Source organism: Streptomyces sp. ADI95-17 (assembly GCF_003846175.1).
Taxonomy (GTDB): domain Bacteria; phylum Actinomycetota; class Actinomycetes; order Streptomycetales; family Streptomycetaceae; genus Streptomyces; species Streptomyces sanglieri.
This window is the reverse complement of the sequence record NZ_ML123045.1, coordinates 632,577-689,087: the sequence shown is the minus strand read 5'-3', so window position 1 is coordinate 689,087 and position 56,511 is coordinate 632,577. Positions and strand designations below refer to the sequence as shown.

Here is a 56,511-nt window from a genome sequence, read left to right as displayed (position 1 = left end):
CCCGCTGGCCGAGGGCCTGTGGCAGCGGCTGCTGCTCGCCCTCTACCGGTCCGGCAGGCGCCTTGAGGCGATCCAGGAGTACCGGCGGCTGCACCGGATACTCGGCGACGGACTCGGGCTAGAACCCTCACGCTCGGTGCAGCGGCTGTACGAGGCCGTCCTGGCTTCCGATCCGGCGCCCGATCTCGAACGCATCGCGCTGTCCGCATGGCGCGACCGGGCCGTCATCCGCCCGGGGGGCGTGTCCCGGCACGTCGCCTGAACCCGACGAACCGGACGTATAGACACGGCACGTCCATCCCCCTCGATTCGTGCTGGAGGAGCCGGAAGGGGCGTCTGGAGCGGCTCCCCATCGACGCACCATGCCCGGCGCCGACAGTCCAACGGTCCGTCCGCACCGGATCGGCCACCGGCCCGACGAAAGGAAATCCGTGCCCGCCTTTACCCTCACCGAATTCCGGCAGGTCGTGGAGAAGTGCTTCCAGGGGGAGGCCGGACCCCTCGACGAAACCGCGCTGGACGCGACCTTCTCCGACCTCGGCTTCGACTCGCTCATGGTCTACGAGGTCACCGTCCGCATCCAGGACGAGTACCCCGTGGAGATCACCGACGACGAACTCGACGAGTTGCGGACACCGGGCGCGTTCATCGCCTTCGTCGACGCCAGGCTCTCCGTTTCCGGCTGAACCACCGCGCGAACCACTTGGTCCACCGCGGACAATCCGTCAGAGAGGTTTCCATCGTGGAGCGGTCTGTCGCCATCACCGGCATCGGGGTCATGGCCCCGGGCGGGGTCGGCAAGAAAGCGTTCTGGGACCTTCTGGTCTCGGGCCGCACCGCCACCCGCACCATCTCCTTCTTCGACCCGGCGCCGTTCCGGTCGAGGATGGCCGCCGAGATCGACTTCAATCCCGAGCTGCACGGGCTGACCGCCCGCCAGTGCCGCAGGCTCGACAGGGCCGCGCAACTGGCCGTGATCAGCGCACGTGAGAGCCTCGCCGACAGCGGGCTGGAGTTCGACACGGTGGACCCCCACCGGGTCGGAGTCTGCATCGGCAGCGCCGTCGGCGGCACGACCACGCTGGAGCAGGAGTACGTGGTCCTGAGCGACAGCGGCAAGGAGTGGGATGTCGACCCGGCGTACCTGTCCCCGCACCTGTTCGACGCCTTCGTGCCCAGTTCGCTGGCGGCCGAGGTCGCCTGGCTGGTGGGTGCGCAGGGGCCGGCCACGGTGGTCTCCACCGGCTGCACCTCCGGTCTCGACTCGCTCGGGCACGCACGGGACCTGATCGCGGAGGGCAGCGCCGACATCATGATCGCCGGCGCGACCGACACACCGATCTCACCCATCGCGGTGGCCTGCTTCGACGCGATCAAGGCGACCTCGCCGCGCAACGACGACCCCGAGCACGCCTCGCGCCCCTTCGACCGCACCCGCAACGGCTTCGTCATCGCCGAGGGCTCGGCGATGCTCGTCCTGGAAGAGCTGGAGCACGCCAGGGCGCGGGGCCAGCACGTCTACGGTGTCATCTCCGGATACGGCTCGCGCTGCAACGCCTACCACATGACCGGACTGCGGCCCGACGGGCGGGAGATGGCCGAGGCCATCCGCTACGCGCTGGACGAGGCGAAGCGCCCGCCGGAGTCGGTCGGCTACGTCAACGCCCATGGTTCCGGCACCAAGCAGAACGACCGGCACGAGACCGCGGCGTTCAAACGCGCGCTCGGCGAGCACGCCTACAACGTGCCGGTCAGTTCCATCAAGTCCATGGTCGGGCACTCGCTCGGCGCGATCGGCTCGATCGAGATCGCGGCCTGCGCACTGGCCATGGAACACGGTGTGGTGCCGCCCACGGCCAACCTGCACGAGCCGGACCCGGAGTGCGACCTCGACTACGTGCCCAACGAGGCCCGGGAACGGCGCCTTGACACCGTACTCAGCGTGGGCAGCGGCTTCGGCGGCTTCCAGAGCGCCATGGTCCTCACCCGGGAGGGCATATGACGATCACCGCACCCGGCACCGCACCCGCCGCGGCCGCCACCAGGACCGCGGTCGTCACCGGCATCGGTGTCGTCGCGCCCAACGGGCTCGGCACCGAGGAGTGGTGGAGCGCCACCCTCCGCGGGGAGTCGGGCATCCGCCCGGTCCCGGACCACTCCACCCGGCCCGGCCAGGCGCCGCTGATCGGCCTGATCCCCGGATTCGAAGCGGCCGACCACCTCCCGGGCAGGCTGCTGCCGCAGACCGACCGGGTGACCCGGCTGGCCCTCGTGGCCTCGGACTGGGCCCTGGCCGACTCCGGGGCCGACCCGGCCGCACTGCCCGAGTACGGCATGGGCGTGGTGACCTCCAACGCGACGGGGGGCTTCGAGTTCACCCACCGCGAGATCCGCAAGCTGTGGACCCAGGGCCCCCAGCACGTCAGCGTCTACGAGTCCTTCGCCTGGTTCTACGCGGCCAACACCGGCCAGATCTCGATCCGTCACGGGATGCGCGGCCCCAGCAATGTGCTGATCGCCGAGCAGGCCGGCGGCCTCGACGCGCTCGGGCACGCACGGCGGGTACTGCGCAAGGGCGGCGAACTGGTCCTCACCGGCGGGGTGGAGTCGGCGTTCGACCCGTGGGGCGTGGTCTCCCACATCGCGGGCGGGCGGGTGTCGCGGTCGGGCCACCCGGACCGCGCCTACCTCCCCTTCGACACCGGGGCGTCCGGACACGTACCGGGTGAGGGCGGCGCGATCCTGGTCGTGGAGACGGCCACCGCCGCGGCCGAACGCGACGCCGGTCAGGTCTACGGCGAAATCGCCGGCTACGCGGCCACGTTCGACCCCCCTCCCGGGTCGTCGGCCCCGCCGGGGCTGGCCCGGACGGCACGGCTGGCGATGGCGGACGCCGGGGTGACTCCCGAGGACGTGGACGTGGTGTTCGCCGACGCGGCGGCCCTCCCCGCGCTCGACGCCGCGGAGGCCGCCGCCATCGAGGAGATCTTCGGCCCGTACGGCGTACCGGTCACCGCACCGAAGACGATGACGGGACGGCTCGCCGGCGGCGGACCTGCCCTGGACACCGCGGCCGCCCTGCTCGCCGTGCGCGACTCGGTCCTGCCACCGACGGTCAACGTCGAACGGCCGGTCCCGGGCCGGCGGATCGACCTGGTGCGCGGCGAGCCGCGCGAGGCCAGGGTCGAGGTGGCGCTGATCCTGGCGCGCGGCCACCACGGCTTCAACTCGGCGCTGGTGGTGCTCGCCCCGAACCGGATGGCAGCGGCTCCGGCCGGGGTGCCTGCCGCCGTACGCCACCACACCTGACCTCCACACAGTGACCGGCGACGGAAGGACGAGCGGTGGGGACACGACTGAGGATCACCGTGCTCGGCAGGCTGGCGGTGTCCCGCGGCGCGCTGACGGCGGCGCCCAGCGCGCCGAAGGAACGCAAGCTGCTGGCCATGCTCCTGCTCGGTCACGGCAGCCCGGTCCCGGTACGGCAGCTGGTGGACGAGCTGTGGGGCAGCAGCCCGCCGCGCACCGTACGGACGGCGTTGCAGACCCATGTGCTCAACCTGCGCGGCATGCTCGCCCGTCAGCTGCACATCCCTGGGGACCGGGTCCGCAGGGAACTGATCGTCACCGGGAACGAGGGGTACCAATTCCGGGTCGGTGATGCCGAATTCGACCTGCACGAATACCACCGGCTAGCAAAACTCGGGGAATCGGAACTCCGGGCGGGTCACCATCTCGGGGCGGCCGAATCGCTCCGTACGGCGGAGTCACTGTGGACGGGGCCGATACTCCCGGACACGAAACACGGCCTTCCGCTCCAATGCGAGATAACCCGGCTCGAACTGCAGCGGGACATGGTCCAGGAGCTGCGGATCGAGAGCGATCTGGCACTGGGCCGGCACCGGGAGCTGCTCAGCGAACTGACCGCGCTCACTCTCGCCCGCCCCTTCGACGAACGGGTTCATGAGTACCTGATGACCGCGCTGTACCGGTCGGGCCGCACCATCCAGGCACTCCAGGTGTTCCAGCGACTGCGCACGAAGATGGCTCAGGAGATGGGCCTGGAGCCGTCCCGGGTGATCCAGGACCTCCAGCGAAGAATTCTGGGCGCGACCGCCTACGAATCGATCCCGTGACCGCCACAGCCCGCGACAAGAGTCCCCGAGAAGGCCGGAACCCATAAACGGAAAAGGCGTGTTCTGAGGCATGAGAATTCTCTTCTGCACCTACTCGACGGCAAGCGACCTGTTCGCCACCATTCCCTTCGCCTGGGCACTGCGCGCGGCCGGTCACGAAATCCTCTACGCCGGTGGCGGCGAGGGCATGCGGGAAGTCGCCAAGGCCGGTCTGCCCTACGTGGACATCGCCACGCCGGGCGTCGATCTCGCGGCACCGTTCGCGCGCAGGGCCGCACAGTCCCGGGAGAAGGGACAACTCGTCTGGTATCGCGGCGGCGACCTCCAGGAGGACGAGGTACGGGCGACGTCCGCGCTGTTCGCCGAACTCTCCGAGCTGGTCGTGCCCGGTGCGGTGCGGCTCGCACGGCAGTGGCGTCCCGACCTGGTGGTGAGCCCGGACCACCAGGGTTCCGGTGCCGTCGTGGCCGGGCTGCTGTCCGTACCGCTGATCGCCATGTCCAACCTCTTCGCGCTGGTCCCCGACATGGTCGACCGGATACGCGGGGAGATGGCCGGCACCTACGACCGCTACGGCATCGACCCCGGCTCCTCCCGCACCCGGCTGCTCCGTACGACACCGCCCAGCCTGTTCCGGGCATCCGGCAACCACCTGGCCATGCGCCCCGTGCCCTACAACGGCTCCTACCTGGAGCTCGGCACGATTCCCGACTGGCTGTTGCGCTCCCCGGACCGGCCCCGGGTCTGCGTCACCCTGGGCACCTTCATCCCCCAGTACATCGGACTCAGCCTGATCCGCGACTTCGTCGCCGAACTGGACACGGTCGACGCCGACTTCGTGTTCGTGCTCGGCGACGCCGACCGTACGGAACTGGGCACCCTGCCGGACAACGTCCGCTCACACGGATGGATCCCGCTGAACACACTGCTCGACTCGTGCGACGCGATCATCCATCACGGCGGCACCAGCACCTCGCTGGCCGCCATGTCCGCCGGTATCCGGCAGATCGTGCTGCCGCACGGTTCCGACCAGCCCTTCAACGCGCGCCTCGTGGCCGAACGCGGGCTGGGAGTCACCTGCGCGGCGGCCGAGCTGACCGCGAAGACCATCACCACCGTGCTGGAGGCGCCGGAGATCGGCACCGCCGCCGCGCAGGTACGGGAGGAGATCGCCCGCCTGCCGTCGCCCTCCGGCGTGGCCTCCGCACTGCCGGATCTCGTGGGCTGAGCCGTCCGGGAGACCCCCGCGGCACACCCGTCATGCCCTGAGAGGCTGTCGGCTGACCTCTGATCGGGCGGCCACGCCCTGGCACGCACGCTTCCGGCGTTGCCGAAATGCCCTAGTAGCTCCGCTACGAGGACATCCCGGCGCCTTGGAATCGCACGCACCAGACCGCGTCCGCTTTCCGATCGAAGGCCACCCAACAGCCTCTGACACCGCACCCGGTTCTGGAGGATTCCCGAAGTGGCCCCGCACGCACACCCAACACCCGGCCCGGACCTGACCGCAGAGCACCTGGCGGCACTCGCGGCACAACACGCCGCCACCGCCGACAACGAACGCCGCCTCGCCCCCGACGTCGCCGCCGCGCTGGTGGACGCCGGATTCGCCCGCCACTTCGTGCCGGCCGACCACGGCGGTACGGCGGGCTCCTTCACCGCACTGGCCGAGGCGGTGCGCACCATCGCGCGGGGCTGCCCCGCGGCCGGCTGGTCCGCCATGATCATGGCCACGTCTGCGCGGCTGGCCGGCCGGCTGCCGCGGGCCGGCCGGAAGGACATCTGGGGGCAGTCGGCCGACGTGCCGATCGCCGCCGCGCTGAACCCGGGGGGCTCGGCACGGCGGGTCGCGGACGGATGGGTCCTGTCGGGGCAGTGGTTCTCGCTGTCCGGCATCGACCACGCGGCCTGGGCACTGCTGTGCGTGACCGCGCCCGAGGACGGGACGCAGCACTACTGCGCCGTTCCGGCGAGCCGGTTCCGTATCGAGGACACCTGGTTCACCCTCGGCATGCGGGGTACGGGAAGCCGCAGCGTGGTGCTCGACGAGGTGTACGTCCCCGGCCATCTCTCGGCCCCCCGGGACCTGGTGTGGCAAGGGCGCGCCGACGGCCCCGACGACGCCCTCTCCGCTCCCCTGCCGGCCGCGCATCCACCGCTGTTCGCCGCCCCCGCCGTGGGCGCCGCCCGGGCGGCCCTCGACCTGTGGGCACGGGCCGAGTCCCGCACCGGCCCCGACCGCGACGCCGTACTGACCCGCTCGGCGGCCGAGATCGACACCGCGGCCCTGCTCGTCGAGCAGGCATGCCTGCGCCTCGACGCCCCGGGCCCGGTCGGCGGCATCGACGCCGCGCGCAACGGCCGGGACGCCGCACTCGCCGCGGACCTGGCCCGCACCGCCACCGACCGTCTCTTCCGCGCCCGAGGAAGCCGCGCCCACGCCGCTCAGGACTCCGTCCAGCGGCTCTGGCGCGACGTACAGACGGCGTCCTCGCACGCGGCCGTCGACGCCGCGCGGAGCAACTCGCTGTTCGCAACCACCTTCCGGGCATCCCTGTCCGACCACGAGGAGAGCTGATGATCTGCCACACCCTGATCTACAAGTTCGCCGAATCCGTCTCGGCCGAGGACCGTGATCAGTTCCTGAAGGAGCTCAGTGAGACGGTCCGGAGCACCGGGCTGTCCGTCGGCTTCGACTACCGGATCCACGAGTGGCTGCCCGTGGACGAGAAGGCGATCGGCATGACCGGCTCCGCGATCGCCCAGATCGTGTGCGAGGACAGCGAGACGATGCGGAAGTTCTCGGAGCTGACCTCCACGCACGAGTTCATCGCCTCCTGGCGCTCCAGGATCAGCTACGAAGCCGCCTACGCCAACCACCCGCCGCTGACCGGCGTCCCCGCGGACAACCCCCTGCACCACGCGGAGCACACCGTCACCGTGCACGCCCCCGTGGCCGTTGTCTGGGACATCCTGGTCGATGTCGAGGGCTACGCCAGGATCTTCCCGCCCACCCAGGACGTGAAGCTCCTGGAGGAGTCGCCGACGCACCAGATCGCCAGGCTCGTGGTCGACGTCAACGGCGAGACCAACTCCTGGATCTCCCGGCGCGACATAGACGCCGACAACCGGGTCATCACCTACCGGCAGCTGGAGCACGCGCCGATCGTCGGCCACATGGGCGGCCAGTGGCGGGCCCTGCCCCTGGGCGACGACACCACACAGCTGGTGCTGACCCATGAGTTCAGGGCCCGGGAGGCGGTCGACGGCAAGGTCGCGGGCAGGCTCACCCCGCAGGAGGCCGACGCCGCGCTGCGGGCCGTGGTGGAGCGCAACAGCGTCGCCGATCTCGGCGCGGTCAAGACGACGGCGGAGGCCACCGCACCGGGCAACGGCGGCACCCGATGACCCGGCTGGTGGACCTCAGCGTGCCCACCGAGCAGACCGACAGCGAAGCGACGCCGGTGAAGATCGATCTGCTCGACCACGTGGCGGGCGCCACCGTGCTGGGGCTCTCTCCGGAGGACTTCCCCGGCGGGATGGCCATCTCCAACGAGACCGTCACCCTGACCACACACACCGGCACGCACATGGACGCGCCCCTGCACTACGGCCCGCTCACCGGGGACGCCCCGGCCAGGAGCATCGACCAGGTCCCGCTGGAGTGGTGCTACGGACCCGGCGTACGGCTCGACTTCCGTGACGTCCCGCCCGGGCAGGGCATCACCGTGACGATGCTGGAGGAGGAGTTCAGCCGCATCGGGCACGTACCGGTCGCCGGCGACATCGTGCTGCTGTGGACCGGCGCGGACGCCCTGTGGGGAAGCAGCGACTACCTGACCACGTTCGCGGGACTGACCGGCGAGGGCACCGTCTTCCTGGCCGAGCACGGTGTGAAGGTGATCGGGATCGACGCCTGGGGCCTGGACCGGCCGATTCCGCACATGATCGAGGACTACCGGCGCACCGGCGACCGCTCGGTGCTCTGGCCCGCGCACGTCGCCGGACGCACCCACCCCTACCTCCAGCTGGAGAAACTGGCCCACCTGGGCGATCTGCCGGGCCCCACGGGCTACATGGTGGCGTGCTTCCCGGTCCCGGTCACCGGTGCGGGCGCGGGCTGGACCCGTGTCGTGGCCATCTGCGACGCGTGACCGGGAGGGACGGCATGGCCGGTCATCCGTTGGCCCTGGACGAAGCGGCACAGGATCTGCTGTTCCGGGAGGCGAGAACCGCGAACACGTTCGCCCCGACCCACATCGGCGACGAGCACATCGAAGCGATCTACGACCTGGTCAAGTGGGGCCCGACCTCGATGAACCAGCAGCCCATGCGGGTCGTGCTGGTCCGCTCCGACGAGTCGAGACGTGCGCTGCTGCAGCACGTCCTGGAGGGGAACCGGGACAAGGTCGCCTCGGCCCCCCTGGTCGCGGTCCTGGCGGCGGACCTGAGCTTCCCCGACACACTGCCCCGTCTCTTTCCGCACGCCCCGAACGCCCGGCACGCCTATGCCGACGAGAACGCCCGCCGTGAGTCCGCGGTGTTCAACACGGCCCTGCAACTGGGCTATTTCATCATCGGGATCCGGGCGGGCGGCCTGGCGGCGGGGCCGATCGCAGGCTTCGACCCCGAGGGCGTCCACAAGGAGTTCTTCCCGGGCGAACCGGTGCTCGTCACCAGCATCGTCAACATCGGCTACCCCGGCCCGGACGCCTTCTCCGCCCGGCTGCCCCGCCTGGGCTACCGAGAAGTCGTCCGCAGCGTGTGATGTCTCCGCGCCGTCACCGCACCACAGCCTCATGGAAGGAGAAGAGATGAGCATCCGACCGAATCAGCTGCTGACCGTTCTCGCCGACTGCTCCGGCAATCAGGAACTCGTCGGCATCGGGAACGACGCACTCGACACGGACTTCGACGCCCTGGGTCTCGATTCTCTGGCGGTACTGGAATCGGTGGCCCGGATCGGGCGGGAACACGGAATCCACATATCCGACGAGGAGGTTCATGACCTGGGCACCCCGCTGGCGCTGCTGAACCGGCTCAACCAGGCGCAGAGCGGCGGCGACGAGGACACCGACGCCGAGGAGCGGCTGCCCGTGGTGGTGGTCGGGGCCGGCCCGGTCGGCCTCGCGCTGGCGGGCGAACTGGCCGCTCATGGCATCGGGGTGACCGTGCTCGAACGGCGGGCCACCCCCGAGACGATGGTCAGGGCCGGTTCGGTCGGACCGCTCGCGGTGGCGCTGCTGCGCAGGCGCGGGCTGGCCGACGAGCTGGACCGGGCCGAGCGGGAGACCGTGGAGCGCTACCGCGCGATGGCCGACAGCGCCGCGGGCGCGGTCGGGCACGCCCTGCCGAAGGAGCATCTCGCCGGCATCGAGAAGGTCGAGCATGCCGACGCCTCGATGCGCCGGATGCGGGTGGAGCAGCCGGCCCTCGTCGACATCCTGCTGCGGCACGTCGCCGCACTCGGCGTCGACGTGGTGTGGGAGCACGAGGTGACCGCGATCGAGCAGGACGACCGGGGAGTGTGGGTCACTGTGGCCGCACCCGGCGGCGAGCGACGCCTCCGCGCGGCCTACGCGGTCGGCTGCGACGGCGGCGACAGCACGGTGCGCAGGCTCGCCGGCATCCCGCTGACCGGCACCGAAGCGACCCTGACCGGCCGGCAGTCGGTCGTCGAGTTCGAGGGCGAACCACCGCTCGAACACGGCTTCCGCCACACCTCCGGCGGGCTCGTCGCGTGGGGTCTCGGCGTCAACCGGGTCGCCACCCTGGAGTTCGACGGGCCCCCGGCCCCGGACGCCGGGCCGCTGACGTCCGGGGAACTCCAGGACAGTCTCCGGCGTGTGACGGGGACCGGCGTTCCGATCGCGCGGATGGCCGCCGGGGGCCGGTTCACCGACATGGCGTACCAGGCGGCGGAGTACCGCAGGGGCCGGGTCTTCCTGGCCGGTGACGCGGCCCATGTGCACGCCCCGTTCGGCGGTCAGGGCCTGAACACCGGCATCACCGACGCCGCCAACCTCGGCTGGAAGCTCGCCGCCGCCCTCGACGGCTGGGCACCGCCCCGGCTGCTCGACACGTACCACGCGGAACGGCATCCGGTGGGTGCCCGGCTGCTGGCCAACGTCCGGGCCCAGACGGCTCTGATGCGGCCCGATCCGCACAGCAGCGCCCTGCGCGACCTCGTCGGCCGGATGATGGACGTGCCGGACGTGCGCCGCTTCGTCGGTGCCCTGCTCAGCGGAACCGACGAGGGGTACGGCACGGATGGGCACCCGGCGGTCGGCACCTTCCTGCCGGACTACGAAGTGACGGACCGCCAGGAGCCCGCCTCGGGAAGGGGCCTGCTGCTCGACTTCACCGACTGCGCCGCGCTGCGCACCATCGGGGCGAGGTGGGCGGACCGGGTGGACATCGTGTCCGCGAAGACCGGGCGCGACGATCTGGCCGCGGTCCTGCTCCGGCCCGACGGCTATGTCGCCTGGGCACTGGCGACCGGGGACACCCCGAGGGCCCGGCCGCTGGTGCGGGCCCTGCGCACCTGGTTCGGTACCGGCCGCTCCCCCGCCGGTACGCCCGCGGCTCCGGCCGGAGCCCGACGGTGAACCCCGCCGATCTCATCGGTGTGTGGACGCTCGATTCCTTCCACGACATCGACGCCACGGGCACCCGCGCCGAAGGACCGCTGGGCGCCGCCCCTCGCGGCACCCTCATCTACACCGCGGACGGGCGTGTGTCGGTGCACATGATGCGTGCGCCGGACGCCGACCCGGTCCCCGGGAGCAACGACTACATGGGGTACACGGGCACCTGGCGGGTGACGGGGTCCCGGGTGACGCACGCCATCGAGATCACGCCACGTCGCCCATGGGTCGGCACCGAGCAGACCCGCGGGGCGCGTCTCGAAGGCGACCGCCTGACACTGGACGGCTCGGTCCCGGTGAACGGCCTTGAGCAGCGACGGGTGCTGGAGTGGCGGCGCACTTCCGCCCACGGCACGACGAGGCACTGACCGGACGCCACACCGTGCCCGTCCGTACGTTCCGGCGGCACCCCGAGGCGATCCGCACCACCGATACGCACTACCGATCCGCACTACTGAGGAGACACTGTGACCATTCTGGTAACCGGGGGCCGCGGACATGTCGGCCGCAGCGTCACGCGAAAGCTGCTCGCGGCGGGAGAGAGGGTGCGGGTGGGCACCAGCGACCCCACGGACACCTCGCTGTCCCGCGACGCGGAGGTCGTGGAGCTGGATCTGTCCAGGCCGCAGACGCTGAGCGCGGCACTGCGCGGCGTACAGCGGGTGTTCCTGTACGCCGACCCCTCGACGGTCGACCAGCAGATCGAGGCCATGGAGCTGGCCGGGGTGGACCATGTGACCCTGCTCTCCACCAGGTCGCTGACCTTCCGGGACGCCGACAGCAACCCCATCGCCCGGCTGCACGTCGCGGTGGAGCGCGCACTGGGCCAGTCCCGGCTGCCGTGGTCCTTCCTGCGCGCGGGGACGTTCGCCACGAACACACTGCAGTGGGCCCGCCTCATCCGCTCGGACAACACCGTGCGGGCGCCCTACCCGCAGTCGCACGCCGCCGCGGTGCACGAGGACGACATCGCCGATGTGGCCACGCTGACCCTGACCCGGCAGGGGCACGCCGGTGCCGCCTATGTGATGAGTGGTCCCGAGTCCAACACCCAGCGCGAGCAGGTATCGCTGATCGGGAAGGCCATCGGCCGTGAGATCGAGTTCGAGGAGATCGAGCCGGAGACGTACCGGCAGACGCTCAGCCGCTGGGGCGGCGGGCGCGAAGAGGTCATCAACCAGCTCCTCACCTACCTGGTGACCTGGAACGAGCGTCCGGTGCCCGTGGTGGACGCGTTGCAGCAGCTCACCGGCAAGCCGGGCCGGCCCTACGCGCAGTGGGCCGTCGACCACGCCGATGACTTCCGCTGACCGGACCGGTCAGGTGCTCCCGGGGCGGCCCTGCGGGGCCGCCCCGGGGGGTCCCGGGCACTCCCCCCGTCGACGCGTACCGAGAGAAGGAGCACGATGGCGTCCGCACCCACGATCCTTGCGTCCGCCCCCCGGCACAGCGCCCTGCTCGGCGTCGGGGGCTACCGCCCGCGGCGGGTGGTGACGAATGCCGAGATGTGCCGGTCGATCGATTCCACGGAGGAGTGGATCGAGACCCGCAGCGGCATCGTCCGGCGGCATTTCGCCGGCGAGGACGAGACGCTGACGATGATGGCCGCGGCGGCCGCGGAACAGGCCATGGCGCGGGCCGGCACTGCTCCGGCCGATATCGACCTGGTGCTGGTCGCCAGCATGTCCGACCTGGTCCAGACACCGCCGCTCGCGGTCCGCGTGGCCCACGAACTCGGGGCCGACCGGGCCGCGGGCCTCGATCTGTCGGGGGCCTGCGCGGGCTTCTGCCACGCCCTCGCGCTCGCCTCCGACACCGTACGGGTCCGCGATGCCGAGCGGGTCCTGGTGATCGGTGCCGAGCGGATGACCGACATCGTGGAACCCACCGACCGCACGATCGCGTTCCTGTTCGCGGACGGGGCGGGCGCCGTGGTGGTCGGATCGGCGCGGGAACCGGGCATCGGTCCCGTGGTGCGCCGGGCGTACGGCGCGTACGGCAACGCCCTTCGGATGACCGGGCCCTGGGCCGGGAAGGGTCCGCGCCCCTGGATGCGCATGGACGGCCGGAGGGTCTTCCGCTGGGCCATGGAGGAGGTGGCGCCGGCCGCGGGCCGGGCCCTCTCGGCGGCGGGTCTGGCACCGGCCGACCTGGCCGCGTTCGTGCCGCACCAGGCCAACCTGCGGATGACCGAGCTGATGGCCGAGCGGCTCGGCCTGGGCGAGGACACCGTGCTGGCCACCGATGTGGTCAGGTCCGGCAACACCTCGGCCGCCTCGATACCGCTCGCTCTGGACACCCTGCTGGCCGAGGGGCGGGTGGCCGCGGGCAGTACGGCCCTGCTGGCCGGTTTCGGGGCCGGCCTGAACTTCGCCGCTCAGACGGTCCTGCTGCCCTGAGGGGCCGCGACACGGGAGCCGGACCACCCGAACCACCGGTGGTCCGGCTCCCGCACTGCCGTGTACGGCTCACCGGCAGGTCACCAGGCGACCATCAGCTCCGTGGGGCCGTGCACGAACTGCCCCTCCCGCCAGGGAACGTCCCGCTTCTCCCCGGCCAGCCGGAGCGTGGGGAACTCGCGCAGCAGCGCCCCGAGCCCGGCCCGTAGTTCCAGGCGGGCCAGCTGCGCACCGAGACAGTGGTGCACGCCGTGCCCGAATCCGACGTGCGGGTTCGGGGACCGGTCCAGCTTGATGCGGCCGGGCTCCTCGAAGACCGTCTCGTCGTGGTTGGCCGACCCGATGGCCGCGATCACCGCCTCGCCCGCGCGCACCACCGTGCCGTCGAACTCCACGTCCTCCAGGGCGATGCGCGTGGTCCCACCGTTGACGAGATGGACGTACCGCAGCAGTTCCTCGACCGCGGTGTCGAGCAGTTCGGGCTCTTCGAGGAGCCGGGACCACAGGCCGGTGTCCAGCAGGGTGAAGGTGAAGTTGGAGAGCTGGTTGGCCGTGGTCTCGTGCCCGGCGACGAGCAGGTCGACGCCCATCTGCACCAGCTCCTGCTCGCTGAGCCGGTCCGACTCGTCCCGCGCCTCCACCAGGTCGGTCAGCAGGTCGCGGGAGCGTTGGGCCGAGGGCCGTGCGCGGCGTTCCGCCACGTGCCGGCCGAGATAGTCCAGCAGGGTGCCGATCGCCTCGTCGATCTCCTCGCCGGTCGCCGCGGTGGTGCTCAGCATGAGCCGGGACAGCCGCTCGAAGTAGCCGCGGTCGGTCGCCGGCACGCCCAGCAATTCGCAGATCACGGTCACCGGCAGCGGTACCGAGAAGTGGTGCACCAGGTCGACGGGGGATCCGTGCTCCCGCATTCCGGCCACGAGTCCGTCGACGATCTGTTCCGTCCGGGGCCGCCAGCGCTGCACGTTCTTCATGGTGAACGTGCCCGCCACGAGCTTGCGCAGCCTGCTGTGCTCCGGCGGGTCCATGGCGAACAGTCCGCCGGGCGGGGTCTGCGCCGGGCTCACCCGCGGCACGTCCGCGTTGACCGTCGCGGCCCGGGAGAACCTCGGATCCGCGTAGACCTTCCGCACATCGGCGTACCGGGTGGCCAGCCATGCGTCGCCACCGAAGGGACACCCGACCCGCCGCAGCGGTTGCTCCGCGCGCAGCGCGGCGAACTCCGGTGGCGGACCCAGCTCGGTGGTCCGCTCAAACGGAAGCCGCGGGGCATGTGTTGTCATGACGTACTCCCTTTGCGGTTCCAGGCACATTCCATCGCTCCGAAGCTACGGGGGCCCGCACCCCGACTCACTCAAGGACCGCTCATACAAACGGTAGTTGGCCGAACCCCGATGGCCTGCTGAGCTGTAGTTCGATAGTTTGCGCATGGGACTTGACAGAACGTCAGTGATCCCTTTCGACCTGGTAAAACCTACATAGACAAAGGGTAAAAATGGTAAAGAAATATCGCGCTGTGGAGTTCGCCGAGTACGGGGGCCCCGAGGTCTTACGTGTGGTGGAGCGCGAGATGCCCCGGCCCGGTCCCGGGCAGGTGCTGGTGGAGGTCCGCGCCGCCGGGGTGAATCCGCTGGACTGGCAGCTGCGCAGCGGGGCCGTCGCGGAGATGATGCCGGTGGAGTTCCCTTCGGTGCCCGGCGGTGATGTCGCCGGTGTCGTCGCGGACGTCGGTGAGGACGTGACCGACTTCGTCGTGGGCGACGAGGTCTTCGGCTCGATCGGCTCCGGCAGCTACGCCGAGTTCGCGCTCGCGCCCGCGGCACAGCTCGCGCGGAAGCCCGAAGGTGTGTCCTGGGAGGTCGCGGCCGGGCTGCCGGTGGCCGTCAACACGGCGTACCAGGTGCTCGCGGACCTCGGGGTGAAGTCCGGGGAGACCCTGGTCGTGGACGGCGCCGCCGGTGGCGTCGGGTCCGTGGCCGTGCAGATCGCCAGGCATCTCGGCGCGACGGTGATCGGTACGGCGAGCGAGCGCAACCACGCGTACCTGCGCTCGCTCGGCGCCGAACCCGTGACGTACGGGGAGGGGTTCGCCGAGCGGGCCCGCGCCGTCGCCGAGAAGGGGGTGGACGCGGCGTTCGACGCCGCCGGGAAGGGCTCGCTACCGGCCCTGGTCGAACTGACCGGCGGCCCGGACCGCGTGGTCACCATCGCCGATCACCGGGCGGCGGAGCACGGTGTGCGCTTCGCGTTCGCCGGCCCCGACGCGATCCGTGAGCGCCTGGAGCAGGCGGCCGCGCTGGTCGGGAACGGCGAACTCGGCCTGTCCGTGGCCCGGACGTACTCTCTGTCCGAGGCGGCCGACGCCCACCGGGAGAGCGCGGGCGGCCATGTACGCGGCAAGCTGATCATCGTGCCCAGCTGACGCCGGTCCATCACGTCCCGGTGCGTCACGTCCCGGTGCGTCATGTGTCGGTGCGTCATGTGCCGGTGCGTCATGTGCCGGAGTGGAGCACCGCGACGGCCGCCGCGAAGGCTTCGGCGTCCGCGGCGGTGCCCGCCCGATCGCTCCGGGCCAGCAGCGGGTGAACACTGCTCGGGCCGCGCAGGACGGCCCGGTGTCCGCGTGCGGCGACCGCGAGGCTGCGGTCCGCGCTCGCGTCGAGCAGTACGAGCCCGGGGTCGAGGCCCTCGGAGTCGAGCAGTGAGCGCAGTGCGGGCCAGTACCGTACGGGGAGCGATATCTGGTCGGCCCAGAAGGCGGGGTCGACGGCCTCTTCGGCGCTCACCGGGCGTGCGGTCCTCGTGGACATGATGGTCGCCCGCGGCGGCCCGGGCCGGAGCCGGCCCAGGTCCTGCCCGAACCGCCGGGCGGCCGGAACCATCGCCGGGCTGTGGAAGGCGTGCCCCGATCCCAGTGTGCGCAGCGTGATGTCGCGGCGCTCCAGTTGTCCGCGCACCGCCGCGAGGACGCTGTCGGAACCGGCGAGCACGGTCTGCCGGGGGCCGTTGTCGGCCGCGACGACGGCCCCCGTACGCAGCTCCGCGGACAGCTCCTCCGCAGTGGCCGCGACGGCCAGCATGCCGCCGCGTCCGGTGTCGTCCAGCCGCCGGACGTGGCCGGCCATGGCCGTCGCGAGTTCCGCCGGGGCGAAGACGTCGGCCAGGCACGCCGCGACGAGTTCGCCCACGCTGTGCCCCAGCAGCACGTCCGGCGCCCCGGCGGCGGACCGCACCGCGCGTCCGAGCGCGTGGCCGACGGCGAACAGCAGCGGCTGGGCGACGACGGCCTCGTCCACCGCACCGGCGGAACCGGGATCCAGCCAGACGTCCCGCAGCCTGTCCCCGTCGGCGCCGAACACCGTGAACATCTCGTCCATCCAGCGGGTGAACTCCGGTTGCACGCCATGGAGTCCCGCCGCCATCCGGACGCGCTGCGCCCCCTGTCCCGGCAGCAGCAGGACGACTCGTCGCCGTGTCACAGATCTCTCCTCCCCGTTCGTGTCCCGAGCGGGCGGCTCCCGCACGTGCCGGTGCGCCGCACCGCTCGCGGTGTCCGGCGGATCGACTCACACTCCGGCGGACTCCTGGTCCAACGGCCGCCTCCGGCCACCTCCAGCACCGCTGGATCCTGGCTGGAGGCCACCGCCGCACCGTGGCCCCGGCCACCCGGTCAGATGCCCGGCCCACGGCGAAAGGCGGACCTCAGATGTCGAACCATGGTGCGGACCTGTACCTGGACCTGATGAAGAAGGTGCTGACGAACACCATCTACGCCGACCCGGCGATCCGGGTGTGGGGCGAGGACAACGAGGAGGCGCGGCAGGAAGGGCGTGACTGGCCGAGCGTGGCCCACACCATGGTGGGCATGAAGCGGCTGGAGAACCTCCAGCACTGTGTCGAGTCCGTTCTCCGGGACAACACACCCGGCGATCTGATCGAGACCGGTGTGTGGCGCGGGGGCTCGTCGATCCTGATGCGAGCGGTCCTCAAGGCGCACGGGGTGCTGGACCGGAGTGTCTGGCTGGCCGACTCGTTCCAGGGGATGCCGGTCGCGGACGAGCAGGCGCACCCCGACGACCAGCAGTTGCAGTGGCACCTGCACAACGACTTCCTCGCCGTGCCGCTGGAGCAGGTGCGGGAGAACTTCTCCCGCTACGGCCTGCTCGACCAGCAGGTCCGCTTCCTGCCCGGCTGGTTCGCCGACACCCTGCCGACCATCGAGGTCGACAAGCTGGCGGTGATCCGGCTGGACGGCGATCATTACGACTCGACGATGGACGCCCTGGTGAACCTCTACCCCCGCCTCTCGCCCGGGGGCTTCGTCATCGTGGACGACTATGTGCTCCCTGCGTGCAGCGAGGCCGTCGAGACGTACCGCAGGGAGCACGGCATCACCGAACCGCTCCAGCCCATCGACGGTGTGGCGATGTTCTGGCAGCGCGGCTGACCCGCACCGCTTCGACGACCGCGAGGGAGACCGTGTGACGACCACCAGAACCGAGCTCGTCGAATCAGTTCTGCGCAGCGCCTCGGGAGGCTGGCGGCGCGTCACCGAAGTGGTGGAGCGCTGGGGGACGGACGCGGTCGCGGCGGTACTGGTGGACGAGATCCTCTTCCGCTCGGAGCCGGCGGCGGATTGCGCGACGGCCACCGTCGGCCTGGAGCTGACCCACGGATCCGCACGTCACACCACGATCCTCGACGTCACCGAGAGGTCGCGGCCGGCCCGTACCGGGGCGGCCACCGCCGATGCCGATGTGCGGCTCGAATGCTCGATCGCCGATCTGGTGCTGGAGCTGTACCGGTCCGACACCGGCCGCGGCCCGGACATGCGCGTCACCCGGTTCCTGCCCGGCGAGGGCCATCTGTCGTCCGACACCGAGCGGCTGCACAGGATCGCCCGGGCCGCCGACGCGGTCGTCTCGGGCTGCACCTCGCACAGCCCGGGGCTCGCCACCCTGGCTCTTCGGCACGATTCGGACCGGTGCAGCAGCCTCCAGCTGTCCGCACCGCACTTCGAACGCCACTTCCGGGCGCTGCGTGGCCAGGAGGTCCGGCTGCTCGAACTCGGCATCGGGGGCTACGAGCGCCCCGACCAGGGCGGCGGGTCATTGCGGATGTGGAAGCACTTCTTCCCGCGCGGGCAGATCTACGGGGTGGACGTGTTCGACAAGTCGCCCCTGGACGAGGACCGCATCACCACGCTCCGCGGGCGCCAGGACGACCGGGAGTTCCTCGACCGGCTCTGCCGTGACCATGGCCCCTTCGACGTGGTCATCGACGACGGCAGCCATGCCGCGGGCGACGTCCTGACCGCGTTCGAGCACCTGTATCCGCGGCTGCGTCCGGGCGGCTGGTACGTCATCGAGGACCTGTCGGCCTCGTCCTGGGCCCGCCACGACGGCGACGCGGTGCCGGGCGATTCCATCGCGGCCGCCCTGGCCCTGGTGAACGCGCTGCGGGAGCGGATGGGCCGCGGGCTCCGCGCCGACGGCGGGAGCCCGGATCTCGCCGGGTCACTGGCCGGTCTGAATCTGCATCACAACATCGCGTTCCTGGAGAAGGGCGCCGGTGTTGCCGGCGCCCTTCCGCAGTGGGTTTCCCGCAGGCCGTTCTGGAACGGCGTCACACCCCAGGTGCACCCGGCCCGGTAGCCCCGCAGGGCTGCCGGGCCGGACTGCTGCCGGGGTCAGTCCGCGACGGTGGTGGCTGCGGCGAGATCGGCCACGGTCGGGGCGCCGACGATCGCCATGGTGTTGTGCAGGTCCTCGACCAGATCCCGCAGCACGGCGGCGACACCGTCCCGGCCGCCCGCCGCGAGGCCCCACAGGACAGGCCGGCCCACCAGCACGGCCGACGCTCCCCGGGCCAGCGCGACCGCCGCGTGGCTGCCGCGACGTATCCCGGAGTCGAAGTAGACCGGCACCCTGCCGCCCACCGCACCCGCGACACCGGGGAGAGCGTCGATGCTGGTCACGGACCGGTCGTGCTGATAGCCGCCGTGGTTCGACACCACGACCGCGGCCGCACCGGCCTCGATGGCGCGGGTCGCGTCCTCGGGATGGAGCACGCCCTTGACGATCACGGGCAGCCGGGACCGGGCGATGAGCCGCTCCAGCTCCTTCCAGGTGGCGGCCGGATTGGGGAACAGGGTGTCGATGACCTCCTGGGCACTCGCCCCCGGCGTCTCACGTCGCCGTTCGGCCAGCAACCCGGTGAAGTACGGCTCGTCGGCCACCGCCGGCTGTGAGGCGGCCTCCCGCAGCTCCTGGCTGGAGTGGTCGAAGACGTTGCCCGCGTCGCGCCGGCTCGCCCCCATGACCGGAACGTCCACCGTGCAGACGACCGCGTCGAAGCCCGCGTCCTCGGCCCCTTCGACCAGCGCGTCGGTGAGCCCGCTGTCGCTCATGAGATACACCTGCCGCCAGCGCACCTGCCGGCCCGCCGCACCCGCGACCTCCTTCGGCGAGTGGCTGGCGAACGTCGACAGACAGAACCCGAGGCCCAGCTGCGCGGCGGCCGTCGCCGCCGCGCTCTCGGCTCCCTCGTGGTAGATGCTCTGCATGCCCATGGGCGCGACGAGGAACGGGGCGGCCAGCCGGCCGCCGACGACGTCGGTCCCCATGTCGATCCGGGACACGTCGCGCAGCATGCGGGGAAGCAGTGACAACGAGTCCAGGCGTGCGATGTTGCGTCGTACGGTGGCCCCGTCCCCAGCGCCACCGCTCGCGTACTCGAACGTCTCGGCGGGCAGTTGCCTGCGTGCCTCGTCCTCAGCGGTGTCGCTGTTGACAGGCGGTGTGGCCTCGGTTGCCACGGCGATCCTCCTCGAAAGAGCCCTCGTCGAGCGGGGCAGAGCGTCAGTGTGCCGACCAGTCGCTGTGCTGCCGGGGCCGCGGCCGATCCGCGTACCGGAAGTCGAGCGAGGGGTCGGAGTTGAGAATGGCCTCGTGCAACTGCCGCACCGCGCGCGAGGGTTCGAGGCCCAGCTCGTCGACCATGTTCCGGCGCAGACACTGGTACTCCTGTATCGCGTCGAAGCGCCGGTCGGACCGGTACAGGGCGAGCATCAGCTGCTGGTACAACCCCTCGGAGAAGGGGTGCTCCATGACCAACTGCCGCAACTCGCCCAGCACTTCACGGTGCAGGCCGAGCGCCATCTCGGCCTCGATGGCCTGCTCCACCACGCGCAGCCACTCCTCGTCCAGCTTGGTGGCGTAGGCGCTGAGCGCCCTGCCGTGCCGGACGTCGGCGGCGAACGGGCCGCGCCAACAGGACTGTGCGGCCCGCAGCAGGCCGGCCGCCTCCGCCATCACCCCGCGGTCAAGGGCCTGTTTCCCCTGGACGGCAAGGCTCTCGAACTGGCGGAGGTCGATCGACTCGGGCGGGATGTCGGCGACGTAACCGGCGTACGCGGTGCGCAGCCACTGGGGCTGTGGCGTCCCGGTCGGCGCCGGATCCCCCGGCCCCGCGTCCGTCGCGCGACGGACCGGGATCGCCTTGCGCAGTTGGTAGATGTAGGTGTGCAGGGTGGTCAGGGCGGTCAACGGGGGGGTTCTCTCCCCATAGTTCGTCGATGAGCGAAGCCGTGTGTACGACGCGGCCGCTGTGAAGAAGCAGCAGAGCCAGCACGCTGCGCACTTTGGGTGCGGAGAGCGTCACCCTTCGTTCCCCATCGAAGACCTCTAGCATGCCGAGTAGGCCGAAACGCATGTCTGCTCCCACGGGCTGGTCGGAAGTGGCGAGACGCCGTGTCGTCGCGCGAGGTGGTGGTCGATCGGCGTCACGCCCGGCTTGGTCAGCCGCCCCGACATGACGAAGACCGGACGGGCGGGACGACGTCGTCGGCGTACCCACAGGCCGGATGCGATGGCCGCACGGGGAGCCGGCCCACCGCCCGCCTCCGGCGGCACGGCGTCCGGGCTCCCGCGGTGTCAGTTGGTTCTCTGCTGGTGCATCGGCGACTGCCCGTCTTCTCTCGCGTTGCTCGTGGGGGTGCCGTGGACCAGATCCTGGAATTCCTGGGCCAGGAATTCGTACGGGTGGGGGGTGGACGGGGCGGACACCTCGTCGAGCGAGGCCATCACCTCGTCGGGGAACTCGGTGTTCGCCGCTTCCAGGTTGTCCAGCAACTGCGACCGCGTGGAGACGCCGAGGGTGACGCTGGTGAGTCGGGGGTTGCGCAGCAGCCACGCCAGAGCCATCCGCGCCGGATTCTCACCGGTCTGCTCCGCGAGCCGGTCGAGGCGGAGGAGGGTGCGTTCGACGATGTCCCGGAAGGGGCTGAGGGTGGCCCCCAGGGCGCCTTCGGTCAGCCGCCCGGCCCCTTCGAGTGTGCGTCTGCGCGCATCCACCCGGTACCGGCCGGCCAGCAGGCCTCCCGCCAGGGGGCCCCAGGAAACGAGACCGGTGCCGCTGTGTTCGGCGTACGAGAGGTATTCGTGTTCCAGCGAGCGAGTGAGCAGGTTGTAGTTCAACTGCATCGCGGCGATAGGCGGAAGGCCCCTTCCCGCGCACAGCCCGTCCGCATATCCCAGGTACCAGCCGGGCACATTGCTCAGGCCGAGATAGCGGATCTTGCCCTGGGCGATCAGATCGATCGCGGTCTCCAGCGTTTCCTCGACAGCCGTGACGCGGTCCCACAGGTGAACGTAATACAGATCGATATAGTCGGTGCCGAGTCGAGTCAGTGACTTCTCGACTGCGGAGGTCATGGCCCGGCGACTGCACCCACCGCTATTGACATCGCAATGGTCGGTGCGATATCCGAACTTCGTCGAAAGAACAACATTGTCGCGAGCGGAGCGCTGCTTCAATGCACGGCCGAGCCATTCCTCGCTTTCCCCGCCGTTGTAGACGTTCGCCGTGTCGAACAGGTTGATTCCGTGTTCCAGCGCGGTACCGATCAGCGCGTCGGCCTCGGTCGGCTCCATCGACCAGCGCGGACCCCACTGCGACCCCAGGGTGGCCGTGCCCAGGCTCAGCACGGAGACGCGAATGCCTGTCCTGCCCAGCCTCCGGTACTCCACAGCACGATCCCCCCTCGATGGCCATACGGTTGAATCATTGGAAAACATTTACTTGTCGTTTACGATGCCTTCCGAGCGGGCGAAGCCGCGGCCGACGATCTTGTACCTGATCAGTCTTCATGAGTCCGCCAGCACTATCAACAGCCCCCGGGCGGGAGGGCCGAAAGCAACCCCTCGGGGGGCATGCGTATGCGCGAATATTTGACAAATGGGGCCGATGCCTCAATGCGTAAGGACCAGGCATCGATCAGGCCCTTACTCGGACCATATGGCCATGCATAGCCGGATACCCTGGCCTGGCCCTTTGCTGCACATGCCACCGAATAACGGAATTTGAAACTCCGCAACGGTCCGGACCGGATCCCTGATTTTCCCGGCCAAATTCCACGTCGGTCCCGGGCCCGCACCGGCCAGGAAGTGGCGACCGAGGATCTGCGTCCCGCTCTGCGGCGGTACCGCTCGTTCTTCGATCGGCTGCTGCGGGCGTCAGCCGGCGGTCGGCAGGCACGGGCCCATGTTCGCCCCGCCGCCGACCGCTGCATCGGGAGGCCTCGGACATGACGCGGCCATCAGTACCGCTGCGGACCTGTCCGTGCCACCGCGCGAGGCACCAGGAACCGTCCGCCCCGTCTGCCGGAAAAGGCCTCCGACCCAGACCGGAGGCCCCTACGAAAGCAAAGCCGCAGAGGGCGGCAGACGAGTCGGGCTGTACGCCGGGTTCTGTCGCCCGGTCGCCTCGCGGCGGCCGGGGAGACGGCCATCCATCTAGGACCGGCATTGCTGCCGGTCTCGTGCGGTCTACCCGCGAACTCGGGCGGGCAGCCCTCGATCATTCGCGCAGGGCCGTCTTGCGACGGCCCCTCTTGACCTTGCTCCGGGTGGGGTTTACCTAGCCGCCTGAGTCGCCTCAGGCGCTGGTGGTCTCTTACACCACCGTTTCACCCTTACCGGGGACCGAGGTCCCCGGCGGTCTGTTTTCTGTGGCACTGTCCCGCGGGTCACCCCGGGTGGCCGTTAGCCATCACCCTGCCCTGTGGAGCCCGGACGTTCCTCGGGGAGATCCGAGGATCCCCACGCGGCCGTCCGCCCGGCTCGTCTGCCGTGCCGACCATGCTACCCGTCCACCGGGGGCCGCCGACCGGGACCGGGCTCAGATGAGTTTCTCGGTCTCCAGGTCGAAGGCGAACGGCGCCGGGAGAGTGAGCCGCTTGCCGAACGGGATCGTGCAGTGCTGACGGTAGTCGTCGCCCTCCGGGTCGCTGAACAGCGTCACCGAGGACTGTTCGCGGTCCACCAGAAGGTAGAGCGGGATGAGGCCTCGGGCGTAGCAGTGGCGCTTGTCCGTACGGTCCGCCCGGGGCTTGGTCGAGGTGACCTCGACGACGAGGGCCACCCCGTCGCACGGCATCCAGGGCTCGGCTCCCCGGTACAGACGCAGTTCGGTGGGGGCGAAGGTGCCGTCGGGAATGACGTGGTTCTTGGGACAGCGCCCGCCGCTCGCCAGCTTCAGTCCCTTGTTTCCGGAAAAGTCCATATCGGTCCGGGCCAGTCTGATCACTTGCTTCATGATCAGGCTGATGTAGTCCTCGTGGTCCCCGTCCGGCGGCGGCGTCACGACAATCTCCCCCTCGATCAGCTCGGCCCGGAAGCCCTCCGGCGTATCCAGCGCCAGGAAGCCCTCCAGCAGGACGTCCGCCTGCGTGAACGGTTCGTGCGGCATGGCAGTCATGTCACGCCCCTTCCTCGGTCGCTCGCCAGATTGGGGCATCGTTCGACCCGCCGTCCGTGAGATGGGATTACGCCCCTCGATCGTGGCACAGGCGGGTGCGGAGTTCACGGATACCGAGGGGTGCGGTGAGTGCTTGACCTTGCCGCAGCGTCAAGGTTTCTACTGGCCGTATGCGTATCGGAGAGATCGCCGCGCTCGTCGGGGTCACCTCACGGGCGATCCGGCACTACCACCACATCGGTCTGCTTCCCGAACCCGGGCGCCGGGCCAACGGCTACCGCTCGTACGGCGTGCGGGACGCCGTGGTGCTGGCCCGGATCCGGCGGCTCACCGAGCTGGGGCTCGGGCTGGACGAGGTGCGGGACGTGCTCGGGGACACGGCGGGGCGTGAACTCATGGAGGTGCTGGCCGAGTTGGACGCGGATCTGGCCCGGCAGGAGGCCGGGATCAGGGAGCGGCGGCGTCGGCTGGCCGCGTTGCTGGAAGCACCGGTCTCCGGCGAGGGGACCGTGCCGCCCGCGCTCGTCGAGCTGCTGGGCACGGGGCCGGCGACCGGTTCTCCCTCGGCCGACCGGGATCGCGAGCACCTGACGCTGCTGGATGCGGCGGGCATGGGCGGTGAGGTCCGGGCCGCGTTGATGAGGCTGGCCGAGGACCCGGCCGTACCCGTTCTGTACGAGCGGCTGGACGCGTTGGCCGGGGCGCCGGTGGGCGATCCGCGGATCGTGCGGCTCGCCGCCGACCTGGTGGCCGCCGTGCCGGACGAGGTGCTGGCGGCGATCGGCCCGGACGGGCCGGTCGTTCCGGGGTTCGGGGAGGCGCTGCTCGATGACTGGGCACCGGCCCAGGCCGAGGTGGTGCGCCTGGTGATGGCCGGTCTGGCCGAGCGCGTGGCGGGGTCCGGCGACGAGGCGAGCACGGGAGACGAGAGGAGTGCGGGAGAGGAGGGGAGCGCGGGATGAGTGTGCGGGTCGGGCGGTGGGCCGTGGGGGGTGCGGTGGTGGCCGAGGTGGTTCTGGTGGGCTGTCTGTCGGCCGGGGTCCGGGTGCCGGCGGTGGTGGTGTTCGGGGCCAGGGTGTCGGCGGTGGTGATGCTCGGTTTCGAGGCCGTGGTCCTGGGGCGGCTCCTTCGTGCGGGACGCCGTGCCGGGCTCGGGTGGCGGGAGGCGCTGATGGCGGCGCTGCGTACGGTCGTACCGGAGCGGGCGCGCCGGCTCGCCGCGCACGAGGTGCGCGCGCTGCACAGTCTCGGGCTGTGGCTGCGGGGACGGCGGCACGGTGTTCCCGCGGGTGCCGTCGCCGTCGCGTACACGGGCCCGCAGACCGCGATGATGTACGGCCTGCTCTTCGTCTCCGTGGTCGAGACGGTGATGCTGGCGCTGCTGATCCCCTGGCCCCTCGTGCACGGGATTCTGCTGGTGCTGGACGTGTACGGGGTGGTGTTCGTGCTGGCGCTGCACGCCTCGTGCGTGACCCGGCCTCATGTGGTGGACGCCGACGGGGCGCTGCGGCTCCGCTACGGCGGGCTGTTCGATCTGCGGATCCCCGCCGACGCGGTCGCCGGGGCGCGGGTCGAACGGCGGTTCCCGGAGGGCGGTCCGGTGCGGGCGGGGGCGGACGGGGTGCTCGATCTCGTCGTCGGCGGGCAGACCACCGTGCGCGTGGAGCTGACCGCTCCGGTGGAGTTCGTGCGGCCGCTGGGGAAGCGGGGGCAGGCGCGGGCGGTCCGGTTCCATGCGGATGATCCGGGCGCGGTGGTGGCCGCGCTCGGGCGGGGGCGGGAAGACGCCGGGTGACCGGGCCGGGGGCGGGGGCCTGTCTCTCCCCCGCTCACGCAGGGGCGAAGAGCACCTTCGACGAGCCGGGGTCCGCCTGGGTCAGCCTGACCCGCAGCCGCTCCCCCAGCGGGAGTTTCGTGTCGCCGCCGTCGATCCGGGCGACCACCGCCGGGTCGTCGATGTGGACGGTGCCGGTGGTGGGTTCCTGGTCCGCCACGTCGACGACGTACGCGTCGAAGATCTCGCCGATCCGGTCCTTGAGCAGCGCGGCCTCGACGAGGTCGACGCACTCGCGCTCGACGGTGTTGGCGCGTCTGGTGCCGTCCGCCATCTCCTTCGGCAGGCCGGGCAGTGCGGCGAGGACCCACTCGGGCGGGTCGTGTCCGGCGACGGCGGCGAGGCACAGCTCGGCCGCGTACCGGTCGACGAGGCGGCGCAGCGGGGCGGTGCAGTGCGTGTAGAGGTCGGCGACGGCGGCGTGGACGGCGGGGGTGGGGAGTTGGCCGTGGTCGAAGACGGTGTAGCCGGCGCCGCGCAGCAGGGTGGTGCACTCCTGGAGGAACGCGGCGTGATCGGCGCGTCTCGGGTCGAGTGAGCGGACGACCTGGGCGTACGGGACGTGGTGCGGCCAGTCGATGTGCAGTGCGTCGGCCGAGCGGCGGAGCCGGGCCACGGCGCCGTCCGGGGCGACCGGCAGCGTGCGCAGGATGCCGGTGCCGGTCTCGGCCATGAGGTGGGCGGCGGCCATGCCGGTCAGCAGGGAGAGCTGGGCGTTCCAGCCGTCGGCGGGCAGCGGGGCGCGGAATTCGAGGCCGTATGTGCCGTCGTGCGCGACGATCTCCTGCTCGGGCACGTTGAGGGAGATGCCGCCGCGGGCGACCTCCTGCTCCTCGCGGAGCCGTCCGATGTCGCGGAGCAGGGCGAGGGACTCCTCGGCGGTGCCGGTGTCGATCTGCCGCTGGACGCCCGCGTAGTCGAGTTTGGCGCGGCTGCGGACGAGGGCCCGGCGCACCGAGGTGGCGACGACCCCGCCCTCGGTGTCGAGGTCGATCCGCCAGAGCGCGGCGGGGCGGGTCTGCCCCGGCAGGAGGCTGGCGGCGCCCTCGGAGAGCAGGGTGGGGTGGAGCGGCACCTTGCCGTCGGGGAAGTAGAGGGTCGTCACCCGGCGGTGGGCCTCGGTGTCGAGCGCTCCGCCGGGGCGTACGAAGGCGGCGACGTCGGCGATGGCGTAGTGCACCCGGTAGCCGTGCCGGCGGCGTTCGAGGTGCATGGCCTGGTCGAGGTCGGTCGAGGTGGGCGGGTCGATGGTGAGGAACGGCAGGTCCGTCGCGTCCTCGTGGGCCGATACCGCCGGGTCCTTCGCCGCCTGTGCCGCTTCGGCGAGGACCTCGGCCGGAAAGTCGTGGGGAAGGCCGAGCTCGGTGCGCAGTTCGCACAGGGACGCCCTCAGCGGGGTGTCGGCCGGCCCGGTCATGCGGAGATGGCGGCGGGGCATGGACCGAGCGTAGGTCGGGGCGGGGCGGGCGGCATCCCGGGAGGCGGCGTGGCCGGGCAGCGGCCCGGGCGGCCCCGCCGTCCCCGTACGCTGGCGCGGGGGGAACCGGTCCCGCCCCCGACCGTGCGTACGAAGGAGAACCGCCGTGCTCGTGCTGTTGCCGCCCTCCGAAGGAAAGGCCGCCTCGGGGCGCGGTGCTCCCCTGAAGCCGGAGTCGCTGTCGCTGTCCGGACTGGCCGAGGCGCGGGCGGCGGTGCTCGACGAGCTGGTCGAGCTGTGCACGGCGGACGAGGAGAAGGCCCGCGAGGTGCTCGGGCTGAGCGAGGGGCTGCGCGGCGAGATCGCGAAGAACGTGGAGCTCCGGACGGCCGGGACGCGTCCGGCCGGGGAGATCTACACGGGAGTGCTGTACGACGCGCTGGACCTGGCCACCCTGGACACGGCGGCCAGGCGGCGGGCCGGGAAGTCGCTGCTGGTCTTCTCCGGGCTGTGGGGCGCCGTGCGGGTGGGCGACCGGATTCCGTCGTACCGCTGCTCGATGGGCGTGAAGCTGCCGGGGCTGGGCGCGCTCGGGGCGTACTGGCGTGACCCGATGGCGCGGGTGATGCCGGAGGCGGCCGGCGACGGGCTCGTCCTGGACCTGCGGTCCTCCGCGTACACCGCCGCGTGGAAGCCGAAGGGCGAGGTGGCGGAGCGCACGGCGAGCGTGCGAGTGCTGCACTCCCAGTTGGTGGACGGGGTCGAGAAGCGGTCGGTGGTCAGCCACTTCAACAAGGCGACGAAGGGGCGGCTGGTCCGCGATCTGCTGGTCTCCGGCGCGCGGCCGAAGGGACCCGCGGAGCTGGTGGAGACCCTGCGCGGGCTCGGGTACGTGGTGGAGGCCGAGGTTCCGGCGCGGGCCGGGCGGGCGTGGTCGATCGATGTCGTGGTGACGGAGATCCACTGACTCGACGGCCTCCTCACGGCGGGCCGTCGAGTCGCGTATGTTGCACCATGTGCAACGCTCATTGCGTACGGTGCGTTCGGCGCGGCAAGATGAGCGCATGACCTCCTCTGTGCTGGACCTCGCCCCCGTCGTGCCCGTAGTCGTCCTGGAGGACGCCGCCGACGCGGTGCCGCTCGCCCGGGCCCTGGTCGCGGGCGGGCTCCCGGCCATCGAGGTGACGCTGCGCACCGCTGCGGCGCTGGACGCGATCAGGGCGATCGTGGCCGAGGTGCCGGACGCGGTGGTCGGCGCCGGCACGGTGATCTCCGGGCGGAACGTCTCCGACACCGTCGCCGCGGGCGCCCGGTTCCTGGTCAGCCCCGGCTGGACGGACCGGCTGCTGGACGCGATGAAGGCCTCGGGGGTGCCGTTCCTGCCGGGCGTCTCCACGACGTCCGAGGTGGTCGCGCTGCTGGAGCGCGGGGTCGCCGAGATGAAGTTCTTCCCGGCCGAGGCGGCCGGCGGTACGGCGTATCTGAAGGCGCTCTCCGCGCCGCTTCCGCAGGCCCGGTTCTGCCCGACCGGCGGCATCTCGCTCGCCTCGGCACCGTCCTACCTGGCGCTGCCCAACGTCGGTTGCGTGGGCGGCAGTTGGATGGTCCCGGCGGATGCGATCGCGGCGAAGGACTGGGCGCGGGTGGAGCGGCTGGCGAGCGAGGCTGCGGCGCTGCGCGGCTGATTTCGCCTGTCCCCGCACGCGGCTGTCTCCCACACCCCCGCCCCTGCGTGCGGGGGTACGGGGCGCCTGCGGGCAAGGGGCCGGCCCCGGCACGCGACACCGGACCCCGCACCCGAGCAGGGGGCTTCCGCCCCCGCCTCCGCCGCTACCGCAGGTGCGACGTGTCGTTGAGCAGCCTCACCGACGCGTTGCCGTCCGCGTAGTACGCCACCGCTGAGACCGAGGCCGCCGAGAGTTCCATCCGGAACATGGCCTCCGGCGGGGCGCCGAGTGCCAGCCGGACCAGGGTCTTGATCGGCGTCACATGGGTGACCAGCAGGACCGTGCGGCCCGCGTAGCGGGTGGTGAGGCGGTCGCGGGTGGCCGAGACGCGGCGGGCGACCTCGGCGAAGCTCTCGCCGCCGCCGGTGGGGGCCACCTTCGCGGAGGCCAGCCAGGCGTCCAGGTCGGCGCCGTACCGCTCCCGTACCTCGGCGAACGTCAGCCCCTCCCAGGCACCGAAGTCCGTCTCGCGCAGGCCCTCCTCGATCCGGACCTCCAGACCGAGCCGGGCCGCCACCGCGGCCGCCGTCTCGCGGCAGCGGCGCAGCGGGGAGCTGACGATCTCCTCGACCGTGCCGCGGTCGGCCAGCGACCGGGCGATGCACTCGGCCTGGTGACGGCCGGCCGCCGAGAGTTCGGGGTCGCCGCCGCCGCTGCCGGAGAACCGCTTCTCGGGGGTGAGGGCGGTCTCGCCGTGCCGGAGCAGTACGAAGGTGGCGGGCGCCCCGAGATCGGGCGCCGCGCCCCAGCCGGCCTGCGGGGCCGCCGGGGAGGCCGCGGCCGGCCGGGAGGCCAGGGCCGCGCGGGCCTTCGCCGCGCCCGCCGCCGCGTCACCGGGCGGGCCGGAGACCGGCGGCAGCGCGGAGGCCGCCGGGGACCGGGGGGTGTCGAGGGAGGCCGTCGACGCCGACGGCTCCCACTGCTTGCCGCGCTTGCCCGCGTCCATCGCCTCGTTGGCGAGCCGGTCCGCGTGCTTGTTCTTCTCGCGCGGGATCCACTCGTACGTGACGGCGGAGGCCGGCAGGATCCTGGCGGCCTCCGCCGCGAGCGGCTTCATGTCGGGGTGCTTGATCTTCCAGCGGCCCGACATCTGTTCCACGACCAGCTTCGAGTCCATCCGGACCCGCACCTGGAGCGCGCCGTCCGCCGAGGCGTCCGGCACCAGCGCCTTCGCCGCCTTCAGGCCCGCGATGAGGCCCTTGTACTCGGCGACGTTGTTCGTCGCGACGCCGATGTACTCGGCCGCCTCGGCGAGGGTCTCCCCCGTCACCGGATCGATGACGACCGCTCCGTAACCGGCGGGCCCGGGGTTGCCCCGGGATCCGCCGTCGGCCTCGATGACGAACTGGCGCGGCTGGGTCATTACAGGCCCGACTCCGAGGTACGGACCAGGATGCGCTGGCAGTTCTCGCAGCGCAGGACGGTGTCCGGGGAGGCCGCCTTCACGTCGTTGACCTCGGTGATGTTCAGTTCGAGGCGGCAGCCCTCGCAGCGGCGCTGGTAGAGGCGGGCGGCGCCGACCCCGCCCTGCTGGGCGCGGAGCCTGTCGTACAGCTTCATCAGGTCCGCGGGGACGGAACCGGCGACGACCTCGCGCTCCTTGGTGACGGTCGCGGCCTGCTCGTCGAGCTCCTTGGTCGCGGCGTCGCGGCGGGCGGTCGCGTCGTCGGCCTTGGCCTGGACGGCGGAGACCCGGTCGGACAGTTCGGTGACGCGCTCCTGGGCGGACTCGCGGCGCTCCATCACTTCGAGGACGACGTCCTCCAGGTCGCCCTGGCGCTTGGCCAGCGAGGTGATCTCGCGCTGGAGGCTCTCCAGGTCCTTCGGCGAGGTGACCGCGCCGGAGTCGAGACGCTGCTGGTCGCGGGCGGCGCGCTGGCGCACCTGGTCGACGTCCTGCTCGGCCTTGGTCTGCTCGCGGGCGGTGTCGCTCTCCTCGGTCTGCGAGGCGACCAGCAGGTCGCGCAGTTGCGCGAGGTCGTTGGTGAGCGACTCGATCTCGGCGTGCTCGGGCAGCGACTTGCGCCGGTGCGCGAGCTGCGACAGGCGTACGTCGAGGGCCTGGACGTCGAGGAGTCGGATCTGGTCGGCGGGCGCGGCGTTCAGTTGGGGGCTCCAGAAGAGTGGTGGGTGGTGGTGGTCCAGGGGTCGGTGACCTGCTTCGAGACATGGACCCGCAGGTCCCATCCGTGGCGGTCGGAAATCGCGTCGAGCTGCGCCGCGGCCTGTTCGCACCAGGGCCATTCGGTGGCCCAGTGGGCGGCGTCGATCAGGCCGAGCGGGGAGTGCTGGACGGCTTCGGAGGCCGGGTGGTGGCGCAGGTCGGCGGTGAGGAAGGCGTCGACCCCCGCGGCGCGGACCGCGTCGAAGAGGCTGTCGCCGGAGCCGCCGCTGACCGCGACGGTGCGCACCGTCGTCGCGGGGTCGCCGGCGAGCCGGATGCCCTGCGCGGTGGCGGGCAGCCGGGCGGCCGCGCGGGCGGCGAATTCGGCCAGGGTCTCCGGGTGGTCGAGCACGCAGATCCGGCCGAGGCCGCGCCGGCCCTTCGGGTCGGACGGGTCCGGTACGAGGGGGCCCTCGACGCGCAGGTCGAGCGCGCCGGCCAGGGCGTCGGAGACGCCCGGGTCCGCGGTGTCGGCGTTGGTGTGCGCGACGTGCAGCGCGATGTCGTGCTTGATGAGGGTGTGCACGACCCGGCCCTTGAAGGTGTCGGCCGCGACCGTCGTCGTACCCCGCAGATAGAGCGGGTGGTGGGTGACGATCAGCTGGGCGCCGAGCCGGATCGCCTCGTCGGCGATCTCGTGGACGGGGTCGACGGCGAAGAGCACGCGGTCGACGACGGCGTCGGGGTCTCCGCAGACGGTGCCGACCGCGTCCCAGCCTTCGGCCCGCTCGGGCGGCCAGAGAGCGTCGAGCTCGGCGAGGACATCAGACAGACGGGGCACAAGCAAAGGCTACCTGCCCTCCGTGCCCCGTCGTCCATGGCTGTGGCGGTCCGTGCGGACCGCCACAGCCCGCTCGGGATCGGCCACCGGACCGGTCACCGACCGTGGATGATGCCGTTACTTCACGAGGTCGGCGCGGAGGTCGTCGAGGACCAGGTCCGCGGCCGTGACACCGAGGCCGAGGTACCAGGTCTCGTCGGAGACGTTCTTGGCCCGGCCCTCCTTGACGGCCTTGAGGTTCTTCCACAGCGGGTTGGCCTGGGTGGTGTCCCGCTTGGTGGCCTTCACGTCGCCGTAGACACCGGTGAAGATCCAGTCGGCGTCGGCCTCGTCGATCTTCTCCGGGCTGATCTCCGCGGCGAGGTCGTCGATCTGCTGGTTCTTGGGCCGCGGCAGACCGGCGTCGTCGAGGATCGTGCCGATGAAGGACGCCCTGGCGTAGAGGCGGATGCGGTCCGGCAGGTAGCGGACCATGGAGATGGTCGGCTTGTCCGGGCCGATGTCCTCGCCGAGCTTCTTCGCCTTCGTCTCGTAGGCGCCGAGCTCGCTCTCGGCCTTGGCGGTCTTGTCCAGCGCCGCGGCGTTGAGGAGGTAGTTCTCCTTCCAGGTGAAGCCCGGACGGATGGAGAACACGGTCGGCGCGATCTTGGAGAGCGCGTCGTACTTGTCGGCGGCGCGCAGCTGGCTGCCGAGGATCAGGTCGGGCTTCAGGCCGGCGATGGCCTCAAGGTTGAGGTTGTTGATCGTGCCGACGTTCTTCGGGTTGCCCGCGTTCTTCTTCAGGTACGAGGGGATGGCCGCGTCGCCCTCGGAGGGGGCGTAGCCGACCGGCTTCACACCCAGCGACACGACGTTGTCGAACTCGCCGACGTCCAGCACGACGACGCGCTTGGGCGCGGACTTGAGCTCCGTCTTGCCCATGGCGTGGGTGAGGGTCCGGGGGAACTGGCCCGCCTTGGCGTCCGTCCCGTACGCCGCCGTCTTCTTCGCGGCGTCGCCGAAGTCCTTGCCGCCCGTGGCGACGGCGGCCTTCTTGTCGCCGCCATCCGGCTTGGCCGAACCGCCCGACTTTCCGTCGTCGCTCCCGCAGGCCGAGAGGGAGAGGGCGGCAGCCACCGCCAGGCCGACTGCGGCGGTACCGCGGCGACGAAGGGACATCACTTGCTCCAGTTGTAAGGGTCACACAGGTATTGCTTAGGGCTGCCTAACCTTATGCATCCGCCTCGCACCCAGCACAACCACCCCCTCGCTCTCAGGCGAATCCGGGCATCGCCACCCTTATGCGTGAAGAGGTGGGTCTCGTGTTGTTCGGCAGGAAGTGCGAAAACTAACTTCGGTTGCCGGAGGTGACCAGTCCATGACTGCCTGTGCCATCGAGAACGAGACCGCGGAGGCGTCCGGGGCCTCCCCGGACGCCGAGGGCGCCGGGAAAGCCGGAGAAACGGTCCTGGAGGACAGCGCGCCGGACGACCCGCCGGAAGACCCCGGTGGGCCGGGCGGCGCGCCCCCGGGGACGTCTCTCGCCGCGCTGCCCGGCTCGCTTCCCGTCGCGGCGCCCGCGTTCACGCTCTCCGCAGACGGCTCGTACGCGGCCCGGCTCGCGCTCGCGAGGGTGACGGCGGATCCGTCCGACGGGGCCGGCGGGGCGGGCGAGGCGTGGTTCGTGGAGCGCTGGACGCTCGACGGGCACGAGCCGTACGCCGTGCCGCTCCCCCTGGACCAGCCGGAGGAGCCGGACTCCGAGGTACTGCCGCTGGCCGACGGGCGGGTGCTGATCCGGCGCCGGGTGGCGGACCGGCACGCGGTGTCGCTGCTCTATCCGACCGGTCCCGGGACCGGTGAACTCCCGCTCGGCGCCGTCGAATGCGCGGAGCTGACCCTGCTGCCGCCGTCGCCGGACGGCGTGAGCGCGTACGCGCTGTCGGCCGGTCCGCGCGCCACCTCCGTCTGGCTGGTGGCGGGCGGCGCCTTCGGGCCCGAGCTGGTCGCGGAGGTCCCGGGGCGCTGCTCCGGCGGCGTCTGGCTGGACCGGGCGGGCCGGATGCTGGCCCTGGACCGGGAAATGCCGGGCGGCGGCCCGGTCAAGGCGGTCGCCGTGGACCTGGAGCGGGGCGGCGAGGTGACGCCGCTGCTGCAGATCGCCCCGGACAGCAACGACCGGCTGCTGCTCGCCGACCCGGACAGCGGGCTGCTGCTGATCCGCTCGGACGCGCCGGGGCACGACCGGCTGGGGTGGGGGGTGCTCGGCAGCTGCCTGCCGGTGCGCTTCCCGGAGTGCCTGCGCCCGGCCGATGTGGCGGTGACGCCGTTCGCCGTGCAGCCGGGTCAGATGCTGATGCCGGAGAGCTGCGCGGTGGCGCTGCGGATCGACGGCCCGGCGGGCAGCTGGGTCGGGGTGTGGCGTCCGGCCGGACGCCGGCTGCATCAACGCGCCGCCCCCGCGGGGTGGCAGGCCGGACGCGGCGTGTGGACCCGGGACGGCGTGCTCAGACTCCCGTACGCCGATGGGAACGTGGCGTGCGGCGTGGCCCTGCTGGAGGCCCCGGCGGACGAGGAACCCGGGGCGTGGCCGTCGTCGGGGTACGGCGCGGGAAGCGGAGCGGAAAGCGGTATGCAACCGTCCGGCGGCGCCGTGCCTCTACCCGTGTGCAAGCCGGTTCCACTGGGGCAGGCGCCTCTCACGGGGCGCATGGTGCCTGGTTAAAATCTGGGTCCGGGCTGCGCAGTCGTGTCCGACGGTCGCCGGCGGTGACCGTGCCGGGGCGCGGCCGGCGTGATCGGCCCTGGGACACACATGTAAGCGATCACAACGGGGTGACTTCCCATCATGTCTGAAGCCCGAACCGACCCGACCCAGATGCGTCCGGAGGACGCCGACCGGGCCGAAGCCGACGGCTACGGAAAGCACCGAGGGGGTGAGTCGATGGACGACACGTCTGCACAGCCGCACGGCCGCCACCGCCGCCCCTCCGAGGGGGACAGCCGGGCGGCCTGACCGCGCGGACACATACGGACGAGGGACGGGTGGGCCCCGGCGGCCGGACGGCAGCCGGGGCCCACCCGTTCCCGGTGCGGTGGTCAGCCCCGCTTCAGGCCGAGCACCTCGGCCGCGGCGAAGGTCTCGTTCGGCGGGCGGTCCTCGTAGTACGGCGAGATCAGCTCGTCCAGTTCGTCGAAGGAGAACGTCTCCTTCGAGGAGTCGAACTTCGCCGCCACCCTGGGGCGCTCGACGATCGCGACCATCCCGCCGTGCACCACGAGCAGCTGCCCGTTGACCTTGGCGGCGGCCGGGGAGGCCAGATAGCCGACCAGCGGCGCGACATGCTCGGGAGCGAGCGCGTCGAGCCGGCCGTCCGACGGTTCCTGGAAGCCCGCGAAGACGTCCTCGGTCATCCGGGTGCGGGCCCTCGGGCAGATGACGTTGGCGGTGACGCCGTACCTGGCCAGGGCCAGGGCCGTGGAGGTGGTGAGGCCGACGATGCCGCCCTTGGCCGCCGCGTAGTTCGGCTGGCCCGCCGAACCGGCCAGGAACGCCTCCGACGAGGTGTTGACGATCCGTCCGTGCACCGGCCCGCCGGACTCCTTGGAGCGGGTGCGCCAGTGCGCGGCGGCGAAGTGCGTGGTGTTGAAGTGACCCTTGAGATGGACCCTGATGACCGAGTCCCACTCGTCCTCGGTCATCGAGAAGATCATCCGGTCGCGCAGGATGCCCGCGTTGTTGACCAGGATGTCGAGCTTTCCGTAGGTGTCGACGGCCAGCTCCACCAGGGCGCGGGCCTGTTCGTGGTCGGAGACGTCGCCGAGGTGCGCGACGGCCCGGCCGCCCGCGGCCCGGATCTCCTCGGCGACCTCCTCGGCGGGCGTCGCGGACGCCTCGCCGGAGCCGTCGCGGCCCGGCTGCCCGTAGTCGTTGACGACCACGGCCGCGCCCAGCCCCGCCAGTTCCAGCGCCTCGGCGCGTCCGAGGCCGCGGCCGGCGCCGGTGACGATCGCGGACATGCCGTCCAGCGGACGTGACAGGGGAAGTGACATCGGAATTCTCTCCAGTCCTCTCGGGAGGGGCGGGCGGTGGTCAGAGTTCGACGCAGGTGCGCAGCGACTCACCGGTCCGCATCTGGTCGAGCGCGTCGTTGATCCCGTCGAGCCGCACCCGGTGGGTGATCATCGATTCGAGGTCGATCCGGCCGGCCCGCCAGAGCGCGATGGCCCGTTCGTACGAGCGGAGCACGTCGCCTCCGCCGTACATGGAGGGCAGGATCCGCTTCTCGTCGAAGAACAGCTCGAACATGTTGACCTGGAAGTTGTCGTCCATCGCGCCCGCGCCGACGATGCACAGGGTGCCGCCGCGCCGGGTGTTCTCGTACGCGGTGCGGGCGGTGGCCGACTTGCCGACGACCTCGAAGACGTAGTCGAAGCCCTCGCCCGCGGTGACCCGCTGCTTGGCGTCGGCGAACTCGTCGGGCGACACCGCCTCGGTCGCGCCGAACCGCAGCGCCGCCTCGCGCCGGGAGGCGACCGGGTCCACGGCCACGATCTGGGCGGCGCCCTGCACCCTGGCGCCCTGGATGGTGGAGATGCCGACGCCGCCGCAGCCGATCACGGCGACCGACGAACCGGCCTCCACCTTCGCGGTGTTGATGGCGGCGCCGAGCCCGGTGGTCACCCCGCAGCCGATCAGCGCGGCGATCTCGAACGGCACGTCGTCGGGGATCGGCACCGCGCAGCCCGCGCCGACGACGACCTCCTCGGTGAAGGTGCCGGTGCCCGCGAAGCCGAACACATCGCCCCCGGGGCGCTTGAAGTTGGGGGTGCCCGCGTTCATGAAGCCGGCCAGGCAGAGCTGGGTCTGGCCTCGCTTGCAGGACGGGCACGCCCCGCAGGCGGGCAGCCAGCAGACCAGCACCCGGTCCCCGGCGCTCAGTCCGGTGACGCCGTCGCCGACGTCCATGACCTCGCCGGCGCCCTCGTGGCCCGGGATGAACGGGGCGGGCTGCGGCAGCACCCCGCTCATCGCGGAGACATCGGAGTGGCACAGTCCGGTGGCCCGGATGCGGAGCCTGACCTTGCCGGGGCCGAAGCCCACCGCCTCGACGTCGTCGAGTACTTCGAGTTTGTCCTGGCCTATCTCGTGCAGTACGGCTGCGCGCATGGTGCGGCTCCCCTCATGGGCGGGTGGAACGTGGGCCCGCGGACCTCTTGGGGTCGGTCCGGGGCGGTTCAGGAGTGTTCGACGAAGGTGTCGCCGAGGACGGGTGCGTTGTCCCGCTCCACGGCCTTCACCTCGACCCGTACCTGGTTCCCGGCGGTCCACATCTCGATGCGGAGGGTCTCGCCGGGGAAGACGATCCCGGTGAAGCGGGTGCGGCAGGAACGGATCCGGGTCACATCGCCGCCCAGGACCGTGTCGGTGACGGCCTTGAGCGTCATGCCGTAGGTGCACAGTCCGTGCAGGATCGGCCGGTCGAAGCCGGCCAGCGCGGCGAACTCGGGGTCGGCGTGCAGCGGGTTCCAGTCCCCGGAGAGGCGGTAGAGCAGTGCCTGGTCCGGGCGGACGGGCCGCCGCACGATGTGGTCCGGGGCGACCGCGGGGTGGGCGGACCGTTCGGAGGGTCCGCGTTCACCGCCGAAGCCGCCCTCGCCCCGGACGTAGATCTGGGCGTCGTTGGTCCACAGCGGGCCCTCCTCGTCGGCGGCCTCGGTGCGCAGCACCAGCACGGCCGCCTTGCCCTTGTCGTACACCGCGGCGACCTTCGAGGTCTGTACGGCTCTGCCGCTCACCGGGATCGGCCGGTGCACCCGTACGCTCTGCCCGCCGTGCAGGACGGCGGCGAGGTCGATGTCGATCCCGGGCGAGGAGAGTCCGCCGACGACGCCCGTGCCGGCGCCCGCGACGGTGGCGAAGGAGGGCAGCACCTGGAGCCGGGACTCCAGTGTGTAGCGCAGCTCGTCGGGGTGGGTCGCGGCATCGGCCCGGTCGGGGTCGAAGCCGGCGCCGATCCCGAGGTGGTAGAGCTGGACGTCCTTGTGGCCCCAGCTGATCCGGGTGGAGCGGGGTTCGGCGGCGAGAGCCTTTTCGGCATCAATGGGCATGGGAGAGCTGCTCCTTGATGGTGGGAAGACCTCGGCGCGGCCGTCCGCACCGTCGGCCGCACCGAGGTCGCGCGGGACCGGCCACCACGCCCGTTCTAGAACGCGTTCTAGCCGATGAACCCATGTATAACGCAGCACCCAGCAGTTGTGAAGACCGCTGCTGACGCCTCGTCAGATCCATCCGGTGACCGGCGGCCCGGCCATGACATATGTCATGGCGAAGTCCGTACACACCCACCTGCCGGGGTCCGGGCGGTCTCCGTAACGTCATGTCCATGAAACAGACAACGGGGAGCGGAGCCGCGGTGGAACTCACCGGGGTGGTCAAGACCTTCGGCCGGGCGGGGCACAGCGTACGGGCCGTGGACGGGATCGATCTGTCCATCGGCCGCGGCGAGACCGTCGCCCTGCTCGGCCGCAACGGCGCGGGCAAGTCCAGCACCGTCCGGCTGCTGCTCGGCCTCGACCAGCCGGACTCGGGCACGGTGCGGGTGCTGGACCGGACCGCGGAGCACGCGGTACGGGACGGTCTGGTCGGCGCCATGCTCCAGGACGGGCGGCCCATCCAGCGGGTCACCGTCCGCGAGCTGGTCGACTTCGTCGCCTCGACGTATCCGAAGCCGATGCCGGTCTCCGAGGCGCTCGCGCTGGCGGGGGTGAGCGACTACGCGAACCGGCGCGTCGACAAGCTCTCCGGCGGCCAGACCCAGCGCGTCCGCTTCGCCGTGGCGCTGGCCGGCAATCCGGAGCTGATCGTCCTGGACGAGCCGACCGCCGCCCTGGACGTGGAGGCCCGCCGCACGTTCTGGGACTCGATGCGGGCCTACGCCCGGCGCGGCAACACCGTCCTGTTCTCCACCCACTATCTGGAGGAGGCCGACGAGAACGCCGACCGGATCGTCGTCATCGACCGGGGCCGGATCGTCGCGAACGGCACCGGCGACGTGATCCGCGGCTCGGCCGGCCGCGGCCTCGTCTCCTTCGACCTGGCGGGCGGCCCGACCGAGGGCCTGGAGCGGCTGCCCGGCGTGGTCACCGTGGAGGTGTCCGGGGACCGGGCGCTGCTGCACACCGACGACTCGGACGCCACCGTCCGGGAGCTGGCCCGGCTGGACGCGATCCGCGGCCTCCAGGTCTCCCGGGCCACGCTGGAGGACGCGTTCCTCTCCCTCACCGCACCCACCGCGGCACCCGTGTCCGATTCCGAGAGGGAGACCGTCTGATGTTCCGCTACATCGTGCTCGAAATCCGCCGGACCCTGCGGGACGGCTCCTTCCTGATCTTCGGGACCGGGATGCCGGTGATGATGTACCTGCTCTTCACCAACATCGGCGGCGGCAACGACGTCGACGGCTGGAAGACCGCCTCGATGGTCGGCATGGCCGCGTACGGGGCGCTGGGCTCCGCCATGTCGATCGGCACGGGGGTCGCCTCCGACAAGACGCTCGGCTGGCTGGAGCAGCTGCGGGTCACTCCGCTCGCCCCCTCGCAGGCGGTCGTGGGCCGCGCGATCAGCGGCTCGGTGACGGTGCTGCCGACGATCCTGACGGTGCTGCTGGCCGGCGGGCTGCTCAACGGGGTGCGGCTGGACGCCTGGCAGTGGATCGCCCTGGCGCTGCTGCTGTGGATCGGCGCGCTGCCGTTCACCATGCTCGGCCTCGGCAACGGCTACCGGCTCACCCCGCAGGGCACCGGGGTGGTCAATGTGGCCTGTCTGATGGGCTTCGGGATCGTCGGCGGGCTGTGGTTCCCGCTGGAGCTGCTGCCCGGGTGGCTGCGCTCCATCGGCAGGTTCACCCCGGCCAACCGCTTCGCCGACCTGGGCTGGGCCACCACCGAGGGCCACGCGCCCGGCGCCGGCACCATCGCGGTGCTGTGCGGATGGCTCCTGCTGTTCGGTACGTACGCCGTGATCTCGTACCGTCGGTCCGCGAGGACCGTGTGACAGGAGTGGACATGGCCAGGAACCGAACGGGTACGCCCGGGAGCGGGCGGCCGGGCCGGTGGCGCCGCCGGCGCAAGGGGGACGACGAGCGGCGCCCCGGCCCGCCCGGCCCGTACGCCCTGCTGCCCTGGCTGCTGATGGGCCTGGGCTCCTTCTCCAATCTCTTCCAGGGCGAGGCGGCCAACCCCTGGCTCGGCGGTCTCGGGCTGCTCGCCTTCAACTCCCTCTACGTCTCGGTGGTGTTCCGCGGCTTCGACCGGAGGAAGCGGGAGAGCCCGGTGTCGTACTGGCTGCTCGCCGCGATGACCGCCGTCACCCTGGCGCTGGCGATCGGCTACGGCGGGAGCTGGCTGCTGTTCTTCCCGCTGCTCTCGCTGGCCTGCGGCGCCATCCTGCGCAGACGGCGACTGGCGGTCGGCGTGTTCGTCCTCGCCGCGGTCGCCACCACCGTGGCGGTATGGCGCGGCCACGGCGCCTCGGACCCGTGGACGATCGGTTACGGCACCTTCATCTCGGGCGCGGTGACCGCCGCGATCCTCACCCTCGCGGAGACCGTGATGGAACTGCGCGCCACCCGGCAGGAGCTGGCCCGCACCGCCGTCGAGAAGGAGCGGCTGCGCTTCTCCCGCGATCTGCACGATCTGCTGGGCCACACGCTCTCCGTGATCGTGGTCAAGTCGGAGGCCGCCCGCCGGCTCGCGCCCCGCGACATGGACGCGGCGCTCACCCAGGTCGCCGACATCGAGTCCGTCGGCCGGCAGGCCCTCACCGAGATCCGTGAGGCGGTCACCGGCTACCGGGAGGGCAGCCTGGCCACCGAACTGGACCGGGCCCGCTCGGCGCTGACCGCCGCCGGGATCGAGCCGGTGCTCCGCCGCTCGGGCCCACCGCTCGCCCCGCAGACGGAGGCCCTGCTGGGCTGGGTGGTACGGGAGGCCGTCACCAATGTCGTACGCCACTCCCACGCGACCACCTGCTCGTTCGTGCTCGACGGCACGGCCGAACGGGTCCGGCTGACGGTCACCGACGACGGCAGCGGCCCCGGTCGGGACGCCCCGGCCACACCCGGCATCGGGGGCACCGGGCTGACCGGACTCACCGAGCGCCTGGCCGCGTCGGGAGGCAGCCTCCGGGCGGGCCCGGCGCCGGGGCGCGGCTTCGTGGTCACGGCGGAGCTGCCGATGGACGGTCCGGGCCCGGCGGACGAGGAGACCGGGACGATGGAGGACGACCCGCCGGTCCGGATGCCGGGGTCCGGATGCGGGGGGTGTGATGCCGGGGTCTGAAAGCGGGGGGCGTGATGCCGGGTTCATGAGCGGGCAAGGGCAAGGGCCGGGGGCAGGGTCTGTCCCCGGCCCTTGCCCGGCGCCGAGGCCCGGACGATCGGTCTGGAACTGGCCGCCATCCGGTCGTCGATCGCCCGGGAGTGCTGGGAGAACGCGTAGCACGGCGGGCAGGACTCCGGGCAGTGCACCGCGCGCCCTAGTCTGTTTCCCGTGAACGAGATGCCGCAGGAGCACCGCCCCGCCAAGTCCGTGCGCGTCCTGCTCGCCGAGGACCAGGGCATGATGCGCGGGGCGCTCGCTCTGCTGCTCGGTCTTGAGCCGGACATCGAGGTCGTGGCGCAGGTGGCCGCCGGGGACGAGATCGTGGACGCGGCACTGCTGTCCCGGCCCGATGTGGCGCTGCTGGACATCGAACTCCCGGGCCGCAGTGGGCTGGACGCCGCCGCCGATCTGCGTGAGCAGGTGCCGGACTGCCGGGTGCTGATCCTCACCACCTTCGGCCGCCCCGGCTATCTGCGCCGGGCGATGGAGGCCGGGGCCTCGGGGTTCCTGGTCAAGGACGGTCCGGTCGAGGAGCTGGCCGACGCGGTCCGCCGGGTGCTGGGCGGTGAGACGGTGATCGACCCGGCGCTGGCCGCCGCCGCGCTCAGTGCCGGGCCCAGCCCGCTGACCGCGCGGGAGCGGGATGCGCTGAACGCCTCGGTGGACGGGGCCACGGTCGCCGACATCGCGGCGAAGCTGCATCTGTCCGAGTCGACGGTACGGAACTATCTCTCGTCGGCGATCGGCAAGACGGGCACACGCAACCGCATGGAAGCGGTGCGGGCGGCACGGCAGCAGGGGTGGCTGTAGGCCCCGTCCGGGGGGCGACGCGACACCCGGGGCACCGGCCGATGCCGCGCCCGGCGCCTCTTCGACGGCTCGGTGACAGCTCAGTGCCGGATCGTTGCCCCGGGCCGCCCGGAACTCGTCCGCCCGGGACGCGAGTTGCCCCGCTCCTGGGCGGGCCCCGCCCGGGCGCCCGCCCGGGCCCGTTCCTCAGCGGCGCAGCAGCGTCACCACCGCCGCCCCGCCGAGCCCGATGTTGTGGCTCAGGCCGACCCGGGCGTCCGGCACCTGCCTGGGCCCCGCCTCGCCCCTGAGCTGCCAGGTCAGTTCGGCGGCCTGGGCGATTCCGGTGGCGCCGAGCGGGTGGCCCTTGGAGATCAGCCCGCCGGACGGGTTGACCACCCAGCGGCCGCCGTACGTGGTGGCGCCGGACTCGACGAGTTTCCCGGACTCGCCCTCGCCGCACAGCCCGAGTGCCTCGTAAGTGAGGAGTTCGTTGATGGAGAAGCAGTCGTGCAGCTCGATGACGTCAAGGTCGGCGGCGGAGAGCCCCGACGCCTCGTAGACCTGGTGGGCGGCGGCCTGCGACATCGGCCGGCCCACGGCGTCGATGCAGGTCCCCGAGGCGAAGGAGTCGCCGGTGTCGGTGGTCATGGCCTGGGCGACGATCTCGACCGCGCGGTCGCCCAGGCCGTGGCTCTCGACGAAGCGTTCCGACACCACGACGGCGGCGGCCGCGCCGTCGGAGGTGGGTGAGCACTGGAGCTTGGTCAGCGGGCGGTGGATGGTCTTCGCGGCGAGTATCTCCTCGACCGTGTAAGGGTCCTGGAACTGGGCGTACGGATTGTTCACCGAGTGCCGGTGGTTCTTGGCGCCGACCGCCGCGAGCTGCGCCTCGGTCGTCCCGTACCGCTCCATGTGCTCACGGGCCGCGTTGCCGAAGATCTGGGCGGTGGGCGGGCTCATCTCGAAGCCGTGGGCGGCGGCCATGATCCCGTAGTGCCGGGCGACGGGTGACGTCCTGAAGTCGGCGGCGCCGCCGTCCGCGCCTCCGCCGCCGAGCGCGCCGCGCGTCATCTTCTCGAAGCCGAGCGCGAGTACGCAGTCGCTGCCGCCGCCCTCGACGAACTGCCGGGCCATCATCAGCGCGGTGGAGCCGGTGGCGCAGTTGTTGTTGACGTTGTAGACGGGCACACCGGTCAGGCCGAGCTCGTAGACGGCGCGCTGGCCGGCGGTGGACGGCTGGAAGCAGTAGCCGACGGCGGCCTGCTGGATCTGTTCGTACGCGATCCCGGCGTCGTCGAGCGCCGCCGTGCCCGCCTCCTCCGCCATGTCCCAGTACTGCCAGTCACGGGTCTCGGGCTTCTCGAACTTCGTCATGCCGACGCCGACGACGTACGCCTTCATGAGCTTCATGGGCTTCGCGTGCTGTACGGGCTTCATGGGAGGTCCCTTCAATCGCGCGGGAGGCCGAGGATGCGCTCGGCGACGACATTGAGCTGAACCTGGGTGGTGCCGCCCGCGATGGTCAGGCAGCGGGACATCAGGAAGCCGTGCAGGGCTCGCTCCGCCGGCCCCTCGCCGGCCGCGCCCGCCGGGCCGAGGAGTTCGAGGGCGAGTTCGGCGACCTTCTGCTGGTGGGTGGTCTGGACGAGCTTGCGGACGGAGGCGCCCGCGCCGGGTTCGAGCCCGGAGACCTGCTGCATCGTGGTGCGCAGCCCGATGCAGCCCAGCGCGTGCGCCTCGGCGGCGAGCGCTCCGATTCGGGCCCGGCAGGCGCCGTCGAGTTCGCCGGAGCGGGCGATCAGCGCCTCCAGGCCGGTGTCGAAGGTCATCTGGTCGGCCATGTGGACGCGTTCGTTGCCCAGGGTGTTGCGGGCGACCTTCCAGCCGCCGTCGGGCTCGCCGACGACGGCGTCGGCGGGCAGCAGGACGTCGTCGAAGTACACCTCGTTGAAGAGGGCGTCGCCGGTGATCTCCTTCAGCGGCCGGATGTCGATGCCCGGGGTGTTCTTCATGTCGACGAGGAAGTAGCCGATGCCCTGGTGCTTGGGGGCGTCCGGGTCGGTCCGGGCGAGCAGGATCCCGTGGTCGGCCCACTGGGCGGCGCTCGTCCACACCTTCTGTCCGTTGATCCGCCAGCCCTCGTCGGTCCGTTCCGCCTTCGTGCGGAGCGAGGCGAGGTCGGATCCCGCGTCGGGCTCGGAGAACAGCTGGCACCACAGGAGTTCGCCGCGCAGGGTGGGCAGCAGATAGCGCTCCTGCTGCTGCGGCGTGCCGTGGGCGAGGAGCGAGGGCACCACCCAGGTGGCGATCCCCAGGTCGCTCAGCTTCACCCCTTGTTCCCTCAACTCCTGCTGTATGACCAGCTGTTGTACGGGGCCGGCGCCCAGGCCGTAGGGGGCCGGGAGGTAGGGGGCGGCGTAGCCGGTCGGCGCGAGGGCGCGGCGGGCCTCCTTCGGGGCGAGGCCGCGGGCGGCGGCGACGGCCTCGCGGGCTCCGGCCCGGTGGGCGTCGGCCCCGGCGGGGAGTTCGAGGGCGAGCGAGCGGCGGGCCCCGCCCTCGGCCAGCCGGACGGCCCGCAGCCGGTGGCCGTCGCCGGTCCCCAGCAGCTGGCGTGCCACCAGGGCCCGGCGCAGATACAGATGGGCGTCGTGCTCCCAGGTGAAGCCGATGCCGCCGAGGATCTGGACGCAGTCCTTGGCGCAGCCGTACGCGGCGTCGAGTGCGTCCGAGGCGGCGAGGGCGGCGACCATGGACCGTACGTCCGGGTCCGTCTCCTCGTCGGCGGCGCGGGCCGCGTCCCACACCAGCGCACGGGCCCGCTCGACCCGTACCAGCATGTCGGCGCAGAGGTGCTTGACGCCCTGGAACTGCCCGATGGGGCGGCCGAACTGTTCGCGGACCTTGGCGTGTTCGGCGGCGGTGTGCAGCGCCCTGGCGGCCGTTCCGCAGGCCTCCGCGGCGAGGAGGACGGCGGCGAGGTCGCGGACGCGGGTGGTGTCGGTCCGTACGAGGCGGCCGGCGGGGACGAGTACGCCCTCGGCGCGGACCTCGGCGGTGGGCCGGGTCGGGTCGGCGCCGCGGTGCGGGCGGGCGGTCAGCCCCGCGGTGGCGGAGTCGACGGCGAACCAGAGGGTGCCGGTGGCCGATTCGGCGGTCAGGAGCAGCAGGTCGGCCTCGGCGCCGGAGAGGACGGGCGGCGCCGTGCCGTCGAGCAGATGGCCGTCCTCGTGCTCGACGGCGGTGAGGGTGCCGGGGCCGAGGGCCACCGCGCCGATCCGCGTACCGGCCGCGAGGTCGCGCACCAGGCCGTCCGGCCCCGCCGTGTGCAGTACGGCGGAGGCCAGGACGCTCGGCAGGTACGGGCCGGGCAGCGGGGCCCGGCCGGCCTCTTCGAGGACCACGGCCAGATCGAGGAGCCGGCCGCCCCCGCCCCCGTGTTCCTCGGGCAGATGGATGGCGAGCAGGCCCTGTTCGGCGAGCCCGTCCCAGTACCCGGGGCGCACGCCGGGGGCAGTCGAGTCATCCGCGTCCAGGAGTGCGCGGATCTCCTTCGGCGGGACGGCGCGCGCCAGCCAGCCCCGTACGGCCTGCGCCAACTCCCTGTGTTCTTCGGTGATTCCGATGCCCATGCGGATCCTCGCCGGTCGCAGCCACTGGAACGGCGCAAGAGTAGAACACGTTCCATTCTGACGGAAGGTCAGATGACGGGCGGATCTTCGCGCGCCTCGGTCCGAGTGCGCCGTCGTGCCCCGTTCGCGGCGCGTTCACCGGAATACCGCGGGCAGCTGGAAGGTTTCACGCTGCACACACTTGGCGGTGCGGGCGCTGCCCGCCCGCACCGCCCGCACGCCTCTTCAGACCCTCGATCACGCCGCCCGGAGGCCGCACGTATGCCACAGACGACGAACGAACAGCACGCCGGGGAACTCCCGGATCCGCGGCCGCGCAAGGCGGGCGGCGGCGGGGTCGTCCCCGTGCTCGCCTTCGCGGGTATCACCGTCGCGGTGATGCAGACCCTGCTCGTCCCCGTCATCAAGGACCTGCCCGCCCTGCTGCACACCGACCCGTCGAACGCCACCTGGGTGATGACCGCGACGCTGCTCGCGGGTGCCGTCGCCACCCCGATCATGGGGCGGCTCGGCGACCTCTACGGCAAGCGGAAGATGCTGCTCGCCAGCCTCGCCGTGATGGTGATCGGCTCATTGATATGCGCCTCCACCGACGATCTCGTGGTCATGATCGTGGGCCGCGCGCTCCAGGGCTTCGCCATGGGCGCCATCCCGCTGGGCATCGGCATCATGCGCGACGAGCTGCCGCGCGAGCGGCTCGGCTCGGCGATGGCGCTGATGAGCTCCTCGATCGGGGTCGGCGGCGGCCTGGCGCTGCCCGCCGCCGCGCTGATCGCCCAGCACTTCGACTGGCACACCCTGTTCCTCGGCGCGGCCGGTCTGGGCGTGCTGGCGATGGCGCTCACGGTCGTGGCCGTGCCGGAGCCCGCGCTGCGCGCGCCCGGCCGGTTCGACCTCGTCGGCGCGCTGGGCCTGTCGCTCGGGCTGGTCTGCCTGCTGCTGCCCATCACCAAGGGCAGTGACTGGGGCTGGACCTCGGGCAGCACCCTCGGGCTGATCGGCGCCTCGCTGGTGATCCTCGTGCTGTGGGGTCTGTTCGAGCTGCGCAGCCCGGCCCCGCTGGTCGATCTGCGGACCACGGCCCGGCGCGAGGTGCTGCTCACCAACCTCGCCTCGATCATGGTCGGGGTCGCCTTCTACGCCGTCTCGCTGGTCCTGCCGCAGCTGCTCCAGCTGCCCACGTCCACGGGGTACGGCCTCGGGCAGTCGATGGTGGTCGCCGGGCTGTGCGTGGCGCCGCTCGGCCTGACGATGATGTTCGTCGCCCCGCTGTACGCCCGGCTGTCCGCCCGCCGGGGCCCCAAGGTCTCGCTGATGCTCGGCATGCTGGTCATCGCGGTCGGTTACGGGGCGGGGCAGGGGCTGATGAGCGCCGCCTGGCAGACCGTGGTGATCGCGGTGGTGCTCGGGGCCGGCATCGGGCTCGCGTACTCCTCGCTGCCCGCACTGATCATCGGGGCCGTCGACCCGTCCGAGACGGGTGCGGCCAACGGTCTGAACACCCTGATGCGGTCGATCGGCACGTCGGTGTCGAGCGCCGTGATCGGCATGGTGCTGGCGAACACCTCGGTCCACGTCGGCGGGGCCGCGCTGCCCTCGATGGAGGGGTTCCGCATCTCGTTCCTGATCGCGACGGGTGCGGTGCTGATCGGGCTGGTGCTGGCCTCGTTCCTGCCGTCGCAGCGCGAGTCGATGCGCCCGGCGCTGCTGGCGAGCAGCGACGAGGACGCCCCGGCGCCCACCGCCTCCCGCCCGGTCGCCGGCTCGGGCGGCTTCCGCGGCCGGGTACTGGACGCCGACGGCGCCCCGGTGGCCCGCGCCAATGTCACGCTGATCGACCACCGGGGCCGGCAGGCCGGTCTCACCGTGGCGGACGGGGACGGCCGCTACGCGCTGGCCGCCCCGCACGGCGGCAGCTTCGTGCTGGCGGGGTCGGCCACCGGGTACGCGCCGAGCGCCCGCCCGGCCGCGTACCCGGGCGACGGTCTGCCGGTCGACACGGATCTGGTGCTGGCGGTCAGCGCACCGGAGCGTCGAACCGCGGTGTCGTCGTGAGCAGATGAGAGACGTCCGACCCCGCCGGGAGCTCCTGCGGCTGCGCGCCGCGGGTGAACAGCCGGGCGGGGCGGGCGCCCTGCACCCGGGCCCGGCGTCCCTCGACCCGCAGCCACGATCCCTCGCGCAGGCCGAGCACCGGTACGTCGTTCTCCTCCAGGAATTCGGTGAGCCGCTCCTCGCGGGTCTCGCCCTTGTGGGTGCTGGCCGGGTCCGGGTCCAGATAGTGCGGGTTGATCTGGAACGGGACGAGGCCGAGCGTCTCGAAGGACGGCGGCTGCACGATGGGCATGTCGTTGGTGGTGCGCAGGGTGGGCGCCGCCATGTTCGTCCCGGCGCTGGCCCCCATGTACGGCAGCCCGCCCCGTACCGCCTCGGTCACGGCGTCCCGCAGACCGGTCCGGTACAGGGCGCTCAGCAGCCGGAAGGAGTTGCCACCGCCGATGAACACGGCGTCGGACGCGGCGAGTCCGGCGACCGGGTCGGCGTTCTCGTGGACCCCGCGGACGGTGATGCCGCGGGGTTCCAGGGCCTCGCGGACGCGTGCGGTGTAGGCGGTGTAGTCGGCGAGGGCGTAGGGCACGAAGGCCAGCCGGGCGCCGGAGGGCAGGAACGCGGTCACGGTGTCGATGGCGTGTTCCAGATAACCGCGGCCGTGCTGGGTGGAGTTGGAGAGCAGCAGCAGATTCATGGGGTTCCTCTTCGTTCTCTTCCGGATCGTCGTTCTCTTCCGGATCGTCAGGCGGTACGGGGGCGACGGGTGCGGGGCTTCGGGCGCTGCGGAGGGTGGGTGAGCCGCCGCTCCAGCAGCTGGGCCGCGTGGCGCAGTGCGTCGAGCCGGTCGTCCGGCGCCTCCCGGAAAAGCTCTTCGGCGCCGCCCAGGCTGAGGCTGCCGTACGGCTCGCGCCCCAGGAAGACCGGTACGGCGACGGTCGCGATGCCGGTGTCGTACTCGCCGACCGTGAACGCGTACCCCTGGGCTCGGACCCTGAGGAACTCCTCCTCCAGCCGGTCCGGGTCGGTGACCGTCCGGTCGGTGAAGCGGGCCATCGGGCGGCCCCGGAAGAGCCGGTGGCGCTGTTCGTCGGGCAGATACGCGTAGTACGACTTGCTGGTCGCCCCGGCGTGCGCCGGGTAGAGCTCGCCGACCAGCGGGTAGTAGCGCAGCGGCCCGGCCTCCCCCTCCTCCGCGGCGACGCACCGCATGTGGAAGCTGTCCGGCAGGCAGAACAGGACGGTGTCGCCGGTGACCCGGCGCAGTTCCTCCAGCACCGGTCCGGCCAGCAGCTCCAGCGACCCGGAGCGCTCCCAGAGCCGGCCCAGGCGCAGCACGGCGGGGCCGATGCGGTAGCGGCGGGTGACCGGGTCGGAGACCAGGAAGCCGCGCCCGGCGAGGGTGGCGAGCAGCCGCTGGGCCACCGAGGTGTCCCAGCCGAACTCCTCGGCGACCTCGGTGACGCCCCAGTCGGGCCGGGTCCGCTCGAAGGCGAGCAGCACCAGGAGCGCCCGGTCGACGGTTTGCAGGGCTCCGGCGGGGGTGCGCCGGTCCAGATCGAAGTCCGTCATCGTCATCTCACCATTCAGACCTGAATTGCAAATAACGGGAAACAGTTGCGTTCAACGCTATCCGATCCCGAATGTGGCCTCAGCACCCCGCCCCGCGCTTCCCCCCGTCGAGCGTCGGCCCGGGTGCCCGGATGAGCGAGAAAGGCCCCCCCATGTTGAAGTACGTGCTGGACATCGTCGATCTGCTGGACGATCCCCAGGTCAATGGCAAGGCGGTCGTCGAGTACCTCGACTCCGTGAGCGGGACCGAGGGCTCGTCCGCGAAGGTCACCACGGTCATCGGCGAGCAGGGCTCGACGGACTTCGTGATGGTCCGCATCCCGGGCGCCCGAGGGCGTACGTCCGGGGGCGACGCCCGCACGCTGGGCGTGGTGGGCCGGCTCGGCGGCATCGGCGCCCGGCCCGAGGTGACCGGTCTGGTCTCCGACGCCGACGGCGCGGTCTCGGCGATCGCCACCGCCGCCAAGCTGCTCGACATGCGCCGCCGCGGCGACGTACTGCCCGGCGATGTGATCGTCGCCACCCACATCTGCCCGAACGCGCCGACCGAGCCGCACGACCCGGTGCCGTTCATGGGCTCGCCCGTGGACATCGCCACCATGAACCGCCACGAGGTGGCCGACGAGATGGAGGCCGTGCTCTCCATCGACACCACCAAGGGCAACCGGATCATCAACCACAAGGGCCTCGCCCTCTCGCCCACCGTCAAGGAGGGCTGGGTGCTCCGGGTCAGCGAGCAGCTCGGCGAGCTGCTGGCCGTGGTGACCGGTGAGCCGTTGGTCACGTACCCCGTGACCACACAGGACATCACCCCGTACGGTAATGGGGCACACCACATCAATTCGATCCTTCAGCCCGCCACCGCGACGGCCGCCCCGGTCGTCGGTCTGGCCATCACCTCGGCCGCCGCGGTGCCGGGCTGCGGTACGGGCGCGAGCCACGAGACGGACATCGCTTCCGCCGCCCGCTACGCCGTGGAGGTCGCCAAGGCCTACGGCAGCGGACAACTGGACTTCCACGACGCGGTGGAGTTCGACAACCTCGTCAGCCGTTACGGGTCGCTGGCTCACCTCCAGACCCTCGGCCGCACACCCCAGGAGTCCTGATGGCAGCCACCCCGCAGGCCGAGACCGTGGCCCCCGAGACCAAGGCCATCGGCAGCGACGACTACGCGCTCTCGCGCGTCCCGCGCGACAAGCGGTTCGGCTTCTGGTCGATGCTGCTCCAGTGGCTGGCCCAGTCCGGCTCGATCTCGCAGTTCACCCTCGGCGCCACCATCGGTGTCGGCATGACCTTCGGGGACGCCTTCCTCGCCTTCACGCTCGGCGCGGTGATCCTGGAGATCGTGATCTTCGCGATCGGCCTGGCCGGTATGCGCGAGGGCCTGGCGACGCCGATGCTGACCCGCTGGGTCGGCTTCGGCCGCAACGGCTCGGCACTGGTCAGCTTCGTGATCGCGGTCAGCCTGGTCGGCTGGTTCGGCGTCCAGAACACGATCTTCGGAAACAGCGTCTCGGCGCTGGTCGGCGGCCCGTCCTGGATGTGGTGCGTGCTGGCCGGTATCGCCATCACCGCGCTGGTGATCTTCGGCTTCAAGTACATGGCCGTCTTCGCCAAGATCGTGACCCCGCTGTTCTTCGCGATGGTCGCCTGGTCGATCGTCTCGACGCTGAAGGACCACTCGCTCAGCGAGCTGATCCACTCGCCGCCGCCCGGCCAGACCATCCCGCTGGCCGTCGCCGCCACCGCCATCGCGGGCGGCTACATGACCGGCGCGATCGTGTCCCCGGAGATGACCCGGTACAACCGCAAGGGCTCGCACGTCTTCCTGCAGAGCGCCTCGTCGATGATCCTCTCCGAGTACATCGTCGGCCTGACCGGTGTGCTCCTGGGCCACCTGGTCAAGAGCAACGAGGTCTCGCACATCGTGCTCTCCACCTCCGGCGCCTTCGGCGTCATCGTGGTCCTGATGTCCACCGCGAAGATCAACGACTGGAACCTGTACGGCTCCTCGCTCGGCGTCGTCAACTTCTTCCAGGTCGTCTTCGGCAAGCGGATCCACCGCGGCGCGGTCACGATCGTCCTCGGCATCGCGGGCACGGTCCTGTCCGCGGTCGGGATCATGACCCACTTCACCGAGTTCCTCTCCATCCTCGGCGTCGCGATCCCGCCGATCGGCGGCATCATCGTGGCCGAGTACTGGGTCGTGAAGAAGATGCGCAAGCCGCTGGACGAGACCCGCGAGTCCGAGACCCTGCCGAAGACCTCGCCCACCTGGGTCCCGATGTCCATCGTCATCTGGATCGCGGCGTTCTGCGTCGGCAAGTTCTACGACGGCGGCATCCCGGCCCTGAACTCGCTGGCCACCGCCTTCATCCTGTACAGCGTCCTCGGACTGCTGGGCTGGGTGAAGCCGTACGGCACCTCCACCCTGGACGACGAGGACGACACCGCCGCCCCCGCCGCCCCCGCGACAACCCCTGTGGGAGCAGCATGACCACCCCCGACCCCACCGCCCCGCTCGTCCCGGCCTCGGCCGAGGCCCAGGACGAGGTCGTCGAACTCTGCGCCGAGCTGATCAGGTTCGACACCTCCAACCCCACCAGCAACGAGCGCGCGAGCGCCGACTGGGTGGTGGGCCGGCTGGCCGAGGTGGGCATCGAGTCCGAGCTGGTCGAGTCCGCCCCGGGCCGCGCCAGTGTCATCGCCCGGATCGCGGGCGCCGACCCGGAGCGCGGCGCCCTCCTGGTCCACGGCCACCTGGACGTGGTCCCGGCCGACGCCTCCGAGTGGCAGGTCCCGCCGTTCTCCGGCGAGATCCGCGACGGCTACCTCTGGGGCCGCGGCGCGATCGACATGAAGGACACGGTGGCCGTCATGCTGGCCACCGCCCGTCACTTCGCCCGCACCGGCACCAGGCCGTCGCGCGATCTGGTCCTGGCCTTCCTCGCCGACGAGGAGGCGGGCGGCAAGTTCGGCGCCCACTGGCTGGTCGAGCACCGCCCGGAACTGTTCGCCGGGGTCACCGAGGCGATCGGGGAGGGCGGCGGTTTCTCCTTCGCCATCGACGACACCCGCCGCCTCTACCCGATCGAGAACGCCCAGCGCGGCATGGCCTGGATGGAGCTCACCGCGACCGGCCGGGCCGGCCACGGCTCGTCCCCCAACGACGAGAACGCGGTCACCGACCTCGCGGAGTCGCTCACCCGGATCGGCCGCGAGACCTTCCCGATCCGGCTGATCGAGCCGGTCCGCGCACTGCTGGAGGAGGCGGCCCGCCTCTACGGTGTCGAGTTCGACGAGAACGACATCGAGGGCAGCCTCGCGAAGCTGGGCCCGGTCTCCGACTTCATGCAGGTGGTGCTCCGCAACTCCGCGAACCCCACCATGTTCAACGCCGGATACCAGACCAACGTCATCCCCGGAAAGGCGACCGCCCGGGTGGACGGCCGTTTCCTCCCCGGCCACGAACAGGAGCTGATCGACACCATCGACAAGCTCCTGCTCCCCTCGGTGACCCGCGAGTGGGTCAACCACGACATCGCGCTGGAGACCACGTTCGACGGCCCGCTGGTCGACGCCATGTGCGAGGCCGTACGCGCCGAGGACCCGGACGGCCACCCCGTCCCGTACTGCAACCCGGGCGGCACCGACGCCAAGGCCTTCACCCACCTCGGCATCCGCTGCTTCGGCTTCAAGGGCCTCAAGCTCCCGCACGACCTGGACTACGGCCGCCTCTTCCACGGCGTGGACGAACGCGTACCGCTGGAGGGCCTGCGCTTCGGCGTCCGCGTCATGACCCGACTCTGGCAGAGCTGCTGACGCCCCGGCCCCACCGACCGGCCCCGACCCGGGCTCACCCCTCGTACGCCCCCGCCGGACTCCATGCCTCCGGCGGGGGCGTATGCACGTTTCCGGTCAGGCCACCGTCGCAAAGCGGGTGAAGGGCTGGCCGAGCTCGGTCTCGCGGGGCGTGCGCCCGCTCGCGATGTATCCGCCCACCGAGGGCCGCACAGCCCACAGCGTATGCATCGCGATCACAGCGAATGACGGGCGCTTACCGGGAGAGGCTCGATGTCGCCGTTGACGAATCGGAGTCAAAGCACATGAAGCAGCTTGTATTTCCACACTTCCAGTCGGCTGCACTCCGGGAAGTCCACAATGGGCGGCGTCCACCATTTCCCCAGCTGCCGGGTCGCCATCTTTTCGAGATTTTTATCCACGCTCGATTTCCAGCCTTTTTGGATCACCTGACACGCCAGATAATTAAAGATTGGATCGCCCGCACGAATCCCTATGCCATATTTTTCAGCCGTACCCCGCAGGGGAACGACGCGCCCTTTGACCTTCGGGGTCAAATAAGAAAAGTCTTCATCCTCGTTGAGACCGGCAAGGATGATGTCATCCGTGATCACAACTTTGACGGAATCCCTATCCCAGCAGTCCTTGTACGACTCCTCCTTCTTAGGTTCCACTCCGTGCTTCTTTAGATATTCTTCCGATGTCGACCCAGAGGCCGTGCAGACTTCTTCCCCCCCATTGAATTTATCCTTGATATCGTCGATGCCCTTCATTTCTTGAGCTTCTTGCTCCGTCCCCAACACCAGCGCTCCCAGGCTCGCCGTGTAGTACGGGCCGACGAAATCGAGTGGACTGTCCTCGTCCTTCCTGGCCTCTTCCGCCTGAGGTCCATTCATGCTCCAAGTGGCAACGACGAAATCCACATCACCCGACTGGAGGGTCGTGACGCGATTATTTGTAAATACCTCGACGAACACCACCTCTTCCTTTTTGGTAAATCCAAGGTTCGCAGCAATTTTACGCGCCAGGTCGATTTCGAACCCCACCCATTCCTTGCCCACCTTTTTGGCGAGCCCTGGCTGGTCACCCTTGACCCCCACGCGAATAAAGCCTCTTTCGCGGTGGATCTTCTGAAGCAGAGGGGAGTCCTCGTACGAAACCGAGGACACCGCATATGCGCTCCACCCTCCGAAAAGCAGAGCCAGGCCGACCGTCGGCAGCCCCACGTAGCGGACGATCTTTCGCCGCAGCACCGGGACGGGCTTTTTGCCCGGGGGGACCGCCGATGGGCCTGCCTCGCCCGTCCTTACCGTGGCAGGCGTAGGCGACATTCGCGGCTCTCCCCCGTCTTTGCTGGTTTCAGCAGTCGAGGCGCGCTGCGCCGGAGGTGCTGACCGGAGGGTATCGCTGGGCGGCTGGTATGCGGCGTTCTTGATGAACGGGGCACGGCCGAGGTGGTCGCGCCACAATTGCGCCGGCCGGGGCCTGCTCCTCCTCGCGAGCTCCTTGCTCAGCTGGCTGAACACGCTGTCGAGGTTGAGGTAGCGAGGCAGACCGGAGACTCCCTTGCTCAGTACGGTGAGCAAGGCATCGGTGAATGCGGTGTAGGTCTCTCCCGGTGGAGAGATGGCCGTGGCGGTCTCGCCTGCCGCAGCGAGGATATAAGTACCTGCAACCTCAAGGGCAGCGGCGTTGGACTGCAACCCGAAGGCACGCGCGGCATAGCAGCAGTCGAGGATGACGATGCGCCGCTCGGCGCGGCTCTTCTCGATGTGCGCCTTGATCCATTCGTACGGGGCCGCGGTGTCGTGTACGGATTCTCGCTCGGTTTCTCGTACAGCCAAGTGATAGTGCCCGGCACGGTCGATCACTCCGTGTCCGGCGTAGTACACCAGCAAGGTGTCCGTGGCCTCCCTGGCGGCCGCCTCGACGGCGCGTGAGAGATCGCGGGGCGTTTTCGGGTCGCAGAGGACGGTGCAGTTTCCGACAGGAAGGCTCCAAGCATCGGCAAGGAGATCAGCCAGGTCCTTGACGTTGCGACGCGTCGCTGGAAGCGGATCGAGTTCACTGAACCGTCCAGCGCCGATCAACACCACACGAGTCCCCGCGGGATCGGGGAGGCCCACCCCCGCAAGGGGCGTCGTCAGTTCGCGGTCTTCTTCAGCCGAGTGCTGTTTCGGAGTGCTCATCCTTCAAGAAAGCGCCGGGCCCTCGCCTCGGCTTCCTCGCCGGAGGCATCCCCGGGAATCTCGGCCTGCTCTCCCTCGGTCCGCATGACAAGGGCAGCGGACGGGCCGGGGCGGCTGGCTCGCCAGGATGCGATCGACACAGCCAGCGAAGCAGCGCTGAACCCACTGCTGACCACCAGCGTGATCAAGTCCAGCAGGTCGCCCTGCTGCCCGGGCATCGCCGACCGGGCCGTCCCCGGTACAACCTGCACATGACGGCGCACAGCCGAGTCGGCCTCAAGCCACTGGCCGAGCGAGCGGAGTTCGTCCTCGGCTCCACTGCTGCCATCGCCGCATTGAATGATGATCTCCAAGGCGCTCCCCGCTCATGATGGAGTGTCAATTATAGGCGGGTGAGCGGACCTTGGTCACTGACATCATGGAACTTGAGAACCGCTCTCACATCCGGAGGGTGCCGGCCTGATCTGGGCGGAGGGGAGCGGAGTCCGGCCGGGCTTCAGGTGCGGGGGAACCCCTATGCGTGCTGAACACGGGCAGGGCCTGCTCGATGCCAACGTCATGATCCTTCGCAGGTGGGTGGACCCCGAGGAACTGCCCGCCCAGGTGGCGATCAGCGCCGTCACCCCGGCCGAGCTCTCCGCCGGTCCGCACGAGGTACGGCGGAACGAGGAACAGGACGACTACGACGAGTACGCGGGGCGGGCCCGGCGGCTCGATGTCCTCCAGCGTGCCGAGAACGAGTTCGACCCGATCCCTTTCGACGCGGAAGCAGCCCGGATCTACGGCAGGGCCTGCGCCGCCGTGATCGGGGCCGGCCGCAAACCCCGGCGCCGGGTGGCCGACCTGATGATCGCGTCGATCGCCATCACCGAAGAGCTCCCGCACGACCTGGACTACGGCCGCCTCTTCCACGGCGTGGACGAACGCGTCCCGCTGGAGGGCCTGCGCTTCGGCGTCCGCGTCATGACCCGCCTCTGGCAGAGCTGCTGACGTCCCGGCCCCACCGACCGGCCCCGACCCGGGCTCACCCCTCGTACGCCCCCGCCGAGCACACACCGTGCCCGGCGGGGGCGTACGGCCGTGCGGCGGGCCCGGCGCCACCGGCCTCACGCAGGGGCCGCGGCGACGCAGAACTCGTTTCCCTCCGGGTCCGCCATCACCACGTGGTGCCCGTCGAACGTCTCCAGGACGGTCCCGCCCGCCCGCACCAGGCGTTCGGACTCCGCCTCGATCCGTGCCCACCGCTCATCCGGGCC

At 71.3% G+C, this 56,511-nt stretch carries 53 protein-coding genes and 1 other RNA gene (1 of these 54 cut by a window edge); 32 read left to right on the top strand and 22 right to left on the bottom strand.

What is annotated here, in order from left to right; all coding sequences use genetic code 11:
* The 14 genes from EES42_RS11215 to EES42_RS11145 form a co-directional block, all read left to right on the top strand.
* Positions 1 to 262 carry the final stretch of an AfsR/SARP family transcriptional regulator gene (locus tag EES42_RS11215; RefSeq protein ID WP_124717980.1) on the top strand. Its footprint begins 629 nt before the window's first position, so 262 of the gene's 891 nt are visible here — the last part of the coding sequence; the start codon falls outside the window, past its left edge; it ends in the stop codon at positions 260 to 262.
* Between the two features lie 169 nt (positions 263 to 431).
* Positions 432 to 686: an acyl carrier protein gene (locus EES42_RS11210; protein ID WP_124717979.1), complete on the top strand. Its 255-nt coding sequence runs from the start codon at positions 432 to 434 to the stop codon at positions 684 to 686.
* Positions 687 to 742: 56 nt separating this feature from the next.
* Positions 743 to 2,002, top strand: coding sequence for a beta-ketoacyl-[acyl-carrier-protein] synthase family protein (locus tag EES42_RS11205; protein ID WP_124717978.1), 1,260 nt, complete (start codon positions 743 to 745; stop codon positions 2,000 to 2,002).
* A complete protein-coding gene (locus tag EES42_RS11200) occupies positions 1,999 to 3,309 on the top strand; it encodes a ketosynthase chain-length factor (protein ID WP_124717977.1) in 1,311 nt (436 codons plus the stop codon). The genes EES42_RS11205 and EES42_RS11200 overlap by 4 nt, the downstream gene beginning before the upstream one ends.
* A 35-nt stretch (positions 3,310 to 3,344) precedes the next feature.
* A complete protein-coding gene (locus EES42_RS11195) occupies positions 3,345 to 4,136 on the top strand; it encodes an AfsR/SARP family transcriptional regulator (RefSeq protein WP_124717976.1) in 792 nt (263 codons plus the stop codon).
* Between the two features lie 70 nt (positions 4,137 to 4,206).
* A complete protein-coding gene (locus EES42_RS11190; RefSeq protein ID WP_124717975.1) occupies positions 4,207 to 5,364 on the top strand; it encodes a nucleotide disphospho-sugar-binding domain-containing protein in 1,158 nt (385 codons plus the stop codon).
* A 237-nt stretch (positions 5,365 to 5,601) separates the two neighbouring features.
* Positions 5,602 to 6,714 (top strand): acyl-CoA dehydrogenase family protein, encoded by a 1,113-nt coding sequence (locus EES42_RS11180; RefSeq protein ID WP_124717974.1) that lies wholly within the window; start codon positions 5,602 to 5,604, stop codon positions 6,712 to 6,714.
* Positions 6,714 to 7,544 carry an aromatase/cyclase gene (locus tag EES42_RS11175; RefSeq protein WP_124717973.1) on the top strand — a complete coding sequence of 277 codons (831 nt, stop codon included), beginning with the start codon at positions 6,714 to 6,716 and terminating at the stop codon, positions 7,542 to 7,544. Before EES42_RS11180 ends, EES42_RS11175 begins: the two co-directional genes overlap by 1 nt.
* Positions 7,541 to 8,290, top strand: coding sequence for a cyclase family protein (locus tag EES42_RS11170; RefSeq protein ID WP_124717972.1), 750 nt, complete (start codon positions 7,541 to 7,543; stop codon positions 8,288 to 8,290). Before EES42_RS11175 ends, EES42_RS11170 begins: the two co-directional genes overlap by 4 nt.
* Before the next feature lie 14 nt (positions 8,291 to 8,304).
* On the top strand, positions 8,305 to 8,904 hold the full coding sequence (locus EES42_RS11165; protein ID WP_124717971.1) for a malonic semialdehyde reductase: 600 nt from the start codon (positions 8,305 to 8,307) through the stop codon (positions 8,902 to 8,904).
* A 46-nt stretch (positions 8,905 to 8,950) separates the two neighbouring features.
* Positions 8,951 to 10,744 (top strand): FAD-dependent monooxygenase, encoded by a 1,794-nt coding sequence (locus tag EES42_RS11160; RefSeq protein WP_164495222.1) that lies wholly within the window; start codon positions 8,951 to 8,953, stop codon positions 10,742 to 10,744.
* Entirely contained in the window at positions 10,741 to 11,151 is a 411-nt protein-coding gene (locus EES42_RS44670; RefSeq protein WP_164495221.1) for a lipocalin-like domain-containing protein, read from the top strand. Before EES42_RS11160 ends, EES42_RS44670 begins: the two co-directional genes overlap by 4 nt.
* 99 nt (positions 11,152 to 11,250) lie before the next feature.
* Positions 11,251 to 12,093, top strand: a complete 843-nt coding sequence (locus tag EES42_RS11150) for an SDR family oxidoreductase (RefSeq protein ID WP_124717968.1) — start codon at positions 11,251 to 11,253, stop codon at positions 12,091 to 12,093.
* 96 nt (positions 12,094 to 12,189) lie between these two features.
* Entirely contained in the window at positions 12,190 to 13,182 is a 993-nt protein-coding gene (locus EES42_RS11145; RefSeq protein ID WP_124717967.1) for a beta-ketoacyl-ACP synthase 3, read from the top strand.
* 80 nt (positions 13,183 to 13,262) lie between these two features.
* Here the strand turns inward: EES42_RS11145 and EES42_RS11140 are convergent, their stop codons facing one another.
* The gene (locus tag EES42_RS11140; protein ID WP_124717966.1) at positions 13,263 to 14,462 is read right to left on the bottom strand and encodes a cytochrome P450; all 1,200 of its coding nucleotides are present in this window, start codon (positions 14,460 to 14,462) and stop codon (positions 13,263 to 13,265) included.
* Positions 14,463 to 14,674: 212 nt separating this feature from the next.
* Here EES42_RS11140 and EES42_RS11135 point away from each other — a divergent pair, with 212 nt between their 5' ends.
* Positions 14,675 to 15,601 (top strand): NADP-dependent oxidoreductase, encoded by a 927-nt coding sequence (locus tag EES42_RS11135; RefSeq protein WP_124717965.1) that lies wholly within the window; start codon positions 14,675 to 14,677, stop codon positions 15,599 to 15,601.
* A gap of 70 nt (positions 15,602 to 15,671) precedes the next feature.
* On the opposite strand, the gene EES42_RS11130 is transcribed toward EES42_RS11135, so the two are convergent.
* Complete coding sequence (locus EES42_RS11130) at positions 15,672 to 16,658, bottom strand: acyltransferase domain-containing protein (protein WP_124717964.1); 987 nt, start codon at positions 16,656 to 16,658, stop codon at positions 15,672 to 15,674.
* 227 nt (positions 16,659 to 16,885) lie between these two features.
* Between EES42_RS11130 and EES42_RS11125 the strand changes: the two genes are divergently transcribed.
* Both EES42_RS11125 and EES42_RS11120 read left to right on the top strand, forming a co-directional pair.
* Entirely contained in the window at positions 16,886 to 17,626 is a 741-nt protein-coding gene (locus EES42_RS11125) for a TylF/MycF family methyltransferase (protein ID WP_124717963.1), read from the top strand.
* 34 nt (positions 17,627 to 17,660) lie between these two features.
* Positions 17,661 to 18,833, top strand: a complete 1,173-nt coding sequence (locus EES42_RS11120) for a class I SAM-dependent methyltransferase (protein ID WP_164495220.1) — start codon at positions 17,661 to 17,663, stop codon at positions 18,831 to 18,833.
* A gap of 35 nt (positions 18,834 to 18,868) precedes the next feature.
* On the opposite strand, the gene EES42_RS11115 is transcribed toward EES42_RS11120, so the two are convergent.
* From EES42_RS11115 to EES42_RS11085, 5 genes are all read right to left on the bottom strand, one after another.
* Positions 18,869 to 19,996, bottom strand: a complete 1,128-nt coding sequence (locus tag EES42_RS11115) for an alpha-hydroxy acid oxidase (RefSeq protein WP_164495219.1) — start codon at positions 19,994 to 19,996, stop codon at positions 18,869 to 18,871.
* 43 nt (positions 19,997 to 20,039) lie between these two features.
* Positions 20,040 to 20,726, bottom strand: a complete 687-nt coding sequence (locus EES42_RS11110) for an AfsR/SARP family transcriptional regulator (protein WP_124717960.1) — start codon at positions 20,724 to 20,726, stop codon at positions 20,040 to 20,042.
* Between the two features lie 387 nt (positions 20,727 to 21,113).
* On the bottom strand, positions 21,114 to 22,166 hold the full coding sequence (locus tag EES42_RS11100) for an aldo/keto reductase (RefSeq protein ID WP_164495218.1): 1,053 nt from the start codon (positions 22,164 to 22,166) through the stop codon (positions 21,114 to 21,116).
* A 735-nt stretch (positions 22,167 to 22,901) separates the two neighbouring features.
* Positions 22,902 to 23,303, bottom strand: an RNA gene (gene rnpB / locus EES42_RS11090) — RNase P RNA component class A.
* Between the two features lie 55 nt (positions 23,304 to 23,358).
* Complete coding sequence (locus tag EES42_RS11085) at positions 23,359 to 23,928, bottom strand: Uma2 family endonuclease (RefSeq protein WP_124718502.1); 570 nt, start codon at positions 23,926 to 23,928, stop codon at positions 23,359 to 23,361.
* A 179-nt stretch (positions 23,929 to 24,107) separates the two neighbouring features.
* Here EES42_RS11085 and EES42_RS11080 point away from each other — a divergent pair, with 179 nt between their 5' ends.
* Positions 24,108 to 24,899, top strand: a complete 792-nt coding sequence (locus tag EES42_RS11080; protein ID WP_124717956.1) for a MerR family transcriptional regulator — start codon at positions 24,108 to 24,110, stop codon at positions 24,897 to 24,899.
* Complete coding sequence (locus EES42_RS11075; protein WP_346775392.1) at positions 24,896 to 25,732, top strand: hypothetical protein; 837 nt, start codon at positions 24,896 to 24,898, stop codon at positions 25,730 to 25,732. Before EES42_RS11080 ends, EES42_RS11075 begins: the two co-directional genes overlap by 4 nt.
* Before the next feature lie 34 nt (positions 25,733 to 25,766).
* Here EES42_RS11075 and EES42_RS11070 read toward each other — a convergent pair whose 3' ends face one another.
* Entirely contained in the window at positions 25,767 to 27,209 is a 1,443-nt protein-coding gene (locus EES42_RS11070) for an RNB domain-containing ribonuclease (protein WP_241196354.1), read from the bottom strand.
* Positions 27,210 to 27,354: 145 nt separating this feature from the next.
* Here EES42_RS11070 and yaaA point away from each other — a divergent pair, with 145 nt between their 5' ends.
* On the top strand, positions 27,355 to 28,155 hold the full coding sequence (gene yaaA / locus EES42_RS11065) for a peroxide stress protein YaaA (RefSeq protein ID WP_124717955.1): 801 nt from the start codon (positions 27,355 to 27,357) through the stop codon (positions 28,153 to 28,155).
* 97 nt (positions 28,156 to 28,252) lie between these two features.
* Positions 28,253 to 28,873: a bifunctional 4-hydroxy-2-oxoglutarate aldolase/2-dehydro-3-deoxy-phosphogluconate aldolase gene (eda, locus tag EES42_RS11060; protein ID WP_124717954.1), complete on the top strand. Its 621-nt coding sequence runs from the start codon at positions 28,253 to 28,255 to the stop codon at positions 28,871 to 28,873.
* A gap of 145 nt (positions 28,874 to 29,018) precedes the next feature.
* Here the strand turns inward: eda and EES42_RS11055 are convergent, their stop codons facing one another.
* From EES42_RS11055 to EES42_RS11040, 4 genes are all read right to left on the bottom strand, one after another.
* A complete protein-coding gene (locus EES42_RS11055) occupies positions 29,019 to 30,278 on the bottom strand; it encodes a bifunctional RNase H/acid phosphatase (RefSeq protein WP_124717953.1) in 1,260 nt (419 codons plus the stop codon).
* Positions 30,278 to 31,021 carry a zinc ribbon domain-containing protein gene (locus EES42_RS11050; RefSeq protein WP_206433464.1) on the bottom strand — a complete coding sequence of 248 codons (744 nt, stop codon included), beginning with the start codon at positions 31,019 to 31,021 and terminating at the stop codon, positions 30,278 to 30,280. Before EES42_RS11050 ends, EES42_RS11055 begins: the two co-directional genes overlap by 1 nt.
* Positions 31,018 to 31,860: a Nif3-like dinuclear metal center hexameric protein gene (locus EES42_RS11045; protein ID WP_124717951.1), complete on the bottom strand. Its 843-nt coding sequence runs from the start codon at positions 31,858 to 31,860 to the stop codon at positions 31,018 to 31,020. Before EES42_RS11045 ends, EES42_RS11050 begins: the two co-directional genes overlap by 4 nt.
* Positions 31,861 to 31,977: 117 nt before the next feature.
* Positions 31,978 to 33,018, bottom strand: coding sequence for an ABC transporter substrate-binding protein (locus EES42_RS11040; protein ID WP_124717950.1), 1,041 nt, complete (start codon positions 33,016 to 33,018; stop codon positions 31,978 to 31,980).
* A 199-nt stretch (positions 33,019 to 33,217) separates the two neighbouring features.
* Between EES42_RS11040 and EES42_RS11035 the strand changes: the two genes are divergently transcribed.
* Both EES42_RS11035 and EES42_RS44665 read left to right on the top strand, forming a co-directional pair.
* Entirely contained in the window at positions 33,218 to 34,564 is a 1,347-nt protein-coding gene (locus tag EES42_RS11035; RefSeq protein WP_124717949.1) for a hypothetical protein, read from the top strand.
* 123 nt (positions 34,565 to 34,687) lie between these two features.
* On the top strand, positions 34,688 to 34,855 hold the full coding sequence (locus tag EES42_RS44665) for a hypothetical protein (RefSeq protein WP_164495217.1): 168 nt from the start codon (positions 34,688 to 34,690) through the stop codon (positions 34,853 to 34,855).
* Positions 34,856 to 34,938: 83 nt separating this feature from the next.
* On the opposite strand, the gene EES42_RS11030 is transcribed toward EES42_RS44665, so the two are convergent.
* The 3 genes from EES42_RS11030 to EES42_RS11020 form a co-directional block, all read right to left on the bottom strand.
* The gene (locus EES42_RS11030; protein WP_124717948.1) at positions 34,939 to 35,892 is read right to left on the bottom strand and encodes a 3-oxoacyl-ACP reductase; all 954 of its coding nucleotides are present in this window, start codon (positions 35,890 to 35,892) and stop codon (positions 34,939 to 34,941) included.
* 40 nt (positions 35,893 to 35,932) lie between these two features.
* Positions 35,933 to 37,009 carry a Zn-dependent alcohol dehydrogenase gene (locus tag EES42_RS11025; RefSeq protein WP_124717947.1) on the bottom strand — a complete coding sequence of 359 codons (1,077 nt, stop codon included), beginning with the start codon at positions 37,007 to 37,009 and terminating at the stop codon, positions 35,933 to 35,935.
* A gap of 68 nt (positions 37,010 to 37,077) precedes the next feature.
* Positions 37,078 to 37,950 (bottom strand): MaoC/PaaZ C-terminal domain-containing protein, encoded by an 873-nt coding sequence (locus tag EES42_RS11020; RefSeq protein WP_124717946.1) that lies wholly within the window; start codon positions 37,948 to 37,950, stop codon positions 37,078 to 37,080.
* Between the two features lie 269 nt (positions 37,951 to 38,219).
* Here EES42_RS11020 and EES42_RS11015 point away from each other — a divergent pair, with 269 nt between their 5' ends.
* The 4 genes from EES42_RS11015 to EES42_RS11000 all read left to right on the top strand — a co-directional run bounded on the left by EES42_RS11015 (position 38,220) and on the right by EES42_RS11000 (position 42,033).
* Positions 38,220 to 39,173 (top strand): ABC transporter ATP-binding protein, encoded by a 954-nt coding sequence (locus EES42_RS11015; RefSeq protein ID WP_241196353.1) that lies wholly within the window; start codon positions 38,220 to 38,222, stop codon positions 39,171 to 39,173.
* On the top strand, positions 39,173 to 39,895 hold the full coding sequence (locus EES42_RS11010; protein WP_124717945.1) for an ABC transporter permease: 723 nt from the start codon (positions 39,173 to 39,175) through the stop codon (positions 39,893 to 39,895). Before EES42_RS11015 ends, EES42_RS11010 begins: the two co-directional genes overlap by 1 nt.
* A gap of 11 nt (positions 39,896 to 39,906) precedes the next feature.
* On the top strand, positions 39,907 to 41,181 hold the full coding sequence (locus tag EES42_RS11005) for a sensor histidine kinase (protein ID WP_124717944.1): 1,275 nt from the start codon (positions 39,907 to 39,909) through the stop codon (positions 41,179 to 41,181).
* Positions 41,182 to 41,400: 219 nt separating this feature from the next.
* Positions 41,401 to 42,033, top strand: coding sequence for a response regulator transcription factor (locus EES42_RS11000; RefSeq protein WP_124718499.1), 633 nt, complete (start codon positions 41,401 to 41,403; stop codon positions 42,031 to 42,033).
* 186 nt (positions 42,034 to 42,219) lie between these two features.
* Here EES42_RS11000 and EES42_RS10995 read toward each other — a convergent pair whose 3' ends face one another.
* Both EES42_RS10995 and EES42_RS10990 read right to left on the bottom strand, forming a co-directional pair.
* Positions 42,220 to 43,416 (bottom strand): lipid-transfer protein, encoded by a 1,197-nt coding sequence (locus EES42_RS10995; protein ID WP_124718498.1) that lies wholly within the window; start codon positions 43,414 to 43,416, stop codon positions 42,220 to 42,222.
* A gap of 47 nt (positions 43,417 to 43,463) precedes the next feature.
* Positions 43,464 to 45,644, bottom strand: a complete 2,181-nt coding sequence (locus EES42_RS10990; RefSeq protein WP_124717943.1) for an acyl-CoA dehydrogenase — start codon at positions 45,642 to 45,644, stop codon at positions 43,464 to 43,466.
* Between the two features lie 261 nt (positions 45,645 to 45,905).
* On the opposite strand from EES42_RS10990, the gene EES42_RS10985 reads away from it, so the two are divergent.
* Positions 45,906 to 47,699: an MFS transporter gene (locus tag EES42_RS10985; protein ID WP_124717942.1), complete on the top strand. Its 1,794-nt coding sequence runs from the start codon at positions 45,906 to 45,908 to the stop codon at positions 47,697 to 47,699.
* Here the strand turns inward: EES42_RS10985 and pepE are convergent.
* Together pepE and EES42_RS10975 are read right to left on the bottom strand one after the other, a co-directional pair.
* The gene (pepE, locus tag EES42_RS10980; RefSeq protein ID WP_124717941.1) at positions 47,662 to 48,390 is read right to left on the bottom strand and encodes a dipeptidase PepE; all 729 of its coding nucleotides are present in this window, start codon (positions 48,388 to 48,390) and stop codon (positions 47,662 to 47,664) included. The genes EES42_RS10985 and pepE overlap by 38 nt on opposite strands.
* 47 nt (positions 48,391 to 48,437) lie before the next feature.
* Positions 48,438 to 49,265, bottom strand: coding sequence for an IclR family transcriptional regulator (locus EES42_RS10975; RefSeq protein WP_124717940.1), 828 nt, complete (start codon positions 49,263 to 49,265; stop codon positions 48,438 to 48,440).
* Between the two features lie 152 nt (positions 49,266 to 49,417).
* Here EES42_RS10975 and EES42_RS10970 point away from each other — a divergent pair, with 152 nt between their 5' ends.
* The 3 genes from EES42_RS10970 to EES42_RS10960 are packed head-to-tail and all read left to right on the top strand — an operon-like array spanning position 49,418 to position 53,087.
* Positions 49,418 to 50,371 (top strand): DUF1177 domain-containing protein, encoded by a 954-nt coding sequence (locus tag EES42_RS10970; protein WP_124717939.1) that lies wholly within the window; start codon positions 49,418 to 49,420, stop codon positions 50,369 to 50,371.
* Complete coding sequence (locus EES42_RS10965) at positions 50,371 to 51,762, top strand: cytosine permease (RefSeq protein WP_124717938.1); 1,392 nt, start codon at positions 50,371 to 50,373, stop codon at positions 51,760 to 51,762. Before EES42_RS10970 ends, EES42_RS10965 begins: the two co-directional genes overlap by 1 nt.
* Complete coding sequence (locus EES42_RS10960) at positions 51,759 to 53,087, top strand: M20/M25/M40 family metallo-hydrolase (protein ID WP_124717937.1); 1,329 nt, start codon at positions 51,759 to 51,761, stop codon at positions 53,085 to 53,087. Before EES42_RS10965 ends, EES42_RS10960 begins: the two co-directional genes overlap by 4 nt.
* A gap of 275 nt (positions 53,088 to 53,362) precedes the next feature.
* Here EES42_RS10960 and EES42_RS10955 read toward each other — a convergent pair whose 3' ends face one another.
* Both EES42_RS10955 and EES42_RS10950 read right to left on the bottom strand, forming a co-directional pair.
* The gene (locus EES42_RS10955) at positions 53,363 to 55,255 is read right to left on the bottom strand and encodes a caspase, EACC1-associated type (protein WP_124717936.1); all 1,893 of its coding nucleotides are present in this window, start codon (positions 55,253 to 55,255) and stop codon (positions 53,363 to 53,365) included.
* Positions 55,252 to 55,608 (bottom strand): effector-associated constant component EACC1, encoded by a 357-nt coding sequence (locus tag EES42_RS10950; RefSeq protein ID WP_124717935.1) that lies wholly within the window; start codon positions 55,606 to 55,608, stop codon positions 55,252 to 55,254. The genes EES42_RS10955 and EES42_RS10950 overlap by 4 nt, the downstream gene beginning before the upstream one ends.
* Positions 55,609 to 55,771: 163 nt before the next feature.
* Here EES42_RS10950 and EES42_RS10945 point away from each other — a divergent pair, with 163 nt between their 5' ends.
* Positions 55,772 to 56,245, top strand: coding sequence for a PIN domain-containing protein (locus EES42_RS10945; RefSeq protein WP_124717934.1), 474 nt, complete (start codon positions 55,772 to 55,774; stop codon positions 56,243 to 56,245).
* 116 nt (positions 56,246 to 56,361) lie between these two features.
* On the opposite strand, the gene EES42_RS10940 is transcribed toward EES42_RS10945, so the two are convergent.
* The coding region (locus EES42_RS10940) for a VOC family protein (protein ID WP_277426120.1) at positions 56,362 to 56,511 on the bottom strand (150 nt) is incomplete at its 5' end.

Bases quoted from the DNA above. Each gene is read 5' to 3' on its own strand.
- EES42_RS11200 (WP_124717977.1), top strand. From the start codon at position 1,999: ATGACGATCACCGCACCCGGCACCGCACCCGCCGCGGCCGCCACCAGG.
- EES42_RS11190 (WP_124717975.1), top strand. From the start codon at position 4,207: ATGAGAATTCTCTTCTGCACCTACTCGACGGCAAGCGACCTGTTCGCC.
- EES42_RS11175 (WP_124717973.1), top strand. From the start codon at position 6,714: ATGATCTGCCACACCCTGATCTACAAGTTCGCCGAATCCGTCTCGGCC.
- EES42_RS11170 (WP_124717972.1), top strand. From the start codon at position 7,541: ATGACCCGGCTGGTGGACCTCAGCGTGCCCACCGAGCAGACCGACAGC.
- EES42_RS11165 (WP_124717971.1), top strand. From the start codon at position 8,305: ATGGCCGGTCATCCGTTGGCCCTGGACGAAGCGGCACAGGATCTGCTG.
- EES42_RS11160 (WP_164495222.1), top strand. From the start codon at position 8,951: ATGAGCATCCGACCGAATCAGCTGCTGACCGTTCTCGCCGACTGCTCC.
- EES42_RS11145 (WP_124717967.1), top strand. From the start codon at position 12,190: ATGGCGTCCGCACCCACGATCCTTGCGTCCGCCCCCCGGCACAGCGCC.
- EES42_RS11140 (WP_124717966.1), bottom strand. From the start codon at position 14,462: ATGACAACACATGCCCCGCGGCTTCCGTTTGAGCGGACCACCGAGCTG.
- EES42_RS11135 (WP_124717965.1), top strand. From the start codon at position 14,675: ATGGTAAAGAAATATCGCGCTGTGGAGTTCGCCGAGTACGGGGGCCCC.
- EES42_RS11125 (WP_124717963.1), top strand. From the start codon at position 16,886: ATGTCGAACCATGGTGCGGACCTGTACCTGGACCTGATGAAGAAGGTG.
- EES42_RS11085 (WP_124718502.1), bottom strand. From the start codon at position 23,928: ATGCCGCACGAACCGTTCACGCAGGCGGACGTCCTGCTGGAGGGCTTC.
- EES42_RS11080 (WP_124717956.1), top strand. From the start codon at position 24,108: ATGCGTATCGGAGAGATCGCCGCGCTCGTCGGGGTCACCTCACGGGCG.
- EES42_RS11075 (WP_346775392.1), top strand. From the start codon at position 24,896: ATGAGTGTGCGGGTCGGGCGGTGGGCCGTGGGGGGTGCGGTGGTGGCC.
- EES42_RS11070 (WP_241196354.1), bottom strand. From the start codon at position 27,209: ATGCCCCGCCGCCATCTCCGCATGACCGGGCCGGCCGACACCCCGCTG.
- eda (WP_124717954.1), top strand. From the start codon at position 28,253: ATGACCTCCTCTGTGCTGGACCTCGCCCCCGTCGTGCCCGTAGTCGTC.
- EES42_RS11055 (WP_124717953.1), bottom strand. From the start codon at position 30,278: ATGACCCAGCCGCGCCAGTTCGTCATCGAGGCCGACGGCGGATCCCGG.
- EES42_RS11040 (WP_124717950.1), bottom strand. From the start codon at position 33,018: ATGTCCCTTCGTCGCCGCGGTACCGCCGCAGTCGGCCTGGCGGTGGCT.
- EES42_RS11035 (WP_124717949.1), top strand. From the start codon at position 33,218: ATGACTGCCTGTGCCATCGAGAACGAGACCGCGGAGGCGTCCGGGGCC.
- EES42_RS44665 (WP_164495217.1), top strand. From the start codon at position 34,688: ATGTCTGAAGCCCGAACCGACCCGACCCAGATGCGTCCGGAGGACGCC.
- EES42_RS11030 (WP_124717948.1), bottom strand. From the start codon at position 35,892: ATGTCACTTCCCCTGTCACGTCCGCTGGACGGCATGTCCGCGATCGTC.
- EES42_RS11025 (WP_124717947.1), bottom strand. From the start codon at position 37,009: ATGCGCGCAGCCGTACTGCACGAGATAGGCCAGGACAAACTCGAAGTA.
- EES42_RS11020 (WP_124717946.1), bottom strand. From the start codon at position 37,950: ATGCCCATTGATGCCGAAAAGGCTCTCGCCGCCGAACCCCGCTCCACC.
- EES42_RS11015 (WP_241196353.1), top strand. From the start codon at position 38,220: ATGTCCATGAAACAGACAACGGGGAGCGGAGCCGCGGTGGAACTCACC.
- EES42_RS11010 (WP_124717945.1), top strand. From the start codon at position 39,173: ATGTTCCGCTACATCGTGCTCGAAATCCGCCGGACCCTGCGGGACGGC.
- EES42_RS11005 (WP_124717944.1), top strand. From the start codon at position 39,907: ATGGCCAGGAACCGAACGGGTACGCCCGGGAGCGGGCGGCCGGGCCGG.
- EES42_RS11000 (WP_124718499.1), top strand. From the start codon at position 41,401: ATGCCGCAGGAGCACCGCCCCGCCAAGTCCGTGCGCGTCCTGCTCGCC.
- EES42_RS10995 (WP_124718498.1), bottom strand. From the start codon at position 43,416: ATGAAGGCGTACGTCGTCGGCGTCGGCATGACGAAGTTCGAGAAGCCC.
- EES42_RS10990 (WP_124717943.1), bottom strand. From the start codon at position 45,644: ATGGGCATCGGAATCACCGAAGAACACAGGGAGTTGGCGCAGGCCGTA.
- EES42_RS10985 (WP_124717942.1), top strand. From the start codon at position 45,906: ATGCCACAGACGACGAACGAACAGCACGCCGGGGAACTCCCGGATCCG.
- pepE (WP_124717941.1), bottom strand. From the start codon at position 48,390: ATGAATCTGCTGCTGCTCTCCAACTCCACCCAGCACGGCCGCGGTTAT.
- EES42_RS10975 (WP_124717940.1), bottom strand. From the start codon at position 49,265: ATGACGGACTTCGATCTGGACCGGCGCACCCCCGCCGGAGCCCTGCAA.
- EES42_RS10970 (WP_124717939.1), top strand. From the start codon at position 49,418: ATGTTGAAGTACGTGCTGGACATCGTCGATCTGCTGGACGATCCCCAG.
- EES42_RS10965 (WP_124717938.1), top strand. From the start codon at position 50,371: ATGGCAGCCACCCCGCAGGCCGAGACCGTGGCCCCCGAGACCAAGGCC.
- EES42_RS10960 (WP_124717937.1), top strand. From the start codon at position 51,759: ATGACCACCCCCGACCCCACCGCCCCGCTCGTCCCGGCCTCGGCCGAG.
- EES42_RS10955 (WP_124717936.1), bottom strand. From the start codon at position 55,255: ATGAGCACTCCGAAACAGCACTCGGCTGAAGAAGACCGCGAACTGACG.
- EES42_RS10945 (WP_124717934.1), top strand. From the start codon at position 55,772: ATGCGTGCTGAACACGGGCAGGGCCTGCTCGATGCCAACGTCATGATC.